The following is a 54,332-nucleotide window of genomic DNA, read 5'->3' as shown; positions in this document are numbered from 1 at the left end:
GCCAGTACCTCATCCAGTCGGCCGCTCAGTACGGCATGGCGCCGCAGGAGTTCGTCGAGGCGCTGCAGGGAGCGGGCCAGTTGCCCGCCCTCGTCGGCGAGGTCGCACGCAACAAGGCTCTCGCCGCGACCCTTGGCAAGGTGAACATCGTCGACAGCGACGGCAAGAAGGTCGACCTGTCGGAGTTCATCGGCGACGCCGAGGACGAGGACGCGGCTGAGGCTGAGGCTGAGGCTGAGGCTGAGGCTGAGGAAACTCCCGCCGCCGAGGACAAGCCCGCGAAGGCTCCGGCGAAGAAGAAGGCTCCGGCCAAGAAGGACGCCCCCGAGGCCGAGGGTGACGCTGACAAGCCCGCCAAGAAGGCTCCGGCGAAGAAGGCTCCGGCCAAGAAGAAGGACGACGCCGACAAGGCCGAGTGATCATCGCATGATCGACGAAGGGCGGATGCTGCGGCATCCGCCCTTCGGCGTATGAGGAGAGACGACATGGACAGCCTTCTGGTGGAATGGCAGCACCGCATCGACGCGGTATGGCAGGACCAGGCCCTGAGCGACACTGAGCGCATCACGCGCATCGACGACCTCGCCGCGGAGCTCGGCGCAGAGCATCCGGTCGCGCTCTTCGAACGCGCCGGGGCACGTGACAGCGCAGGGGAGGAGCGCGAGGCCGAGCCGCTCTATCGAGCCGCGCTCGACGCCGGCCTCGATCCCGACCGGCGCACCCGGGCGATCATCCAGCTCGCCAGCACCATCCGCAATCTCGGACGCGTCGATGAATCGCTCGCCCTCCTCGCCGAGGAGTACGAGCGCACCCGCGGGCAGGCGATGGCCGACGAGGCGGCGGCGTTCTACGCGCTGGCACTGGTCTCATCCGGTGACGCGACGCGCGCGGCATCCATCGCCCTGACCGCCCTCGCGCCGCACCTGAACCGCTACACGCGTTCGGTGACCGGGTACGCCGCCGAGATGCTCGACCCGCCACGTGCCTGAGGGCCGCTCCGCCACGCTGATATGCCGACGGCGAACACGGCCGGGCGTGCGCGCCACCGCCGGTAGATTCGAACCACCGACACACGGAAACAGGAGCTGACATGGCTGAACCCCTGATGGCGACGAGCGTCTTCGACAGGCTGCTCAAGGACCGCATCATCTGGCTGGGCTCTGAGGTGCGCGACGAGAACGCGAACGAGATCTGCGCGAAGATCCTCCTTCTCGCCGCCGAGGACTCGGAGAAGGACATCTACCTCTACATCAACTCTCCCGGTGGTTCGATCACCGCCGGCATGGCGATCTACGACACCATGCAGTTCGTGCCCAACGACATCGTGACGGTCGGCATCGGCATGGCCGCATCGATGGGTCAGCTGCTGCTGACCAGCGGCACCAAGGGCAAGCGCTACATCACCCCGAACGCACGCGTGCTGCTGCACCAGCCGCACGGCGGCTTCGGCGGCACCGCGAGCGACATCCAGACCCAGGCTCAGCTGATCCTGTCGATGAAGCGCCGCCTGGCCGAGATCACCGCAGGTCAGACCGGCAAGTCCGTCGAGCAGATCAACGCCGACGGTGACCGCGACCGCTGGTTCACCGCAGACGAGGCTCTCGAGTACGGCTTCGTCGACCACATCCGCGAGCACGCCAGCGACGTCACCGGCGGCGGCGGCACCGGCGCAGACCAGTAAGCAAGGAAGGAACACACGCATGCACACCCCCACCTTCCGCGCTGCCGGAAACCTGCCCTCCAGCCGCTACGTGCTCCCGCAGTTCGAGGAGCGCACGGCCTACGGCTTCAAGCGCCAGGATCCCTACAACAAGCTGTTCGAAGACCGCGTGATCTTCCTCGGCGTGCAGGTCGACGACGCGTCGGCCGACGACGTCATGGCGCAGCTGCTCGTGCTCGAGAGCCAGGATGCCGAGCGCGACATCACCATGTACATCAACTCGCCCGGTGGCTCGTTCACGGCGATGACGGCGATCTACGACACCATGCAGTACGTCGCGCCGCACATCCAGACGGTCGTGCTCGGCCAGGCCGCCTCGGCAGCCTCCGTGCTTCTCGCCGCCGGAACTCCGGGCAAGCGTCTCGCGCTGCCGAACGCCCGCGTGCTCATGCACCAGCCGGCGATGGGCGAAGCCGGGCAGGGGCAGGCCTCCGACATCGAGATCCAGGCGCGGGAGATCCTGCGGATGCGCACCTGGCTCGAGGAGACCATGGCCCGCCACACCGGCAAGCCTGTCGAGCAGGTCAACCGCGACATCGACCGCGACAACATCCTGTCCGCGAACGAAGCACTCGAGTACGGCATCGTCGACCAGGTGCTCACCTCCCGCAAGCGCGGCTGACACACCCGTTGACGAGAACGGCCCGGACATCGTTCCGGGCCGTTCTCGCGTGTTCGGGCGCTCTTCGCCGCGAGTACGCTGGAGTTCCCACCATCCACGACCTGGAGGCCTTCGTGTCCGCATCCCTCGCCCGGCACATCGATCACACGCTGCTCAAGCCCGAGGCCACCAGCGCAGACATCGCCGCAGCGATCGCGGAGGCCGCCGACCTCGGAACCTACAGTGTGTGCCTGTCGCCGTCGGCTCTGCCCGTCGACCTGCCGGGCGAGCTGAAGCTCGCCGTCGTGGTGGGCTTCCCCAGCGGAAAGCACCACTCGTCGATCAAGGCGGCCGAGGCGGCTCTCGCCGTGGAGCAGGGCGCTGACGAGCTCGACATGGTCATCGACATCGGTGCGGCTGTCGAAGGACGCCACCCCGACGTAGAGGCCGACATACGCGCTGTGCGCGAGGCCGCTCCGCGACCCGTCGTGCTGAAGGTGATCATCGAGTCTGCTGCATTGACCGACGAGGCCATCGTCGCCGTGTGCCGCGCCGCTGAGAGCGCAGGGGCCGATTTCGTGAAGACGTCCACGGGCTTCCACCCCGCCGGCGGCGCCAGCGTGCACGCCGTGTCGCTCATGAAGCAGACGGTCGGCGACCGGCTCGAGGTCAAGGCGTCCGGGGGCATCCGCACCGCCGCCGATGCGGAGGCGATGATCGAGGCGGGCGCGACCCGGCTCGGACTGTCGTCATCGCGCGCGATCCTCGATGGCGCGAAGGCAGCGGAAGGCTACTGAGTCACACGTGACCGGCTCCAATGCCGCCCTGTGTCGGCAGGTGCGGTTAGGCTCGATTGACGGCATCAGGACCCTGCCTGACCGAATGCTCGAGGAGGACGCGCATGGCACGCATCGGTGAAAGCGCTGATCTGTTCAAATGCTCTTTCTGCGGGAAGAGCCAGAAGCAGGTTCAGCAGCTGATCGCCGGTCCCGGCGTGTACATCTGCGACGAATGCGTCGAGCTGTGCAACGAGATCATCGAGGAGCGCATGGCCGAGGCCGGCAACGGCCCGGTCGCCGACTTCGAGCTGCCGAAGCCTCGTGAGATCTTCTCGTTCCTCGAGGAGTACGTGGTGGGTCAGGATGCCGCGAAGCGCTCGCTCGCCGTGGCCGTCTACAACCACTACAAGCGCGTGCGCGCGCGTGGCACGATCCAGTCCGCTGAGCAGAAGGCGGAGGAGATCGAGGTCGCGAAGAGCAATATCCTCATGCTCGGTCCGACCGGCTGCGGCAAGACCTATCTCGCGCAGACGCTCGCCAAGCGACTGAATGTGCCCTTCGCGGTCGCCGATGCGACGGCACTCACCGAAGCGGGCTACGTGGGCGAGGATGTCGAGAACATCCTGCTCAAGCTCCTGCAGGCTGCCGATTACGACACCAAGCGCGCGGAGACCGGCATCATCTACATCGACGAGATCGACAAGATCGCTCGCAAGGCCGAGAACCCGTCGATCACCCGCGACGTGTCCGGTGAGGGCGTGCAGCAGGCGCTGCTGAAGATCCTCGAGGGAACCGTCGCTTCTGTGCCCCCGCAGGGCGGGCGCAAGCACCCGCACCAGGAGTTCCTGCAGATCGACACGACGAACGTCCTGTTCATCGTCGCAGGTGCCTTCGCCGGCCTGGAGGAGATCATCTCCGCCCGCGTGGGCAAGCACGGTGTCGGATTCGGCGCTCCGCTGCACGACAAGGGCAAGGACCTCGACCTGTTCAGCGAGGTGCTGCCCGAGGACCTCCACAAGTTCGGGCTGATCCCCGAGTTCATCGGCCGGCTCCCGGTCGTCACCTCGGTGTCACCGCTCGACCAGGATGCCCTGATCGACATCCTCACCGGTCCCCGCAACGCGCTCGTCAAGCAGTACCAGCGCATGTTCGAGATCGACGGGGTGCAGCTGGAGTTCGAAGAGGACGCGCTGCGTTCGATCGCCGACCTCGCCGTGCTGCGCAAGACCGGTGCCCGCGGCCTGCGCGCGATCCTCGAGGATGTGCTGGGACCGATCATGTTCGAGATCCCGTCGGCGGAGGACGTCTCGAAGGTCGTGGTCACGAAGGCCGCCGTCGAAGAGGGCGCACCTCCCACAGTCGTGCTCTCGCGCAAGCGCAAGAGCGCCTGACTTCGGTGGTCTAATCCAGGTGACGGACGCGCATCCGAGTCCCTGGCGGGTGGTCAGCAGTCAGACCCTTCTCGCCGATCGGTGGATCCGGCTGCGTTCCGACGACTGCGAGGACGCTCAGGGGCGCCGGATCGCTCCGTACTACGTGCTCGAACCCGGCGATTGGGTCTCGGTGCTCGCCCTGGATGTCGAGGGCGATGCCATCGTTGTCGAGGAGTACCGGCACGGTGCCGGAATCGTCGCGCTCGGGACCATCGGAGGGGCCGTAGACGAGGATGAGGCGCCGATCGAGGCCGCATGCCGTGAGCTGCGAGAGGAGACCGGCTGCATCGCATCCCGACTGGTCGATCTCGGAGCGACGTGGGCGAACTTCGGCAATCACACCAACCGGGTGCATCATTTCCTCGCCCTCGGGTGCGTGCGGGCGGGCGCGCAGCTGCTCGACGACACCGAGACCATCGCCGTGTATACGAGGCCGTTGGAGGGGCTCGGAGAACACCTCACCCAGAGCTATCACCAGCTCACGTGGTTCAAAGCACTCGACTGGATCGGCCGCAGCACCTGAGCGCCAGCTCCTGAGCCCGCGACGGCGTCAGCTTCAGCCGCTGAGACGCTGCATCACCCGCTGCAGCCCCTCGACGACCAGCCGCACGCTGCGACGACGCAGAGTCTCGGGGCGCGCGAGAACGTCGATCAGGCGATGCGTGCTCACGCCCAGGAGCGGGATGCGCACGATCTCGCTGTCGTCGACGCTGCGGGAGGTGAATCGGGGGAGCAGCCCGACCACGTCGCCCGCGGCGACGGCGGCGGCGACCGCTCCGTAGTCGTTGATGCGGTGCTGCACGCGGGGCGCCACGTTCGCGACGGCGGCTATCGCGCCGAGCACGTCGTCAGGGGAATAGCCGATGCGGCTCGTCACCCACCGCTCAGCGGCGATGTCCCGTGACGACACCGACGAGCGACCGGCGAGCGGATGCGATCTCGCGACCGCCACGTCAAGCGGCTCGCGCACGAGGGTGAGGCTGCGCACGCCCTGCGCCGGCCAGGGCTCGGAGTGCTCCATCCGATGCGCGAGCACGAGGTCGTACCGGGCGGTGAGCGCAGGGAACTCGCTCTGCGCGACGTCCTCGTCGGTCAGCTGCACGCTCGGTGAGGGCGAGCTCCCAGCGAGCTCGCGAAGCAGCGGGCCGAACAGAGCCTGACCCGCGCTGTGAAAGCCGCTCACGGTGACGACCCCCGCGGCATCCTGCTCGAACGCCTCCAGTGCACCGCGGGCGGCTGCCATGGCATCCAGCGCCTCACCGCCCGTCTCGGCGAGAACCTGCCCGGCGGCGGTCAGCACGAGAGTGCGGCCCTGGCGCCGAGTCAGTGGCGTGCGCACGCCGCGCTGCAGCGTAGCCAGCTGCTGCGAGACGGCCGACGGCGTGACGTGCAGCGCATCGGCGACAGCGGTCACGCTGCCCAGGGCACCGAGTTCTCGCAGGATCTGCAGCTGATGGAGTTCCACGCCGACGATTCTACTTTTCAGTTCGGCTTAATCGCACGTGCAGGAAGACGTCGTTGCTCTACAACGTCCCGTGCGGTGTGATCGAAGTATGAGGGCACTGTTCAAGAGCGCACCGCGCGCCGGCTTCGAGCTCGTCGAGAGGCCGGACCCGGTGGCCGGCACCGGCGAGGTCGTCATCCGCGTGCTGCGCACCGGGATCTGCGGCACCGATCTGCACATCCATCGCTGGGACGAGTGGGCGGCGTCCGCGATCCAGACGCCGTTGATCCCCGGGCACGAGTTCTACGGCGAGGTCGTCGCGGTCGGCGACATGGTGCACGACATCGCGGTCGGCGACCGCGTCTCGGGCGAGGGCCACATCGTGTGCGGCACCTGCCGCAACTGCCGCGCGGGGCGTCGGCAGATGTGCATCCGCACCATCGGACTCGGCTTGCAGCGCGACGGCGCCTTCGCCGAGTACCTCTCCCTTCCCGCCACCAACGTGTGGGTGCACCACGACGACGTGACTCCCGAGCTCGGTGCGATCTTCGACCCGCTGGGCAACGCCGTGCACACCGCGCTCACCTACCGGGTGATCGGTGAGGACGTGCTGGTGACCGGATGCGGGCCGATCGGGCTGATGTCCATCGCCGTAGCCCGGCACGCCGGCGCCCGCTTCATCGTCGCCACCGACGTCAGCGCACCGCGCCTGGAGATGGCGATGCAGATGGGCGCTGATGCCGTCGTCGACGTCTCGCAGCAGGACATCCGCGATGCGCAGCGTGCGCTGGGGATGCGTGAGGGCTTCGACATCGGCTTTGAGATGAGCGGTGCGCCCTCGGCGCTGCCTGCGATGATCGACAACATGAACCACGGCGGTCAGATCGCCATGCTCGGGCTGCCCAGCGCCGGCTTCGACATCGACTGGGGCAAGCTCGTCACGCACATGGTCACGATCAAGGGGATCTACGGCCGGGAGATGTTCGAGACCTGGAACGCCATGGGTGCCATGCTGCAGACCAGCGCCACGCTGCGTGAATCGATCACCCGTGTGATCGCCGATGTGATCCCCGCGCGGGACTGGGAGCGCGGGTTGGCCGCCGCCGAATCGGCAGGCACGGGCAAGATCATCCTCGACTGGACCGAGCTGTGAGAACCGAGCTGTAAGGAGCTGTCATGTACGCGACATTCAAGGATCACCTGCAGGCCGAGCTCGCGGGCATCGACGAGGCGGGCCTCACCAAGCGGGAGCGAGGCATCCGCGGCCCTCAGAAGGCGCAGATCGTCACCGGTGGGGTGGAGGTGCTCAACTTCTGCGCCAACAACTACCTGGGGCTCGCCGACGACCCGCGCATCCTCGACGCCGCGCGTCGTGCGCTTGACGAGTGGGGCTACGGTCTGGCCAGCGTGCGGTTCATCTGCGGCACGCAGGATCAGCATCTCGAGCTCGAGCGCCGTCTCGCCGCCTTCCTCGGCACCGACGACGCGATCCTGTACTCGTCGTGCTTCGACGCGAACGGCGGTGTCTTCGAGTCGCTGTTCTCCGCGGAGGACGCGATCATCTCCGACGAGCTGAATCACGCATCGATCATCGACGGCATCCGGCTCTCGAAGGCGCGCCGCCTGCGCTACCGCAACCGCGACATGGCCGATCTCGAGGAGCAGCTGAAGGCGGCGGCGGATGCCAGATTCCGCGTCATCGTCACCGACGGCGTCTTCTCGATGGACGGCTACATCGCACCCCTGCGTGAGATCTGCGAGCTCGCCGAGCGCTACGACGCGCTGGTGTTCGTCGACGACTCGCATGCGGTGGGTTTCGTGGGCGAGAACGGCCGGGGCACGCCCGAGCTGTGCGGCGTGTCGGATCGCGTCGACATATACACGGGCACCTTCGGCAAGGCGCTCGGCGGCGCGTCCGGCGGCTACGTCGCCGCGCACCGCGACATCGTCGCGCTGCTGCGCCAGCGCTCCCGGCCCTATCTCTTCTCGAACACGCTCGCACCGTCGATCGTCGCGGGCACCCTCACCGCGCTCGACCTCGTCGAGGGCTCAGCCGATCTGCGCGCGCGGCTGACCGGCAACGCCGCGCTGTTCCGCCGCCGGATGACAGAGGAGGGCTTCGACCTGCTTCCGGGTGAGCATCCGATCGTGCCCGTGATGTTCGGCGACGCCGCCCTCACCGCGCGCATCGCCGACGAGATGCAGCGCCAGGGGGTGTACGTGACAGCCTTCAGCTTCCCCGTGGTGCCGCGTGGCAAGGCGCGCATCCGCGTGCAGCTCTCCGCCGCGCACACGAGCGAGCAGGTCGAGCGCTGCGTGACCGCGTTCATCGCCGCCCGCCATGCTGTGAGCTGAAAACCCACTTTGCAAAGATACCTTTGCAAAGTATCCCTTGCAATAGTATATTTGCACTCATGACCACCGACGACGCACAGGGTCGCACGCTCGAACCGAGCGCGCTGAAGGCTCTCGCACATCCGCTGCGGGTGCGGATCTACGATCTGCTCAGCGAGCGCGGTCCGCAGACCGCGAGCAGTCTGGCAGCCCTGATCGGCGAGACCTCGGGGGCGACCAGCTATCACTTGCGCGCGCTGGCCGCGCACGACCTCATCCGGGAGGTGCCGGAGCGCGGCACAGCACGCGAGCGATGGTGGGATCGGCCCAGGGGGCGCATCACCATGCCGGGCCCCGCGGAGGCGATGTCGCCCTCGAACCGTGCTGCGGCCCAGATCGTCACGACCGAGTTCCTCCGTCTGCGTCATCAGACGCTCATGGACTACATCAATCGTCCCGACTCCGAGCAGCCGGAGGGGTGGAAGGACGCCGGCCTCATCATGACGACGATGCTCGACATCACCCCCGAGCAGATGGCCGAGCTCAGGCAGGAGCTCACCGCGGTCGTCGACGCAGCGGTCGAGCGCTACCGCGGGCAGGAATCGCTGCCCGGTACTCGGCGCGTGTCGCTGCGCGCCGAGGTCTTCGACCTTCCCGCGGCGAACAGCCGCGGCATGTTGAACCAGGAGTGATCATGACCACAGCCACTCTTCGCCTCGTCTCGCCCACACGGTTCGAGCGCCTGCTGCAGCGGATCGCCACCGCCCTCGCCGGCCACGTCGAGCGGCGAATCGTCGCTCGGGCCGAGCGCCGCGAGCTCGCGCACGACCTGCTACGCGAGCAGCAGACCAGACGTCACGACCCGCACGAGGTCGACCGCCTTCTCGCGACCGTTGGACTCTCGCGGCGCTGATCCCACACGAGACGAGGGGAGAGGCTGGTCAGTCCTCGAAAGGACGGGCGATGACCTCGCCGGATGCCGTGAGGAAGACCTCCCACCCGGCATCCAGCTCCGCGATCGGACGGCCCTCGAGCCAGGTCAGCGTCCAATGGCCCTTCGACAGGCTCAGGGACCCATTCGACAGGCTCTGGGACCCATTCGACAGCTGCGCCTCCACCTCGGCGATCGCCGGCCGGAGCGCCGCGGGCACCGAAGCTGGCGGCTCCGCGCCGACGCCCCACCGCGTGCCGAGCTGCATGATCAGCCCTCCGCCGGTGCCAGCTCGATGGCGGTGACCGAGAGCTCATCGGCCTCGCCGAAGGACAGCTCTGCGATCCGGCCCACCGCGCGCAGGTCGTCGGCCGCCGCGCGCAACGCGTCGAGCTTCGCCGCGGGAGCCGAGATCGTCGCCGATGCGACCGGGGTCTTCTGCGACGCCTTCGCCTCGGTCTTCGCGCGGCGGATGCCGATCAGGGCCTCGCTGGCGGCGGAGAGCACCGCCGCGTCGCCGTCGATGCCGAGCGGCTCGGGCCAGGTCGCCGTGTGGATCGAGCCCTCCTCGAACCACGACCACGCCTCCTCGGTCGCGAACGACACGATCGGGGCGAGCAGGCGCAGCAGCGTCGACAGCGCCAGGCGCAGCGCGAGCGCGGCCGAGGCCTGGTTCACGTCCCTCTGGTCGTAGGCGCGCTCCTTGACGAGCTCCAGGTAGTCGTCGCAGAACGTCCAGAAGAACGCCTCGGTGACCTCGAGCGCCTTCGCCTGGTCGTAGTTCTCGTACGCCGTGGTCGCCTCGCGCACCACCCGGTCGAGAGCGGTGAGCATCGATGCGTCGAGGGCGTGCGTGACCTGCGCGCCCTCGGGCACGGGGAAGGACAGCACGAACTTCGCCGCGTTGAGGATCTTGATCGCGAGACGGCGGCCGATCTTCACCTGGGTCGGGTTCTGCGGGTCGAAGGCCGCATCCATGCCGAGGCGACTGGACGCCGACCAGTAGCGCACGGCGTCGGAGCCGTGCTTGTCGAGGATGTCGGCGGGCGTGACGACGTTGCCCTTCGACTTCGACATCTTCTTGCGGTCGGGGTCGACGATGAAGCCCGAGATGGCGGCGTTGCGCCACGGCGAGCGCTGATCCTCGAGCGTCGAGCGCAGCATGGTCGAGAACAGCCAGGTGCGGATGATGTCCTGACCCTGCGGACGCAGGTCGAACGGCGCCACGGTGTTCCACAGCTCCTCGTCGCGCTGCCAGCCGCCGGCCAGCTGCGGGGTGAGCGATGAGGTCGCCCAGGTGTCGAAGATGTCCTGCTCGGCCTCGAACCCGCCGGGCACCCCGCGCTGGTCCTCCGTGTACCCCTCCGGCACGTCGGTGGTGGGATCGATGGGCAGGTTCTCGAGCGACGGGGTCAGCACGCGGTCATAGTCGCGCTCGCCGTTCTCATCGAGCGCGTACCAGACGGGGATCGGGACGCCGAAGAAGCGCTGGCGTGAGATGAGCCAGTCGCCGGTGAGGCCGCCGACCCAGTTCTCGTAGCGCACGCGCATGAAGTCCGGGTGCCAGCTCAGCTCGCGCCCGTTCTCGAGCAGCTGCTCGCGCAGCTGCGGGTCGCGCGCGCCGTTGCGGATGTACCACTGGCGGGTCGAGACGATCTCGAGCGGGCGGTCGCCCTTCTCGAAGAACTTCACGGCGTGGCTGAAAGGCTTGCCGACCTCGAGCAGGTCGCCGGAGGCCTGCAGCTGTTCGACGACCGTCTTGCGGGCGCTGAACACGGTCTTGCCGGCGAGCTCCGCGTACGCGGTGCGGCCCGCCTCCGAGATGATCGCCTCTGGCGCGTCCGCGAGCACGCGGCCGTCCTTGCCGAGGATCGTGCGGTTGGGCAGGTCGAGCTCGCGCCACCAGATGATGTCGGTCACATCGCCGAACGTGCAGATCATGGCGATGCCCGAGCCCTTGTCGGGCTGGGCGAGGTGGTGCGCCAGCACGGGCACCTCGACGTCGAAGATCGGGGTGCGCACCGTCTTGCCGAAGTAGGGCTGGTAGCGCTCGTCGTCGGGGTGGGCGACGAGTGCGACGCAGGCGGGGAGCAGCTCGGGGCGCGTCGTCTGGATCTCGATGTCACCCGAACCGTCGGTCTTGTGGAACGCGACGCGGTGGTAGGCGGCCTGCTGGTCGCGGTCCTCGAGCTCGGCCTGGGCGATCGCCGAGCGGAAGTCGATGTCCCACAGGGTCGGCGCGAGCGACTGATAGGCCTCGCCGCGCTCGAGTCCGCGCAGGAAGGCGAGCTGGCTCTGCCGGATCGTGTCGTCGGAGATGGTGCGGTAGGTCTGGGTCCAGTCGACGCTGAGGCCGAGCTGGCGGAACAGCGCCTCGAACTGCTTCTCGTCCTCGACGGTCAGCTTCTCGCACAGCTCGATGAAGTTGCGGCGGCTGATGGGCTGCTGGTCCGCGGCGCGCGAGGACTTGTTGTCGCCGCCCTCGAAGGGAGGCGTGAAGTCGGGGTCGTAGGGCAGCGTCGGGTCGCAGCGCACGCCGTAGTAGTTCTGCACCCGGCGCTCGGTGGGCAGGCCGTTGTCGTCCCAGCCCATGGGGTAGAAGACGTTCTTGCCGCGCATGCGCTCGAAGCGCGCCTTGATGTCGGTGTGCGTGTACGAGAACACGTGCCCGATGTGCAGGCTGCCGGATGCCGTCGGCGGGGGAGTGTCGATCGAGTAGACGCTGTCGCGTCCGGATGCCGTGGCCTGGGCGCGATCGAAGAGGAAGGTGCCCTGGTCGGACCACCGCTCACCCCACTTCGCTTCGAGGCCTTCGAGCGCGGGCTTGTAAGGGATGCTGGACATGAAGGACTCCTCGAGCGATGTGTGCGGCACTGTGTGAGCGTGCCTGAGTGTGGGTTGTCCGGCGAGTCTACCGGTCAGCGTGTGACGGGCCCTAGATCGACCCCGTCCAACAATCGCCGGTACGATGGAGCGTTCCCCTTTCCTGGACTCATCGAGGTTCCCGTATGCCTTCCTTCCCTGTGCGTCGCCTCCTGCCGCTGGCAGCCCTGGCCATGACATCCGCCCTTCTGCTCAGCTCCTGCGCGGGGTCGGCCGGCGACGCCGACGGCTCGGACGCCGAGCTCGTGTGGGCCATCGAGGGCGCCAACCTCTCTGCCGGCCACATGGACCCGCAGACCAGTCAGCTCGACGTCTCGGGCATGGTCCAGCGTCAGGTGCTCGACTCGCTCGTGTTCCAGGAGGCCGACGGGTCGTTCTCGCCGTGGCTCGCCAAGAGCTGGGAGGTCTCGGAAGACGGCAGGACCTACACCTTCGAGCTGCGCGACGACGTCACCTTCTCGGACGGCACCGCGTTCGACGCCGCAGCCGTGAAGGCGAACTTCGACCGCATCGTCGATCCGGCCACCAAGTCTGCGCAGGCCGCGAGCATGCTCGGCGGCGAGCTGTACGCCGGCACCGAGGCCACCGGCGAGCACACCGTCGAGGTCAGCTTCACCCAGCCGTACGCGCCCTTCCTGCAGGCGGCGAGCACCGCACAGCTCGGTTTCTGGTCGCCGAAGGTGCTCGAGAAGTCGGCCGACCAGCTCGACGCAGGTGGTCCGGATGTCACCGTCGGCACCGGTCCGTTCGTGCTCAGCGAGTACACCGCCGATCAGGAGATCGTGTACACGCGCAACGACGACTACGCCTGGGGCCCGGATGGTGCGAAGGCGCCGAAGATCAAGACCCTGCGCGTGGAGCTGCTGCCCGAGGCATCCGTCCGCGCCGGCGTGCTCTCCTCCGGGGAGGCGGATGTCGCCACCCAGCTGCCGCCGAACGTCGTCGCCGATCTTGGCGATGACGTCACCGTCACCGCCAAGGAGTACCCGGGGCTGCCGTACTCGCTGTTCCTCAACGAGAAGCACGGCGTGTTCGCCGACCAGAAGGTGCGGCAGGCGTTCTCCGTCGCGATCGACATCGACGCCGCCGTCGACGAGATCTTCTTCGGCGAGTTCCCCCGGGCCTGGAGCATCCTCGGCCCGACCACCCCCGGCTACGACAAGAGCCTCGAGGGCAGCTGGCCCTTCGATGCCGATAAGACGAACGCCCTCCTCGATGAGGCGGGCTGGACCGAGCGCGGCGCCGACGGCATCCGGATGAAGGACGGCCAGCGCCTCTCCGCCCGCTGGATCGCCTGGACGCCCATCTCCGACGACCGGACCGCGCTCGCCAACGCCATCCAGTCCGACCTGAAGGACGTCGGTTTCGAGATCGTGCGGGAGAAGCTCGAGCCGGCCGCCTACAACGAGCAGTACGGCCCCAAGACGTACGACATCACCGACTGGGACTTCTCGGGCGTAGATGCCGACCTGCTGCGCAGCCACCTGGGCAGCGACGGCTTCCAGAACGCCTCCCAGGTGAGCGACCCCGCCGTCGACGACCTGCTGGAGCGAGGGCTGTCCGCCTCCGACACCGACGAGCGTGCCCAGATCTACACCGAACTGCAGCAGTGGAACGCCGAGCACGTCGCCATCGTGCCGCTGTACGTCTCGTCGCTGATCACCGGATCCGCGAAGGGCGTCGACGGCCTCGAGTACGACCTCTACGGGCGCCCGCTGTTCTACGACGCGAGCGTCAGCCGCTGACGTGCGGCGCGCCCTGATCCGGCTCGCCGGGATGGCCGCGTCCGCCGCCCTGGTGCTCTGGGGCGCGGCGACGCTGGCCTTCCTGGCGTTCCGGATCATCCCCGGTGACGCGGTCTCGGTCATGCTCGGGCCGCAGGCCAAGGTCAGCGAGGCGGTGAAGGCCGGCGTGCGCGCCGAGCTGGGTCTGGATCGCCCGCCGCTCGAGCAGTACGTGTCGTACATCGGCGGAGTGCTGCGCGGCGATCTGGGGACGTCGTATCAGCTCCGGATGCCCGTGACCGAGGTCATCGGTCGCCAGCTCGGCCCCACCCTGCAGCTCACCGCACTGGCGCTGCTGATCGCGGTGCTCATCGCGCTCGCCGTGGCGCTGCTCGCACGGCGAGGAGTGGCCAGAGCGGTGATGATCGCCGGAGAGCTGATCGTGCTGTCATCGCCCGTGTTCTGGATCGGCATCGTGCTGCTTGCCGTCTTCGCGTTCGGGCTGGGCTGGTTCCCCGTGGCGGGCACCCGCAGCGCGGCGACGATCGTGCTGCCCGCCCTCACGCTCGCCCTTCCCGTGGCGGCGCTGATCAGCCAGGTGCTGCGCGACGGCATCGACCAGGCGGAGCGGCAGCCGTTCGCCGAGACAGTCCGCTCCCGCGGCGCCCGATCCTCGCGCCTCGTGCTGCGCCACTCGCTGCGACACGGTGCGGCCGGGGCGCTCACCCTCACCGCTTATCTCATCGGCTCGCTGCTCGGCGGAGCGGTGCTCGTCGAGACCGTCTTCGCCCGGCCCGGGCTGGGCCGGGTGACGCTGACCGCCATCGTCGACCGCGACCTGCCCGTCGTCGCGGGCGTGATCATGCTCAGCGCGCTCGTGTTCGTCATCGTGAACGTCGTCGTCGAGCTGCTGCATCCGATCCTCGACCCCAGGCTGCGCGCGCGGCCGGCCGCGTTCGAGGCGCCGGCCATCGAGGAGCGCCGATGATCGCGCGCAGGGTGGGTCTGGGGTGCGCGGTGGTGTTCCTCGTCGTCGTCGCGCTCGCCGCTCTCTTCCCCGATCTGCTCGCCACGCACGATCCGCTGCGCACCGATGTGCGCTCGGCGCTCGAGGCGCCGGGGACGGCGCACCTGTTCGGCACCGACCAGTCGGGGCGCGACGTCTTCTCCCGCGTCGTGCACGGCGCGGGCCGCTCGGTCGGCATCGGGCTGCTCGCGACGGCGCTCGCCGTGGTCGCCGGTCTCGTGCTCGGCTCGCTCTCGGGCGTCTCGCACCGGGTGGTGGATGCCGCGGCGATGCGCGTCACCGACATCCTGCTCGCGTTCCCCGAGTTCCTCATCGCCCTGATCGTGGTGGCGGTGCTCGGACCCGGCACGGTCAACGTCGCCATCGCGGTGACGATCGCCGCGGTGCCGGTGTACATCCGTCTCGCCCGCACGCAGACTCGCACGCTGCACATCGCCGAGCATGTCGAGGCCGCGCGGATCCTCGGTGTCGGTCCGCTGCGCACCTTCACCCGGCACGTCATGCCCGGCGTGCTCGGATCGCTGAGCGTCCTCGCCACCATCGGCATCGGATCGAGCATCCTCGCCGCCGCCGGCCTCAGCTTCCTGGGCCTCGGTCCGTCCGAGCCCGCCCCCGAATGGGGGCTCATGCTGTCGGGCGGGCGCAACGTGCTCGGCCGTGCCTGGTGGATATCGGTGTTCCCGGGCCTCGCCATCACGCTCACCGTGATCAGCGCGACGGTGATCGGCCGCGCCCTGCGTGCGCGAGCCGAGGGGAGGCGCGCATGAGCGTCGTGCACGTGCGCGGGCTGCGCATCGAGATCGACAGACACGTCGTCGTCGACGAGGTCGACCTCGATGTCGCCGCGGGCGAGTGCGTGGCCATCGTCGGCGAGTCCGGCGCAGGCAAGTCGCTCACCGTCCGTGCGCTGCTCGGGATGCTGCCGGACGGCGCTCGCATGACGGTGGACGAGCTGGGGATCGACGGCGCCGATGCCACCGGCGTGAGCGAGGCCGGCTGGCGATCCCTGCGCGGCCGGCGGATCGCCCTCGTCTCGCAGGACGCCATGGCCGCGCTCGACCCGCTACGCCGGATCGGACACGAGGTCGCCGAGCCGATGGAGATCCACCGACTGCATCGCAGGCGTCGGGATGAACGGGTCGTGCAGCTGCTGGCATCCGTCGCCCTGCCCGAGCCGGAGCGGCGGGCACGCAGCCGCCCGCATGAGCTGTCCGGCGGGATGCGCCAACGTGCGCTCATCGCCTCCGCGCTCGCCGCAGAGCCGGCGGTGCTGGTCGCCGATGAGGCGACGACAGCGCTCGATGCCACGGTTCAGGCGCGCATTCTCGCGCTGCTGCGCTCGATCGCCGATGAGGGACGGGGCGTGGTGTTCGTCAGCCACGACTTCGCGGCCGTGCGCAAGGTGGCCGACCGGGTGCTGGTGATGCGGGAAGGCCGGATCATCGAGCAGGGCACGGTCGCGGAGATCCTGACCTCACCCCGCGAGGCGTATACGCAGGCGCTGGTCGTGGCGAGCGCTCCTCGCCCGCGCATGCCGGACCGAGGGAAGGGAGATGTGCTGCTGCAGGTGCGGGATGTGTCGAAGCGGTTCGACGGGCCCGCCGTGGCCAGCGCCTCGTTCACCCTCGCCGCAGGACGAACGCTCGGCATCGTCGGGGAGTCGGGCTCGGGCAAGACGACGCTCGCCCGGATGCTGGTCGGCGTCGAACGCCCCGATCGGGGCGAGATCGGGTGGACGACTCCGCAGCGGGTGCAGCTCGTGCATCAGAATCCGCTCGGCGCCTTCGATCCGCGCTGGACGATCGGGCGGTCGATCACCGAGGCGCTGCAGGCGGCAGGGGTGCCCCGCGGCGAGCGCCGACGCGCCACGGCATCCCTGCTCGCGGAGGTGGGGCTCGAGGAGGCGCTGAGCGCACGCCGCCCGCGACAGCTGTCGGGCGGACAGCGCCAGCGCGCGGCGATCGCGCGTGCGCTCGCCGCAGATCCCCAGGTGCTCGTGCTCGACGAGCCGGTATCGGCTCTCGATCCCACTGTGCGCGCCCGAGTGCTCGATCTTCTCGCCCGTCTGCAACGTGAACGGCAGCTCACCGTCGTCTTCGTCTCGCATGATCTCGCCGTGATCGCGTCCATCTGCGACGACGTGCTGGTGATGCGCGACGGGGCGATCGTCGAGCAGGGCGCGGTCGCGGACGTGTTCACCGAGCCGCGGCATCCCTTCACACGGGAGCTGCTGGCCGCCGCTTTCTGACCGCGACAGCGAATCGGGCGCTCAGTCGCTGATGATGATGCCGGCGGCCACGGCGAAGACCGGCGCGAGCTGCTCGACCTGACGCAGCGTCAGCGTTGCGCCGCGCAACGCGGTGACGTCGAGGAAACCCAGCGCATCGAGTCCGCGCAGGTCGAGATGCTCCGCCCGCATGCCGCGCGGATCGACCTCGTCGCTGGAGGTGGTCGCGAAGGCCACCCTCGAGAGTGTCGCGCCCGGCAGGTCGAGGGCGTCGATCCGGCAGGACTCGACGCGCACGTCGACCGCCTTGCAGCCGGCCAGTGTGAGGTAGTCGATGCGCACGTCGCGCAGCTCGAGTTCGTGGATCCCGCTGTCGCTGAGATCCAAAGTCCCGATGCGGCCGCCTGAGATGCGCACACGGCGGAGAGTCGAACGCCGTGCCGACAGCTTGGCGATGCGGAGGTCGCGGACGTCGACATCCATCATCGTGGCGCCTTCGAGGTCGAGTGCCGATCCGCTGCCGGCGATGACGCACTGCTCGAGTGTCGAATGCGCGAGGTCGGCGTCGCCGTCCAGTTCGATGAGCGCGGCTCTCAGGTCGGCACTGCGCCGGGCAGCAGCGGGCCTCAAGTTGTCGGGCAGATCAGGCTCCGAGACCAGGGGCGGGCGGAGGGCGGTGCGGGCGGCCATGCTCTCGACTCTATGTGGGCTTCCTCACCGGGTGAGGATGGTGCAGGCTGGGCTGGGCTGGGCTGGGCTGGGCTGGGGAGGAACCGGATGACGGAGACGGATTCAGGACGCAGGCCCGGTTGGGCGCGGCGACATCACCGGATGCTGGGTGCTGGCGGCGCGGTATTCGCTGCGGCGCTCGCCGTTGTCTGGGCGTTCGTGGTTCCGGAGCAGGCGGGGACTGCGACGGGTGCGAGGGAGATCGCGATCCGGTGGGGGCATCCCGTGTGCTGGGCTCTGCTCGCTGTCGTCGGCATCCTCGTCGCGATGGACGCGTCGCGACGCCTGCGCGACACGGTCGCGGTGGTCGCCGCAGCCAGCTATGCGGCCTTCCTGATCGCGCTGCTGACGGCATAGCAGAATGGGCGCGGTCATCGAGGTGCCGCTGATCCGGGCGAACTCACTAGCCAAGGCGCGCTGGAGCGGCTGGCGGACCTGCTGCGGGTGCCCTCGGCTGACCTCGCGCGCAGCCGCGAGGGGTGGAGAAGCGAATGCTTGATCTGAGGCGGGTTCATGGCTAGATTGCTAGCATGCAAGGAAAGCAGCAGAAGGTGCAGTTCAACGTGTACCTGCCGTCCGATCTGGTGCGGGCCGTCAAGCACCGCGCGATCGATGACGGACTGAGCCTGTCGGCTCTCGTCGAAGCGGCGCTGCGCGCGCACATCGAGGAGGATTCATGACGACCACAGCCATGGTGACCGTTCAGCAGGTGGTCTTCACGCCGGAGCCCGGGCGGTGGCACTCGCTGGCCGAAGTGCTCGGTCTTGCAGCGATCTTCCCGCCCTCGCCGGAGTGGGGGGAATTCGACGGTGATGGAGTGCTCGCCGTGCATCACAGCGCATCGGGTGACGATCGCGTCGATCTGAACCTGCTGGTGAGCGATCTCGATCTGGCCGAGAAGTCGCTCGCCGAGCACGATGTCACCCGCGGCGAGATGGCCGGCGTCGGACCCATGCTGACCGTGCGCAGCCGCGCGGGTGTCGAACTCGCCGTGTTCGCGGGAGCGCGTGCGACGACAGGCGAGGTGGGCGTGCAGCCGATCTGGTTCCAGGACGACATCGCCGAGGCGCGGGAGATCCTCGAGGCACTGGGTCTGCGTGCAGAGATCACGGCGGATGCCGGGGGATGGGTGCAGCTGCGCGCTGACGGCGGGGGAACGGTGGGCCTGCATTCAGCATCCGGCCGCAGTGAGGGTGACGGCGCCGGGCTCGGCCTGTCGTTCGAGACGCGGGGCGACCTCGACGCCCTGGCCGCGCGCCTTCGGCAGGCGGGTTTCGACGCTGCGGTGGTGGACGAGGCGTACACGCGCACCATCCGCATCGCTGAGCCAGCCGTCACGATCAACGCCGCGCAGACCGACCTGCACGGCTACCGCCGCCAGTCCTGACGTCCGTCCGGTGATCGCCGCGCCGCGTGCTTCGGCGTAGAATGGGCGCACAAGCTTTGATCCGGCCATCACCGGGGAGCTCTCGGAAGAACGCTTCGACACGCTCAGCGACCCAGGGGTTGTTGAGCGGGGAGGCAAGTAGAACCGAGCGGGGCAGGCCCGTCATCGCCGCAGTGAGAGTGGCTTCGCGAGAAGCACGCAGGGTGGTACCGCGGTCCGTGCGAGCACGGGTCGTCCCTGCAGCAGCATCCGCCAGCCACCAGCACAGACCACTGCGAGAGACGATGACCTACCCGCGCCCTTCACTTCGACTCGCTGACGCTCGCTCAGTACAAGCGACAAGCTCAGGGACCCAGTCCGCATTCGGACCCGCCGCCGTCACGCCGAGCCCGCGCTTTCCCGAGATCGAGCGCGACGTGCTCGACTTCTGGGAGTCGGACGACACCTTCCGGGCCTCGATCGCGCAGCGCGACGGCGCCGACGAGTGGGTCTTCTACGACGGGCCGCCGTTCGCCAACGGCCTGCCGCACTACGGGCACCTGCTCACCGGGTATGCGAAGGACGTGTTCCCGCGCTTCCAGACGATGCTCGGCAAGAAGGTCGACCGGGTCTTCGGCTGGGACACGCACGGCCTGCCGGCAGAGCTCGAGGCGATGAAGCAGCTCGGCATCACCGAGAAGAGCGAGATCGAGCAGATGGGCATCGACGTCTTCAACGCGAAGGCGCGCGACTCGGTGCTCACCTACACGCACGAGTGGCAGGACTACGTCACCCGGCAGGCGCGCTGGGTCGATTTCGAGCGCGGCTACAAGACGCTCGACCTGGGTTACATGGAGAGCGTGCTCTGGGCCTTCAAGACGCTCTACGACAAGGGCCTCGCCTACGAGGGCTACCGCGTGCTGCCGTACTGCTGGCGCGACGAGACCCCGCTGTCGGCGCACGAGCTGCGCATGGACGACGACGTCTACAAAGATCGTCAGGACCCGTCGGTCACCGTCACCTTCCCGTTGGTGGGCGCCAAGGCCGAGACGCTGGGGTTGACGGCGGTCCGCGCCCTGGCGTGGACCACCACGCCGTGGACCCTTCCCACCAACCTCGCGCTCGTCGTCGGCCCCGACATCGAGTACGTGGTGCTGCCTGGCGGGCCGAATGGCGCCGCCGACATCGTGCCGGGCGACGACCCTTCGACGAGCGACGCGCACCGCTACCTGCTCGCCCGCGACCTGCTCGGCGGCTACGCCAAGGACCTGGGCTATGAGTCCGCCGAAGATGCGCTCGCCGCGGTGCAGCAGACCGTGCTCGGCGCGGACCTGGCCGACGTCGCGTATGACCGGCTGTTCGACTACTACGCGGATGCCGAGACCTGGGGCACCGAGAACGCCTGGCGCATCCTCGTCGACGACTACGTCACGACGACCGACGGCACCGGCATCGTGCACCAGGCACCGGCCTACGGTGAGGACGACCAGCGCGTCACGAACGCCGCGGGCATCCCCACGATCATCTCCCTCGACGACGGCGGGCGCTTCCTCTCCTCGGTCACCGATGTCGCCGGTCAGCTGTGGATGGACGCCAACACGCCGCTGATCCGGCTGCTGCGCGCGGCGGGACGGATGCTGCGCGAGCAGAGCTACGTGCACTCCTACCCGCACTGCTGGCGCTGCCGGAACCCCCTGATCTACAAGGCCGTCTCCAGCTGGTTCATCCGGGTCACCGACATCAAGGACGATCTGCTCGCGAACAACGAGCAGATCACCTGGGTGCCCGAGAACGTCAAGCACGGGCAGTTCGGCAAGTGGCTCGAGGGCGCGCGCGACTGGTCGATCAGCCGCAACCGCTACTGGGGCTCGCCCATCCCGATCTGGAAGAGCGACGACCCGGAGTACCCGCGCGTCGACGCCTACGGGTCGCTCGAGGAGCTCGAGCGCGACTTCGGCACGCTGCCGCGCAATCCCGAGGGCGAGATCGACCTGCACCGCCCGTACATCGACGACCTCACGCGCCCGAACCCCGACGACCCGACGGGGCGGAGCACGATGCGCCGCATCGAGGACGTCTTCGACGTGTGGTTCGACTCGGGTTCCATGCCGTACGCGCAGGTGCACTACCCGTTCGAGAACCAGGAGTGGTTCGACTCGCACGCCCCCGCCGACTTCATCGTGGAGTACATCGGCCAGACCCGCGGCTGGTTCTACGTGATGCACGTGCTTTCGACGGCGCTTTTCAACCGCCCGGCGTTCACGGGCGTGAGCTGCCACGGCATCGTGCTCGGCAGCGACGGCTACAAGATGTCGAAGTCGCTGCGCAACTACCCCGACGTCAGCGAGGTGCTCGATCGCGACGGATCGGATGCCATGCGCTGGTTCCTCATGTCGAGCTCGGTGCTGCGCGGCGGAAACCTCGCCGTCACCGAGGAGGGCATCCGCTCGGGCGTCCGCGAGTTCCTGCTGCCGCTGTGGAACTCGTGGTACTTCTTCGCGACGTACGCCAACGCTGCGACGGATGGAGGATACGAGGCCACCTGGCGCACCGACAGCACCGACGTGCTCGACCGCTACATCCTCGCCCGTCTCGGCTACCTCGTGCGCGAGGTGCGCACGGACCTCGAGGGCCTGGACTCCACCACGGCATCCGCGCGCCTGCGCGACTTCGCCGAGGTGCTCACCAACTGGTACATCCGTCGCTCGCGTGACCGCTTCTGGGACCCTTCGACAGGCTCAGGGACCCCGATCGATTGCTTCGACACGCTGTACACCGTGCTCGAGACGCTGTCGCGGGTCGCCGCCCCGCTCGTGCCGCTCATCAGCGAGCGCGTCTGGCAGGGTCTCACCGGCGGGCGCAGCGTGCACCTGACCGACTGGCCGGACGCCGACGCGTTCCCCGCCGCCGACGACGTGCGGGACGCTATGGACGCCGTGCGCGAGCTCTCCAGCGTCGGCAACGCGCTGCGAAAGAAGGAGAAGCTGCGCGTGCGCCTGCCGCTCGCCCGCCTCACCATCGTGTCGCCACTGGCCGCCGACCTCGCGCAGTTCGAGGGGATCGTGCGTGAAGAGCTCAACGTCAAGTCGGTCGAGCTCGTGCAGCTCGCCGAGCACACGGCGACCGACTACGGCATCAGCCACCGCCTCAGCGTCAACGCCCGCGCCGCCGGCCCGCGCCTGGGCAAGGAGGTGCAGAAGGCCATCCGCGCGGCGAAGGAGGGCGCCTGGACGGAGGAGAACGGGATGGTGACCGCGGGCGGCATCGCCCTCGAACCGCACGAGTACGAGCTGGTGCTCGAGACCGCCGGCCGCCCCGAGGGCGAGGCTCTCGCGCTCGTGCCCGGCGGCGGATTCATGCTGCTCGACACCGTCACCACGCCCGAGCTGGAAGCCGAGGGGATGGCGCGAGACGCCATCCGCGTCGTGCAGGAGGCCCGAAAGAACGCCGGTCTCGATGTGAGCGACCGCATCGTGCTCGCGCTGAACGTCTCGGCGGCGAACGCTGCGGCTCTCCGCCAGCACGCCGAGCTGATCGCCGGAGAGACGCTGGCGATCGGATTCGCGGTGCAGGCCGCTGAAGAGATCGAGGAGCTGGCCGAGAGCGTCAGCAGCCCCGGCGACGGCGTGTACCGCACCAGTGCCAGGGCGCTGGGAGCGGAGAAGGCGGCGATCATCGTCACCATCGACTCGAACATCTCAGAGGCGGTGGCCCGATGAGCGACGTCCAGCGGGCGGACATCGTCTACGAGAAGCTGCTCGAGAGGGCAGGGGAGCGGTGGGTGCAGCCGCGCAAGGAGCGGGTGGCCCGCATCCTGACGCTGCTCGACGACCCGCAGCGCACCTACCGCGTCGTGCACATCACGGGCACGAACGGCAAGACCTCGACCGCGCGCATGATCGAGAGCCTGCTGCGCTCGCACGGCCTGCGCACGGGTCTGTTCACCAGCCCGCACCTGAAGCGCTTCACCGAGCGGATCATGATCGACGGCGAGCCGATCGCCGACGGCGCGATCGCGGATGCCTGGGACGAGATCGAGCCCTTCGTCGGCATCGTCGACGCCGAGCTGGAGGCTGCCGACGACGCCCCGCTGACGTTCTTCGAGCTGCTGACCGTGCTCGCGTTCGTCGCGGCGTCCGATGCTCCGGTCGACGTGCTCGTTCTCGAGGTGGGCATGGGCGGGTCGTGGGATTCCACCAACACCGCCGACGGCGACGTCGCGGTCTTCGCGCCGATCGACATGGACCACGCCGACCGTCTCGGCGACACCATCGAGGCGATCGCCGAGGTGAAGGCCGGCATCATCAAGGACGGCGCTGCTGTCGTCTCCGCACAGCAGAAGCCCGAGGTCGCGGCCGTGCTGCGCCGTGTCGCGTCGGAGAAGGACGCGACCATCGCGTTCGAGGGCGAGGAGTTCGGGCTCAGCGAGCAGAAGCTCGCCGTGGGCGGTCAGCTGATCGGCATCCGCGGACTCGCCGGCGAGTACGTCGACGAGTATCTGCCGCTGTACGGCGCGCATCAGGGTCACAACGCGGCTCTCGCCGTCGCCGCGGTGGAGTCGCTGATCGGCGGCGCCTCGCAGCGCATCGTCGGCGACATCCTCGCGGACGGGCTGCAGAACGCGACATCACCCGGGCGCCTGCAGCTGGTCGGCATCGCACCGACCGTCGTCGTGGACGCGGCGCACAACCCGCACGGGGCCGCCGCCCTCGCCCGCTCACTCGACGACAGCTTCGACTTCGACGAATGGGGGCTCGTGCTCGGCGTCTTCGCCGACAAGGACGCGGCCGGCATCATCGACCAGCTGCTCCCGCAGGTCGCCGAGGTGTTCGCCACGGCTCCCGATTCCGACCGGGCTGCGGATGCGGATGCGATCGCCGACCTCGTCGAGGAGCGTGACCGCCGTGCGAGCGTGCATCCCACCCTCGCCGACGCCGTCGACGCCGCCCGCGAGTGGGCGGCCTCTGCCGACCGCCGTGCGGTCGTCATCGCCGGCTCGATCGTCCTGGCCGGCGAGGCTCTGCTCCTCTCGGAGGAGGAGGACTGGAAGTCGGGGTGGCGCGCATGAGCGCCCGCGCAGCGCGGCCTGCCCGTGCCCCGCGCACCCTGGTGCAGAAGCTCGGGTCGATCGTGCTCGGATTCGAGGCGATTGGCGCCCTGCTCGCCGGACTCGTGATCTTCGGGCTGAACGCACTGCCTGCGGGCATCCCGTCGTGGTGGGGGATCGTCGCCGGCGTGGCCGTCGCGATCGCGCTCGTCGCGGTCGCCGGCGCCATCGCCAAGCCCTGGGCTGTCCCCGCCGGATGGGCGCTCCAGGTCGTCATCGCGGTGGGCGCGCTGCTCGTGCCCGCGATCGCGTTCGTCGTGCTGATTTTCGGCGGCATGTGGGCGTATGCGACGATCGGTGGGGCCCGCATCGACCGAAAGCGGCCGGCGGGCCCGCCGGCAGAACCTCACACAGAGAGCGAATGACATGGCCACTGAAGAAACCCTCGTCCTCGTCAAGCCCGATGGCGTCGCCCGCGGCCTGACGGGCAGCATCCTCGCCCGCATCGAGGCGAAGGGCTACGCCCTCGTCGACCTGCGTCTCGTCGAGCCCGACCGCGACCGGCTCGCCGCGCACTACGCCGAGCACGAGGGCAAGCCCTTCTACGAGCCCCTGCTCGAGTTCATGATGTCGGGCCCGTCGGTCGCGATCCGGCTCGCCGGAAATCGCGTGATCGAGGGCTTCCGCTCGCTCGCCGGAACCACCGACCCGACCACCGCCGCCCCTGGCACCATCCGCGGCGACTTCGGTCGCGACTGGGGTCTCAAGGTGCAGCAGAACCTCGTGCACGGCTCGGACAGCCCGGAGTCCGCCGCGCGTGAGCTCGGCATCTGGTTCGACTGAGCACAGGTCGCACACGACGAGGGAGGGATGCCGAACGGGCATCCCTCCCTCGTCGCATGTCGAGGTGCGGAGGCGTCAGAAGATCATGCCGATGACCTCGCCGAGCAGGTCCAGGCCGGCGAGCTGCGCCATGGCGATGATGATCGCGTAGGCGAGGATCGTCGCCAGCGGCACCCACACCATGAGCCGCCCGGCGCGCTCACGTGCTGCGGCGGAGCGCCCGAGGGTGCCGTTGCGCACGAGATGGACGGCGGTCGCGAAGAACGTCGGGATCGTCACGGCCCAGGTGGCCATGCACCACGGGCACAGGGTGTGCAGGCTGTAGATGCTCTGACCGATCAGCCAGCACACGAAGATGAACGCGCTGAGCACGCCGACGCCGAACAGGGCCCAGAACCAGCGCGGGAACCGTACGCCGGCGAGGAGGGCGACACCCATCACGAGCACCGCCATCCAGGCTGTGACGCCGATCAGCGGGTTGGGGAAGCCGAACACCGAGCCCTGCCACGACCCCAGGTTCTTGTCGCACTGCAGCATGACGCTCACGTAGCAGCTCGTCGTCTCGCCCGGATTCTCGAGCACGTAGAACTTCTCGATCGTGAGCTGGAAAGCCGCCCACCAGCCGAGAATCGCGGCGACGATGAGCCAGATTCCGTAGCCGACATGGCGGGTGCGCGCGGTGGTCATGGCGTGATTATCCCAGCGGCGGCTATGCGGCTCGGGTGAAACGCGGCACGCGAGTCGCACGCGGTGCGGTCGTCGGCGTGCGGTAGTGCGATAATGACTGAAGACGACGTCGCGCTCAACCGCGATCGAATCGACAAGACTTCGGGGTCCTGTGCCCCAGGCGGTCGTGCCGCAGAGCCGACCACCAGCCGATCGAGTTCGCGGCCGCTGTTTCGCCGCACGAGTTTTCGCGGCGCACGCAGTGCCCGCGCAGGGAGCTAGCCAGAGATGGCCGATGAGAAGAACGATGACAACAAGCCCACCTTCGACGAGACGCCGGCGCAGCCGGTAGTCGAGGACGCCCCGGGCGCGGAGACGGGTCAGCCCGTGGCCGCGGAACCGGATGCCGTGGAGCAGCCCGCCGCGGACGAGCAGACCGCTGAGCAGCCGAGTGATGAGGCCTCCGGGACCTCGGCCGAGCCGCAGACCCCGGCCGAGCCGGAAGCCCCGGTCGAGTCCGAGACCCCGGTCGAGTCCGAGACCCCGGCCGAGCCGGAGGCTCCGAAGCCCGTCACGGCGGTGGGCCTGGGACTGCTGCCCGAGGTGTTCGTCTCGAAGGTGTCCACGCAGCTGCACTTCTACGCACCCGAGATCGTCCCGCTGCCCGCCCGCAGCAGCCGCGACGACGACGAGGGCGACGACCGCGAGAGCGCGTTCCGTCGAGGCCGTGGCCGCCGCCGCGGCGACGCTGACGAGACACGCGACGAGCCGCGTCAGCGCCAGCGTCAGGTCGAGTACATCACCGAGCCGAAGGCGATCAAGGGCTCCACCCGCCTGGAGGCCAAGAAGCAGCGTCGTCGTGACGGCCGCGACGCCGGTCGCCGCCGCCCGGTGGTGACCGAGGCCGAGTTCCTCGCCCGCCGCGAGTCCGTCGACCGCATGATGGTCGTGCGCGCCAAGAACGGACGCACGCAGATCGGGGTGCTCGAGGACCAGGTTCTCGTCGAGCACTACGTGGCCCGCAACCAGGACGCCTCGCTGATCGGCAACGTCTACCTCGGCCGCGTGCAGAACGTGCTGCCCAGTATGGAGGCGGCCTTCGTCGACATCGGCCGCGGACGCAATGCGGTCCTCTACTCCGGCGAGGTCGACTGGGACGGTGTCGAGACCGGCAACCAGCCCCGTCGCATCGAGCTGGCGCTCAAGGCCGGCGACCGCGTGCTCGTGCAGGTCACGAAGGACCCGGTCGGCCACAAGGGCGCCCGTCTGACCAGCCAGATCTCGCTCCCCGGTCGTTACCTCGTGTACGTTCCGGGCGGCTCGATGAACGGCATCTCGCGGAAGCTCCCCGACAACGAGCGCGCCCGACTCAAGCGCATCCTCAAGGAGGTGCTGCCCGAGTCCTCCGGTGTGATCGTGCGCACGGCGGCTGAAGGCGCCACCGAAGAGCAGCTGACCCGCGACGTGCAGCGTCTCACCGCGCAGTGGGAGCACATTCAGAAGCAGGTGCAGACGCAGCAGGCTCCGGCGCTGCTGCACGCCGAGCCCGATCTGCTCGTCAAGATCGTCCGCGACGTCTTCAACGAGGACTTCACCCGGATGACGATTCAGGGTGATGACGCGCAGAAGACCATCCGCGCGTACCTCGAGAGCGTCGCCCCCGACCTGCTCGAGCGCGTCGAGACCTACACCGACGACGTGGACCCCTTCGATGCGTACCGCATCACCGAGCAGATCGAGAAGGCGCTCGACCGCAAGGTCTGGCTGCCCTCGGGAGGCTCGCTCGTGATCGACCGCACCGAGGCGATGACCGTCGTCGACGTGAACACCGGCAAGTTCGTCGGCTCAGGGGGAAACCTCGAGGAGACCGTCACCAAGAACAACCTCGAGGCCGCTGAGGAGATCGTCCGCCAGCTGCGCCTGCGCGACATCGGCGGCATCATCGTCGTCGACTTCATCGACATGGTGCTCGAGTCGAACCGCGACCTCGTGCTGCGCCGTCTGGTGGAGTGCCTGAGCCGTGACCGCACGAAGCACCAGGTCGCCGAGGTGACCTCGCTCGGACTCGTGCAGATGACCCGCAAGAAGCTCGGCCTCGGCCTTCTCGAGACCTTCAGCGAGGCGTGCGACGTCTGCGCCGGCCGCGGCGTGATCGTGCATCACGACCCCGTCGTCAAGCACCGCAGCAGCAGCAGCGGATCGAACGGCGGCGGGCAGAACCGCCGTTCGCGCGGCGGCTCGCAGCAGCAGTCCGCCCCCGCCGCGGAGAAGCAGCAGTCCGTCAACGGCGGCACGCACAGCATCACCGAGGTCGCCAAGTCGGCCCTGGCTGCGATCGCCGCCTCGACCATCGTCGTGAACGACGAGGCCGCACAGGATCAGCCGGCTGCCGAGCCGCAGGCGACGCCGGATGCCGGTCAGAACGAGCGTCCGAAGAAGCGCAAGAAGCGCGGAGGCGATCGCAAGGGCGCTCCGAAGACGCAGACCGAGCAGCTGCTCGACTCGGTGCTCGACGCGCTGCCCGAGCCGAAGGCGCCCGGTCAGGGCCGCAATCGGCGTCGGGTCACGACCGCCATGCTGACCCCGAACTCCTCGTCGGACGGATCAGCGCCGGTCGCGGGCTCGGACTCGGAGTCCTGACCGGATCAGCGCCGGTCGCGGGCTCGAACTCGCAGCCCTGACAGGATAAGTCTTCTGGTGAGCTCCTTGCCGCCCACGTGCACCGCACCGGCGGCGAGGAGTCCTGGCAGCGCGTCCTCGGGAACGTCGTAGTGGTCGCGGTCGAAGGCGCGGCGCGGGATGCCCTGCTGCGCAGCGAACGCGTGCAGCTCCGCGAGGTTCGCGTCGCTGACGAGATGCGCCCACAGCCTGCCGTGCGCAGGCCAGATGGCGTCGTCGACGAGAACGGTCATGCCGAGATCCTAGTGACGCGCGCCGAACCTCGCTTTGCGGCATCGGCGATGATCCGGTAAAGTTGTCCTTTGGTGCGAGACCCCTGACGGCTTTGCCGATCGCAGGAGAAGTCTTGCGTCCGCATCCGTCGCCCCGCGCGATGTACGCAAGCAAAAGTCTTCCCGTGAGATTCCCGGAGCGATCCGCTCCCCAACGAAACAGGTATGAAGTGGTTTACGCAGTAGTGCGCGCCGGTGGCCGGCAGGAGAAGGTCGAGGTCGGCACGATCGTTCAGCTCGACCGTGTTCAGGCTGCCCAGGGCGCGAACATCGAGCTTCCCGCCGTGCTTCTCGTCGACGGTGCCTCTGTGACCACCGACGCCGACAAGCTGGCGCAGGTCAAGGTCACGGCTGAGGTGCTCGGCAACCTCCGCGGACCGAAGATCGTCATCCAGAAGTTCAAGAACAAGACCGGCTACAAGAAGCGCCAGGGCCACCGCCAGGAGCTCACGCGCGTCAAGATCACCGGCATCAAGTAAGCACGGAAGAGGACAGGACATGGCACATAAGAAGGGCGCGAGCTCGACCCGCAACGGTCGTGACTCCAACGCACAGCGACTCGGCGTGAAGCGCTTCGGCGGTCAGGCCGTCAACGCCGGCGAGATCCTCGTCCGTCAGCGCGGCACGCACTTCCACCCCGGCGCAGGCGTCGGCCGTGGCGGCGACGACACGCTGTTCGCTCTCGAGGCGGGCGCTGTCGAGTTCGGCACCAAGGGCGGCCGCAAGGTCGTCAACATCGTCGCAGCCGCTCAGTAAGAGCAGCAGACTTCCTGGACGGGGCGGGCTTCGGCTCGCCCCGTCTTCGTATCCCGGCCCTTCGGCGGGCTCAGGGACCCAGTTCAAGGAGTGACATGGTCACGTTCGTCGACACCGTCACGCTGCACCTCCGCGCCGGAAGGGGCGGCAACGGCTGCGTCTCGGTCCACCGCGAGAAGTTCAAGCCGCTCGGCGGTCCCGACGGCGGCAAGGGCGGTGATGGCGGAGACATCATCCTCGTCGCCGACCCGCAGGTGACGACGCTGCTGTCGTACCACCACTCGCCGCACCGCGCCGGCGGAAACGGCGGCTTCGGCATGGGCGACCATCGCTCCGGATACGACGGCGAGTCGCTCGAGCTCCCCGTGCCCCTCGGCACGGTGGTGAAGAGCGTCGACGGCGACGTGCTGCACGACATGATCATCCCCGGCGAGAAGTACGTGGTCGCCGAGGGCGGCCGCGGCGGGCTCGGCAACGCGGCCCTCGCCTCGCCCAAGCGCAAGGCGCCCGGCTTCGCCCTGCTCGGCACGCCGGGCCAGGAGTGCTCGGTCGTGCTCGAGCTCAAGACCGTCGCTGATGTGGCCCTGGTCGGCTACCCGTCGGCCGGCAAGTCGAGCCTGATCGCTGCGCTGTCCGCGGCGCGTCCGAAGATCGCCGACTACCCGTTCACCACGCTGCACCCGAACCTCGGTGTGGTGCAGGCCGGTGACAGCCGCTACACGGTCGCCGATGTGCCCGGACTGATCGAGGGCGCCAGCGAGGGCAAGGGTCTCGGCCTCGAGTTCCTCCGACACGTCGAGCGCTGCAGCGCTCTGCTGCACGTGCTCGACTGCGCCACCCTCGAACCCGGGCGCGATCCGCTCTCCGACCTCGACGTGATCCTCGGAGAGCTCGCCGCCTATGAGGTGCCGGAGGGGCAGACGCCGCTGCTCGAGCGTCCGCAGCTCGTGGCACTGAACAAGGTCGATGTGCCCGAGGCTCGCGAGCTCGCCGAGATGGTGCGCCCCGACATCGAGGCACGTGGTTTCCGCGTCTTCGAGATCTCCACCGTCGCACGCGAGGGGCTGCGGCCGCTGAGCTTCGCACTGGCGGAAGTCGTCGACCAGCACCGTGCCGAGGCGGCTGTCGAGCTGCCGGCCGAGCGGGTGGTGATCCGGCCCAGGGGCGCCAAGGAGGAGTTCTCGATCCGCGTCGAGGGCGGCACCTACGGCAACGTCTACCGGGTGCTCGGCGAGAAGCCGGTGCGCTGGGTGCAGCAGACCGACTTCCAGAACGAGGAGGCCGTGGGCTACCTCGGCGACCGCCTCGAGCGGCTGGGTGTGGAGACCGCGCTGTTCAAGGCCGGCGCCGTCGCCGGCGCGACCGTCATGATCGGCACCGGCGACAACAGCGTCGTCTTCGACTGGGAGCCCTCGATTGCCTCGACGGCTGAGCTGATGAGCCCGCGCGGCACCGACATCCGCATCGGCGGCTCCAACCGCCGCACCACCGCAGAGCGTCGCGAGCAGTACCACGACATGATGGATGCCAGGGCTGCCGCCCGCGCGGATCTCGAGGAGAAGCGCCTCGCCTCCCGCGAGGACGAGGAGTGACCGCGGCCAGCCGCGCCGAGCTCGCCACCGCGAGCCGCATCGTCGTCAAGGTCGGATCCTCCTCGATCAGCGGGGAGTCGTCGTGGCGCATCCCGATGATCGTGCAGGCGCTGTCGTCGGCGCACCGCCGGGGTGCCGAGATCATCCTCGTCTCGTCGGGGGCGATCGCCACGGGCATCCCGTTCCTCGCTCTGGACTCGCGCCCGACCGATCTGGCGACCCAGCAGGCGGCGGCAGCCGTGGGGCAGAACGTGCTCGTCTTCCGGTATCAGGAGGCGCTGCGGCCGTTCGGCATCGTGGCCGCCCAGGTGCTGCTGACGACCGGCGACCTCGAGAACCCGACCTCGCGCAGCAATGCGCGACGGGCGATGGACCGGCTGCTGTCGCTGCGCATCCTGCCGATCGTCAACGAGAACGACACGGTCGCCACCCAGGAGATCCGCTTCGGCGACAACGACCGGCTCGCCGCGCTCGTCGCGCAGCTCATCGGCGCGGATGCCCTGGTGCTGCTCAGCGACGTCGAATCGCTGTACACGAAGCCGCCGACCGACCCGACGGCGGTGCCGATCGAGGAGATTCCGGCGGATGCCGATCTGAGCGGTCTCGAGTTCGGTGCATCCGTCGTGAACAGCGTCGGCACCGGGGGAGCGGCCACGAAGGTCTCCGCCGCGCGCATGGCCGCAGCGTCCGGCATCGGCGTGCTGGTGACCAGTGCCGACCTGGTCGGCAGAGCTCTCGAGGGGGAGCAGATCGGCACGTGGTTCGCGCCCTCGATCGCCCGCTGAACCGCCGGTGTCATGGCGGCCCTGGCCGCGTTCGTCCGTCGATACACTGACCGGATGAGCACAACCCTCGTCCCCGACGCCCCCGCGGACACCGCGCAGGATCGCCTCGTGCGCGCCAAGGAGGCCTCCCGGTCGATCGCGCGGCTGACCAGTGCCGACAAGGCGCATCTGCTCGAGGCGATCGCGACGGCCATCGAGTCGAGCACCGCGCGCATCGTCGACGCCAACGCCCTCGACATCGAGCGCGGGCGTGCGGGCGGCATCGGCGAGGCGCTCATCGACCGGCTGCGCCTGGATGAGCGGCGGGTCACTGCGCTGGCATCCGCCGTCCGCGATGTCGCGACCCTGCCCGACCCGATCGGGCAGGTGCTCGGCGGGCACCGGATGCCGAACGGCGTCGCCCTCGAGCAGGTGCGGGTTCCGTTCGGCGTCGTCGGCGCGATCTACGAGGCCCGGCCCAACGTGACGGTCGACATCGCCGCCCTCGCGCTGCGCGCCGGCAACGCTGTGGTGCTGCGCGGCGGCAGCGCTGCCCGGGAGTCGAACACGGTGCTCGTCGCGGTGATGCGCCAGGCGCTGGCGGATACTGGACACGACCCCGAGGCGATCCAGAGCGTGGACGACTTCGGTCGTGACGGTGCGAAGGCCATGATGCACGCGCGTGGCCTCATCGACGTGCTCGTGCCGCGCGGCAGCGCATCGCTCATCGAGACCGTCGTCACCGAATCGACCGTCCCGGTCATCGAGACGGGCGCCGGTGTGGTGCACATCGTGATCGACGAGTCGGCGCCGATGGACTGGGCGCGCGACATCGTGCTGAACGCCAAGGTGCAGCGCCCGAGCGTGTGCAATGCCGTCGAGACCGTGCTGGTGCACCGTCAGGCGGCTCCGCAGCTCATCCCGGTGATCGCCAGCGCGCTGCTGAGCGAGGGTGTGGCCATCCACGGCGACGACATGGTCGTAGGGCTCGTCGCAGGAACGATCCCCGCCACGGAGGACGACTGGGCGACGGAGTACCTGGGGCTGGAGATCGCGATCAAGGTCGTCGACGATCTGGATGAGGCGCTGGCCCACATCCGCCGGTACAGCACGGGGCACACCGAGTCGATCATCACCACCGACTCCCGCAACGCCGAGCGGTTCCTCGCCGAAGTCGATTCCGCCGTCGTTATGGTCAACGCCTCCACTCGCTTCACGGACGGGGCCGAGTTCGGGTTCGGTGCGGAGGTCGGGATCTCGACGCAGAAGCTGCACGCACGGGGCCCGATGGGCCTGGGCGAACTGACGAGCACGAAGTGGCTCGCGCGCGGGTCCGGCCAGGTCCGCGGGTGAGGACTAGAATGGACAGGCGTTTGCTTGCCAGGCCAGGAACGGAGTCAGGATGAACCTCATCGCACAGATCGCGATGGCCGCAGCCGAGACGGAGCACCACGGGAACGTGGCGGCTGAGACCGTCATCTTCGGCATCATCGCCGCGATCATCTTCGCCGCGATGGGCCTGGTGACGCTGTCTTTCCGCAACGTCGCCAACCGCCACGCGGCCAAGGCCGAGGCGTACGCCCTGAAACACGGCAAGGACGGCCACGGCCACTAGGACCGCATGCACCATTCCAGCGCTCGGGCACCGCGCATCGGCGTGATGGGTGGCACGTTCGACCCCATCCACCACGGTCACCTGGTCGCGGCGAGCGAGGTCGCGCACTCCTTCGGCCTCGACGAGGTCGTGTTCGTGCCGACCGGGCAGCCGTGGCAGAAGCAGCATGTCTCGCCCAGTGAGCACCGCTATCTGATGACGGTGATCGCGACGGCGTCGAACCCGGACTTCACCGTGAGTCGCGTCGACATCGACCGGGACGGGCCGACCTACACGATCGACACCCTGCGCGACCTGAAGTCGCAGCGTCCCGACGCCGAGCTCTTCTTCATCAGCGGCGCGGATGCCGTGGCGCAGATTCTCAGCTGGAGAGACCATGATGAACTGTGGGATCTCGCCCACTTCGTCGCCGTCTCACGGCCGGGCCACGTGCTGAGCACGGACGGACTGCCCACCGACGATGTGAGTCAGCTCGAAGTGCCGGCGCTGTCGATCTCGTCGACGAACTGCCGCGAGCGAGTCGCCGACGGCCAGCCGGTCTGGTACCTGGTGCCGGATGGCGTGGTCCAGTACATCGCGAAGCATCATCTGTATCGGAGCAAGGCATGAGCACTGAAAAGGACGGGCACACCCTCACGCGCAAGCAGCTGCGTGAGCTCCGCCTGACCGGCTCGACACCGGTCGTCAGCGGTGAGGAGGCGGCCGCCGCGCAGGCGGCGCAGACCCCGAAGCCGAGCGACGGGCCTGCGCAGACGGCGCCCGCCGAGCCCCAGTCAGCCGACACGATCGAACCAGCCCCAGCCGAGCCGAAGGCAGCCGACGCGTCGTCTTCGCAGGCGACGCCGTCCGCCGCTTCGGATGCCCCGCTCACGCGGCGCGCCGCACGCGCGCAGGAGCGTGGACGCACCGGTCCCGTCCCTGTCGTCCCGACCGAGCAGCACGACGCAGCCGATGAGCCGGTCGTGGAAGCGATCGTCGTGGAAGCCACGGTCGACGAAGAGCCCGTCGTCGAAGAGCTGGTGGTCGAAGAGCTGATCATCGACGTGCCCGTCACCGAAGCGCCCGTCGCCGAAGCGCCCGCTGTCGCGGCGTTCGATGCCGAGGAGAGCGTTCCGGCCTTCGCTCCGCAGCCGGCTCAGTCGACATCCTCCGATGCTCACCTCCCGAGCGCATCGCCCGCCGAGACCGGCGAGGAAGACGGCGCAGAGACGGATGCTGAGCCGGAGCGTCCGATGGTCGGAGCAGCGTTCGGCATCGGCGTCAAGAGGGCGCCGGCCGGCCCGGGCATCCCCACAGCATTCGACGACCTGCTCGAGACCGGATCGGCGGGTTCGCACAAGACCGCGAGCACGCTGATCTTCACACCTTCTCCCGGCGCTGGTTCGCTCTCGGGGCCGGTCGCCTCCACCGGCGAGCTGCTGATCACCGGCACCTATGCGCTGCCGGAGGGCATGGGCTCGCAGGGCCACGCACTCGGCACCACCGACGGCAAGGACATCGACGCCGTCCTCATCGACGGCGAGCTCGCGCCGTCGTCGTCGCCTACCCCCATCGCCGCCAGCTCGGCGATCAGCACCTCCAAGCCCGCCGGCGAGGTCATCCGTCCTCCCGTGCCCGACAAGGGCAACAAGCTCACTCTCACCCTCGCGATCGTCGCCGGGGGTCTCGCGCTCGCGCTGGCCGCAGCGTTGATCATCGCCTTCACCACAGGAGTCCTCGCTTGATGCAATCCCCCGAAACCGCCGCAGAGATGCTGCAGATCGCCGCTCGTGCGGCGGATGCGAAGGGCGGCGAGGACCTCATCGCCCTGAACGTCTCCGAGCCGCTGCCGCTGGTCGACATCTTCCTGCTGGTGACCGGAAACAGCGAGCGCAACGTCGCCGCCATCGCCGACGAGATCGAGGACCAGCTGCTCGAGGCGGGTCACCGTCGCGTGCGTCGGGAGGGTCGCGCCGAGTCGCGCTGGGTGCTGCTCGACTTCGGTGACCTCGTCGTGCACGTGTTCCACTCCGAGGAGCGCGTCTACTACGGCCTCGAGCGGCTCTGGAAGGACTGCCCGGTCGTCCCGATCGATCTTCCCGCCCCTGCCGCGGGGGAGTGAGCTCGCGGCGTCCGTGACCTCGACCGGCTCAGCAGCCTGAGCCGGGTCGAGATCCGGTCTGAGTCGCGTCAGCCGACCTGCTCGTCGCCTCCCCAGGCGCCGTCCGCGTCCTCGGCGCCGGATGCCAGGCGGTCGGCGTCGATGCTGTCGACCCCGTCGGCATCCGCGTCGGGGTCCAGTTCGAGCTCGCCATCCAACTCGCGGGTCGGAGTGTCCTGGTTCTCTTCGAGGTCCGGGTCTTCGGGCAGCATGTTCGGCGTGGGGTTCGACATGATCGCTCCTCTTCGTGGTGACGTCGTGCGGGTCGTGTCTGGCGAATCTAGCGCCGTCTGGTCTGCCGTCGGATCCGCTTGACGGCGCACCCCGCAGCGGCTAGAGGGGACGACACACCCGACCCTTCTCGCCGATTTGGCGGTCTCCCGCCGGTGCGTAGTATGCTGATCAGGTTGTCGAGTTCGGCAGCGAAGATGGGCCTGTGGCGCAGCTGGTAGCGCACCTGCATGGCATGCAGGGGGTCAGGGGTTCGAGTCCCCTCAGGTCCACCGACAAGAAGTCCCGCGAGAGATCGCGGGACTTCTTCCTTTCTCCGGTGCGGCTACGCGAAGACGCTGACCAGGTAGAGCACGAACAGTAGCAGGTGCGCAGCACCGTGCAGCGGGTTCACGCGCCGGGCGCTGAACGTCGCCAGCGTCAGCAGCAGGGTGAGACCCAGCAGCACGAGGTTCACCGGACTCTCGGCGAGCAACACGGTCTGACCGGTGATCAGGCCGATCGTCAGCACGGCAGGGATCGTCAGGCCTGCCGTCGAGACCAGGGCGCCGTGGCACAGATTGCTCACCCGCTGCATCTCGCCGCCAAGAGCCGCGCGCACCGTGGTGATGGTCTCGGGGAGGAACACGATCATCGCGATGAGGATGCCGGAGAGCGCCACCGGCGCGCCCAGACGGTCGAGGCCCTCATCGAGCAGAGTGGCCATGTCGTGCGAGAGCAGCACGATCGGCAGGGCCAGTGCGAGCAGCAGGAGCGCACGCGCGATGAGCTCAGGCCGGTGCTCGGTCAACACAGATCCGACCGATGCACGAGCGGCCGGTTCGCTGGCACCCGGTCCTGCGCCCACTTCCTGGAAATCCGCCTTCCGTGCGCCCATCTGCCGCAGCAGGAAGAACGCGTACAGCAGCACGACGAGCACGACCACCGTGACCGCGGCGGCCGGCGGGTATGCGCCTTCGTCGCCGAGGAGGGCAGGGAACGCGAACGCGACGGCGAGCAGCACGACCAGCGTGCCGAGGTAGGTGAGGACGCCGGTGCGGTTCGCTCGCCGGCCCGGGTGCCGCAGTCCGCCGACGACGAGCGCGACGCCGACCACGAGGTTCATGATGATCATCGACACGGCCATCACGGAGTCGCGGGCGATGGTCTGGTGCTGGCCGGGGCCGAGCATGACCGCGGAGATGAGGATCACCTCGATCGCCGCGATCGACAGGGTCAGCACGAGCGTTCCGTACGGGTCGCCGAGACGATGTGCGAGATGCTCCGCCTCCGTGACGACGCCGAAGGCGCACACCACGATGACTGCGACGATCGCGCCCAGGATCAGCCACAGCAGGGGCGTCGGCAGAGGAGCGTCGAGAAGAGGGACGAGTGCGAGCAGAGCGCCGAAGGATCCCCATCCGAGCAGGAGGCGCACGACGGCGGTGCGGGTCAGAACAGAGCGCAGGAGGGTGGAGCGGGTCACGGTGCGAACCGAATCTGCGGGGCCGTCCCCACCTGTGATCTCTCCGTCGGGTCGTCCCGGCGGTCGCGTCAGCACCAGGGTAGCAAGCAGGAACAACGACCGCTGCGCAGACGTTGGGCAGGGTGTGAGCATCCTCGAGAGCGTCGTGATCGGAGCGGGGCAGGGGGGCCTGTCGGCGTCGTACCACCTGCTGCGCCTCGGCATCGAGCACGTCGTCCTCGACGCGAACGCGCGACCCGGCGGTGCCTGGCAGCACCGGTGGGATGCCCTGACCATGCGCGATGTGCACCGCGTCGCGGAGCTGCCGGGAGACGACGCTCCCGTGCACGACCATGCGCGCGCGAACCTCGCCGTGCCGCAGACGTTCGCCGCCTACGAGCACAGCCATGAACTGCCCGTCATCCGTCCCGTGCACGTGGACGAGGTCTTCGATGACGAGGCCATCCTCGTCGTCCGCGCGGGAGAGCGCTCGTGGCGCACCCGCACGCTCATCAATGCCACCGGCACGTGGACGCAGCCCTTCGTGCCGCACTACCCGGGCATCGAGACCTTCGTCGGCCAGCAGCTGCACACCGTCGACTACCCGGGGCCGGAGCACTTCCGCGGCAAGCGGGTGCTCGTCGTCGGGGGCGGGGCATCGGCGGTGCAGTTCCTCGGCGCTCTCGCGCCGCTCACCGACGTGCTCTGGGCCACGAGGAAGCCACCGGTGTGGCGCACCGACGACTTCACGCCGGAGGCGGGCGCAGCAGCCGTCGCCCTGGTCGAACAGCGTGTCGCGCAGGGGCTGCCGCCGGAGAGCGTCGTCAGCGTCACCGGACTGATGCTGCGCCCGCAGGAGCGCGAAGCCGAGCGAGTCGGTGCTTACGCCGCGCGGCTGCCCATGTTCTCATCGATCGAGCCAGACGGCGTGCGCTGGGCGGACGGCTCGTTCGAGCGGGTCGACGTGATCCTCTGGGCGACCGGGTTCCGGCCGGCGATCGCGCATCTCGCGCCCCTGCACCTGCGCAGCCCGCAGGGCGGCATCCGGCTCGATCGCGACGGACGCGGGACGACGGCGGTCGCCGACCCGAGGATCCAGCTCGTCGGCTACGGACCGTCAGCCAGCACCATCGGAGCGAATCGAGCCGGGCGCACGGCGACGCGCGCGGTTCGCCGTCACCTCGCACAGCTGGCGGTCGGAGTCGCCGAGTAGCGTCGACACCATGCGTGCTCGAGCCATCCGTGTCGGCGCGGCCGGTGCCCTGACCGCCTGCCTGCTCGCCGCCTGCGCGCCCACCGCGCCCGCCGCCGCTCCCTCCGGCACCCGCCACGCGTCATCCAGCGCGCCCTCTCCCGAGGCCAGCCCGCCGCCCGATCCAGCAGTCGATGCCGTCGCGGGGATGAGCGTGACCGAGCAGGCTGCCAGTGTCGTGATGGGGCACGTCGCCGGCACCGATCCGGCGGCTCTGCGCGCCTACATGCAGTCGGCGCCGCAGGGCGCACCGTTGGGCGGATTCATCCTGATGGGCGCGAACATCGGCTCGGATGCCGCCCAGGTCAGTGCCGTCAGCGATGCGCTCACCCTCGACCCTGCGCTGCCGCCGCTGATCGCCATCGATGAGGAGGGCGGTGTCGTGACGCGCCTGCCGTGGGACACCCTGCCCGGCGGGCGGGGCGTGCACACCCTCGACGTGGCACAGACCGAGCAGGTGTTCGCGCAGCGTGCCGCCCTCATCGCCGGCACCGGTGCGAACGTGAACTTCGGGATCGTCGCCGACGTGCCGGCCGACGGCTCATCGTTCATCGCCTCCCGCGCACTGGGCACCGACCCCGATTCCGCTTCGTCGCGCGTGGTGGCTGCCGTCGACGGCGAGGAGGGAGTCGTGCTCTCGACGCTGAAGCACTTCCCGGGTCACGGCGCAGCGCCGGGCGACTCCCACCACAGCATTCCCGCGACGGCGATGACGCTGCAGCAGTGGCAGGCGGGCGACGCCCGACCCTTCATCGCCGGCATCGATGCCGGCGCCGAACTGCTCATGTTCGGCCACCTTGCGTACACAGCGGTCGATCCGGCCCCCGCGTCCCTGTCGGCACGCTGGCACGAGATCGCGCGGGACGAGCTCGGCTTCGACGGCGTCATGATCACGGATGATACGGGCATGCTCACCGGATCCGGCATCGCCGAGTATCAGGATCCCGTCGCGAACGCGGTGACGGCGCTGCAAGCGGGCAATGACATGGTGCTCATGGTCGCCGGTTCCACGGCCGAGACAGCACCGCAGATGGTGACCGGTATCGTCGCCGCCGTCGACGACGGGCGACTCAGCGCTGATCGTCTGCAGGACGCCGCCGTGCACGTCATGCGGCTGCGCATGCAGGTGGCGGGCCAGCACTAATCCCGGCCGGGTCACACGTCGGCAGCACGCGCCCGGTCGCTCAGCGCGCCGCGATGAGCGCCTGCGGGGCCGCCTGCTTGGCGCGAGTGCTGAGCCAGGCGATCTGCACCGACGTCTGATGCGAGCAGGTCTCGATGATCCCCAGCAGCTCCTCATCGCGCAGGGCCAGCGCCGCCTGTCGCACCAGGGTGTAGGTCATCTCGACCATGGACGCCATCAGGTACAGATCCTGCAGGTCGCGGAGCATGCCGAGCGGCCCCTCTCGCGACTCCGACATCTCGGCCGCGTGCAGACGCTCCGGCTCGTCGTCGGGCTGTTCGCCATACCGGTGGATCACCGGTCTCAGCAGACGCTCGTGCTCGTCGCACTGGTCAGCCAGTGTGTGGCAGAGCACGAAGATGTCCGGCTCGTCGCCGTGGGCGTCGGCGACCGTGCGGAACGACGATGCCAGGACGGCCTCCGCACGCTGCAGCATGCCCAGGTAGACGGGGAACTTCACGACCGGACCTCCTCATGCACCTCTGCCTCCGCACCGCCGCGGGTCGGGGGAGCGGATGCCGGGTCAGCCGGCCGCGACGCGGTGGTGGTCGGCGCGGGCGCCGGCCCGGTGGCATCCGCGACCCTGCGCACCTGCACCGCAGAGTTCTTGAACAGCGGCTGCTTCGACACCGGGTCCCACTCCGTCATCGTCAGCTCGTTCGCCATCGTGGGCGGCGAATCCGGCTGCTGCCCGGCGGCCTCCCTGTCCCAGTAGCCGTAATGGAAGGGGGCGAAGACGACGCCCTCCATCACATCGCCCAGCCGCGCCGGAACGACGATCTCGCCGCGACGGGAGCGCACACTGATGATGTCGCCCTCGGTGACGCCCAGCCGCTCGGCATCCGCCCGGGAGATCTCCGCCCAAGCCGAGGGAGCCGCGCGGCGCAGCTGCGAGCTGCGCCCGGTCTTCGTGCGGGTATGGAAGTGATAGGCCGTGCGTCCGTTGGTGAATCGCAGCGGGTACTCGTCATCCGGCTCCTCGGGCGTTGCGACATACGGCGCGGACTTGAGGATGGCGCGCCCGTTCACCTCGAGTGCGCGGTACTCCACGGGGCCGACGGTGGCACCGGTCAGCAGGTCGTGCCCATAGGTCTCGCAGCGGTCGGGGTGGGTGGGGAAGTGCGCATCCCCGTACAGACGCTTGGTGCCCTCCGGGTTGTCCTCGCTGCACGGCCATGGGATGCCGCTGCCGCCACGCAGCCGTTCGTAGCTGAGCCCGGTGTAGTCGCAGAGCTTGCCGCGGGTGCACTCGCGCCAGGCGTCGAAGGCATCCTCCGGCCCGCTCCAGTCCAGCAGCGCCCGGCCGTCCTCCCTGCGGAAGTCCATCCGCCGGGCGTAGTCGAGGAAGATGTCCAGATCGCTCCTCGCCTCCCCTGGAGGGTCGACAGCCTTGTCGGCCAGATGCACCGTCCGGTTGACGTTGGTGAAGGTGCCCTGCTTCTCACCCCATCCGGCTGCGGGCAGCACGACATCCGCGAAGCGCGCCGTCTCGGTGAGGTACAGATCCTGCACGACGAGGAACAGGTCGTCCTTGCCGAGGATGCGCCGGATGCGATCGGCCTCCGGCATCGACACCGCAGGGTTGGTGGCCGACACCCACAGCAGCTGGATGCTGCCCTGCTCGGCGTAGCGGAAGATCTGCATCGCGTGGGTCGGCGGCGACCAGTGCGGGATCTTGTCGGGGTGCACACCCCACAGCTGCGCGAGCTCGGCGATGTGGTCCGGGTTCTCCCAGTTGCGGAACCCCGGCAGGTCACCGTCGGCGCCGGTCTCTCTGGTGTTCTGCGCGGTCGGCTGCCCGTTCATCTGCAGGATGCCGTTGCCGGGCGTGCCGAGCTTGCCGCGCAGCAGGTGAAGATTGTTGACCTGACAGGACGCTGCCGTGGCCTGTGACGACTGGTAGAAGCCCTGCAGCACGGTCGAGAGGATGCGCTCGGTGGTGCCGAAGATCCGCGCGGCACTGCGGACATCGTCCGCCGCCACACCGCAGGTATCAGCGACCGCCTCCGGCGTCCACCGCTCCACGGTGTGGCGCAGCTCGTCGACGCCGATCGTGTGCGCGTCGATGTATTCCTCATCGATCCAGCCGTTCACGAACAGCTCGCGGATCAGGCCGTACATGAGCGCGAGGTTCGTGCCGGGCCGGACTGCCAGATGCACGTCGGCGTGGCGGGCGACCTCGGTGTCGCGCGGGTCGACGCATACGAGCAGGGGCCGGTCCGCTCCGGCGAGGCGATCCAGGACGCGCGCCCACAGGACGGTCTGCGTCTCGGCCATGTTGTGTCCGAAGAGGAAGATCGCATCGCACTCGTCGATGTCCTCGTAGCTGCCGGGCTGACCGTCCGATCCGAAGCTCTCCTTCATGGCGGCCGCCGAGGTAGCCGTGCACAGCCGGGTGTTGCCGTCCATGTGCGGGGTGCCCAGACCCGCCTTGCCGATGATGCCCAGCGCGTAGTACTCCTCGATGAAGAGCTGTCCCGAGGTGTAGAAGCCGTGGCTGAGCGGCCCGACCTCCTTCAGCAGGGCCTGACTGCGTTCGACGATGGCGCTCATCGCCGTCTCCCAGTCAGTGGGGACCAGCTCGCCGTCGCGTCGGATCAGCGGCTGAGTCAGCCGGTCGCGGGTGCGCACGCCCTGCCAGCTGCCGAACAGGCCCTTCGGGCCCAGCCGCCCGTGGTTGACCGCGTCGACCGCGCGTCCGCGGATGCCGACCATCTCGCCGTCCTTGACCGCGATGTCGCAGGCGCAGCCGTTGCTGCACAGCACGCAGGCCGCCTGCACCCAGCGCTCCACGTCGGCGTCGCTCACCCCGTCGGCGAGCTTCTGATCCACCCGCACCGGCCAGGCGTCTCCGCGTGCGAAGGGTGTTCGGGTGCCCCAGATGTCAGCGATGCGATCGACCATGCTGCTGGACCATACTCCGCGCGCACGGCTCCTCAGCGGGGGTTGACTCAGGCAGGGGCGGCGCGGAAGATCAGCGCGCGGCGGGGGAGCCGAGCGTCGCGCCCAGCCAGGCCCGCAGGATCCGCTCCCGCAGCGCGTTGCCGCGCTCGGCGAAGGCCCGCTGCCGGCGCACGTACTCGGACTTGCCCTCTGCGGTCTCGATGCGCACCGGCTGCACGCCCCAGTCGGAGAGGTCGTAGGGGGCCGCCTCCATGTCGAGGCGGCGGATGTCGGAGGCGAGCGCGAAGGCATCCAGCAGCAGCTCGCCCGGCACCAGCGGACCGAGCTTGACCGCCCACTTGTAAACATCCATGCCCGCGTGCAGGCAGCCGGGCTGCTCGAGATCGGCTTGACTGTCCCGGCTCAGCGGTATGCGGTTGCGCGGCACGGCGTCATCGGTGAAGAAGCGGAACGCGTCGAAGTGCGTGCACCGCAGGTCGCCGGCCTCGACCACCGCGTCCGTTCCCGCCCGGCCGAGACGCAGCGGCACGGCGTGGCGGTGCTCGTCAGCGCGGTAGACCATCGCCCACTCGTGCAGTCCGAAACATCCGAACTGTCCGGGGCGAGCGGCGGTGAGCCGCAGCATCCGCTCGACGAGCGATGCGAGCTGCGGCTTCTCGGCGCGGAACGCCGCCGCGTCGGGCTGGTACTCACCAGCGGCGCCGCCGGGGGAGTACCAGCGCCAGTCGGCTCGCTCCTCGGCATCCTGCAGCGTCACGCCGGCCCCCGGATGCCATCGCCGCAGCTGCGCGGGCTTGTACGAGTAGTAGGTGAACAGGAAGTCCTCGACCGGGTGCTTCTCGCCGCGCTGCTGCCTGTCCCGGTGCGCGGCCGTGAGCAGGTCGGCGCGCTCGGCGTGCGCCCGGGCGCGGGCGGTCCACTCGGCGCGGGTCAGAGAAGTGCGCGTCAGAGAAGTGCTGATCAGCGAGGTGCTCATGCCAGTGGGGCGCTCATTCGGCGAGGATGCCGACCTCGGCAAGGCGCTCACGCAGGCCGGCGCCGTCCTCGGCGCTCACCCACGGCACGCTGCCCTCCGCGTGCTCACCCGACGCGCGACCACCGGCGAGAACCGCCTCGGCCGGCAGCAGGCGACGGATCGCGACGGCGGCGACGGAGGAGGGATGCTCCTCGAGGAACTGCGAGTAGATCGCCTCGTCGTGCTGGCCGTCGTCGCCGATCAGCAGCCAGCGCACCTTGGGGAACTCCTCGGCGAGTCGGCGCAGGTTGCCGGTCTTGTGCGCCTGACCGCTGCGGAACCAGCGGTCGTGCGTGGGACCCCAGTCGGTGAGCAGCATCGCCCCTTCGGGGAACAGGTGACGGCTGAGGAAGCGCGTGAGCGTCGGTGCAACGTTCCACGCGCCGGTGGAGAGGTAGATCATCGGCGAGCCGGGGTTGTCGCGCCGCAGCTGCTCGAGCAGCACGGCCATGCCGGGCACCGGGGTGCGGGCGTGCTCGTCGACGACGAACGAGTTCCAGGCGGCGATGAACGGCCGCGGCAGCGCGGTGACCATCACGGTGTCGTCCACGTCGGAGACCACGCCGAAGTCGACGTCCTCATCGACGATGAAAGCGGTGGCGTCGACCGGCTTCTGCCCCTCGACCGACATCGAGAAGCTCTGCCACCCAGGCGGCAGATCCGCTTCGACGACGGTGTCGATCACGCCGCCGCGGTCGGCGACGACCGTGTGCGTGCGCCCGCCGATCTCGACGACGACCGAGGCGAAGCTGACCGGGATGCTGACGAACGAGCGCCACCCGCGCACACTGGCCTCTCCGCGGGTCTGCTTCAGCGGCGCCGGAACGATCAGTGCGCGGCCGACGACTCGCACCCAGCCGGCGCTGCTGCCGTATCCGGGGAACGGAACGGCCGTCGCCGAACGTCCCCGTCGGCGGGCGCGGCGCTCGCGCCAGACGTGGACGCGGTGTTCGAGTCGGGCGAACCAGTGGATCTTCGCCGGTGAGGCAGGAGACATCTGCTCCAGTCTTTCACGGTTCGCCTGCGCCGGTCACTGCCCTTTCTGCTGCTCGCCGCCTTCGGGCTCGCCGATACGGCGCATGTGCCGCTCCTCGCGCCGGGCCAGCAGCTTCTTCCCGCCGAGCAGCACCACGAGCAGCACGACGATCACCCCGACGAAGATGTACCCGGCATAGTGCACCCGCTCGGACAGCTCGGGGTAGCTGCCGGCCGCCGTGGCCGCCACACCCACGTACAGCGCCGCCCACAGCGCACACGCCGGCAGTGTCCAGGCGATGAACCGCCGATACGCGTACCCGCTCATGCCCACCGTCAGGGGAACGAGAGAGTGCAGCACGGGCAGGAAGCGGGAGAGGAAGATCGCCAGGCCGCCGCGGCGACGCAGATACCGCTCCGAGCGCTCCCAGTGCTGTTCGCCGATCCGGCGCCCGAGCCACGACGCGCGGATGTACGGACCCGCCCACGTGCCGAGCCAGAAGCCGATCGACTCGCCGATCAGCGCGCCGATGACCACGGTGACGCCGAGGGCGATGCCCTCCACCCAGCCGTCGACGCCGATCGCGGCGACGAGCACCACTGTGTCGCCCGGCACGACGAGCCCGATCAGAATGCTCGTCTCGAGCATGATCGCCACACCGGCGAGCACGGTGCGCAGCACCGGATCGACGGTCTGAACGGCCTCGATGACCCAGAGCACGATGTCGTTCACCCCATGAGCGTAAAGCCTGCGGGAGAGCCATACGCTGTGAAGGTGCCCGCACCTGTTCCGCTGATCGCCCGCGCCCTCGCGCGACCTGCGGGCACGCACCGTCCCGACGTGGCGGCTCTCTTCACGCACCTGTTCGGAGAGGCAGGTGAGGCCTTCTGGCTGGATGCCGGAGTGGACCCTCACGACGGCTGGAGCCTCATCGGCACGGGCGTCGTCGAAGACGATCCCGAGGCGGTGCGCGGCATCGATCTGAGTCGCCGGGGAGAGGCATCCGCGATCCCATTCCTCGGAGGCTGGGTGGGGTGGCTGCCTTACGAGCACGGAGCGGCGGCGAACGGCGCTCCGGTCGCGGACAGCGAGGCGTCGCCGACCTGGATCGCCGTCACGCGCGCCGTCGCCATCGACCACGCTGCGGGCGAGCTGTACGCTCTCGCCCCCGAGGCGGACGTCGAGGTGTGGACGAGAGCCGTGGATGACGCGCTCGCCGCGTCGCCGCTCGAGCCCGTCCGGCCAGCCTCAGCCTCCCAGACCGCAGCATCACGGCACACGGCCGTCGAGTACACCGCTCTCGTCGAGTCGTGCCGCCAGGCGATCCAGCGGGGCGATGCGTACCAGCTGTGCCTGACCACGCGGTTCACGGCCGCGCGTCCGGACGACCCGTTCGCCGTCTACCGACGGCTGCGCGCGGCGACGCCGGCGCATCACGGCGGCTACCTGCGGGTGGGGGAGCAGCACGTGCTCAGCGCCAGCCCCGAGCAGTTCCTCTCCACGCGCGACGCACGGGCGTCGACGAGCCCGATCAAGGGCACCCGACCGCGGGGCGTCACCCCCGACGATGACGTACGGCTCGCGGAAGAGCTGCGGACGGATGCCAAGGAGCGCGCCGAGAACGTCATGATCGTCGACCTCATGCGCAACGACCTCTCGCAGGTCGGCGTCCCGGGCACGGTCGAGGTGGAGCGCCTCTGGCAGGTGGAGACGTATCCTGCGGTGCATCAGCTGGTCAGCACGGTCAGCGTTCAGCTGCGCGACGGCGCCACCTTCGGCGACCTGTGCGACGCCGCGTTCCCGGCGGGGAGCATGACCGGCGCGCCGAAGCTGTCAGCGATGACGATCCTGCACGGTCTCGAGAAGGGGCCGCGCGGCATCTACGCCGGGTGCTTCGGCTATATGGGCCTCGATGGCCGAGCGGACCTCGCCATGGTCATCCGCACGATCGTGGTGGATGCTCACACAGCATCCGTCGGCGCCGGGGGCGGGATCACCTGGCTCTCCCGCCCCGACGCCGAGGTCGCGGAGGTTGCGACCAAGGCGCGCGCCCCGCTCGCGGCTCTCGGCGCGGCGCTTCCCGTGGACTGGGCCGCTCTCACGCCGTGAGGATCATCCGCGGGCCACGGCCTCGCTGACACCGGTCGGACCGTCGTACTCGCGGTCCTCGATGCCGTTCAGCGCATCGAGGACCGCGTCGTCGGCTCCGGACTCACGCGCGGAGGCGATGATGTCGTCCTTGCTCGCGGGGTAGTCGATGCCGCCGAGGAACTTCTGGATCTGGATGGGGTTGGGCTTGTCGCTCATGACTGCTTCCTTTCTCTTGCGCTCCCGGCCCGGGCGGGTCCGGAGACGTGACATCGGGGTCGAGGACGATCTCGCTCGCCTCTGCCCTGCGATCGACGATGGTCGTAGGCGCTTCGAGGTGCACCGCGCCGCTGGGCAGGATGCCGGCGCCGCCGAAGCGCTCCATGACGCGCCACTGGGCCACGACGTCCTCGCCGGCATGCTGCGCCGGCAGCTGCGGCCAGAAGTCGAAGCCGCCGACGACGAGCAGCGCGTCGCGCTCGAACAGCACGCATCCGCCGCACCAGGCGATGCGGTAGGCGAAGCGAGCATCGTCGTCCAGACCGAGCTCGGCGGCCTGGTGCGCCATGTTCGCGGCATTGTGCAGCGGCCAGCGCTCGAACCCAGGGCTGCCGCGGCGGATGGTCTCGGCTTCGACCAGGCCCCGCCAGCCGGCGAACTCCTGTCGCTCCTGCGGGCGCTCGTCATCGAGGTACGACAGGCCCTGCACGGCGTATCCGACCAGACCGCAGCCCCTCTCCGTCAGCGCCTCGTGCAGCCGCAGAAGGGCGCCGGGCTCGAGCCAGACGTCGTCGTCGAGGAAGAGCACGCGCGGCGCACTCGCCTGCTCGAGCAGGAACTGCCGCTGCTCGGCCATGCCCCGCCGCGGCAGGTGGTGATGCACCTGCACCGCACGGCCCTGCGCGCGCAGCACGCGGATCATGGCCTGCACCGCAGGGGCGTCGGTGCTGGCAGGACCGTGCGACTGATCGCTGATGACGACGCGGAAGGCGGGGTCGTCCTGCGCGGCCAGGCCGGCGAGGGCCACCGCGAGCTCGGCGCCGCGACCGGCGGTGGGGATCAGCACATCGACAGCGGCAGGAGGCGGATCCGCGTGCACGGCCCAGTGCGCGGCGCCGCGTCTGCTGCGGCGTCGTTCGGATGCTGTCGGATTCGTCATCAGTTCCGCTGAGCCGCGCGGATGCGGCCGATGATCTGCGTGGTGGAGTGATCGGAGACATAGTCGAGGATCTCGATGCGCCCGCCGACAGCGGCGACGTCCGGTGCCTCGGGGAGCATGCTGGGGGTGTAGTCGCCGCCCTTCGCGTAGACATCCGGACGGAGCCGCCGGATCAGGGCTCGCGGGGTGTCCTCCTCGAACACGGTCACGTAGTCCACGCACGCCAGTTCGGCCAGCAGCTGTGCTCTGTCGCCGGCGGGGTTGACCGGGCGGTCCGGTCCCTTCAGCCGGCGCACCGACTCATCCCCGTTGACGGCGACCACGAGCACGTCGCCCAGCTCGCGCGCCTGGCGGAGGTAACTCGTATGACCGCGGTGCAGCACGTCGAAGCATCCGTTCGTGAACACGATCCGCGCGCCGGCGGCGCGGTGCTCCTCCAGCCGCTCGAAGAGCTCATCGGCGTCGAGAGCCGCGCCGCTCGTGCGTGATGCCCAGGCGTCCAGCTGCTCGAGCGAGCAGGTGCACGTGCCGGGCGTGCGCACGGCGACATCCGCGGCCTGCTGCGCGAACTGCACCGCCTCGACCGCCGTCGAGCCGGCCGCCCTGGCCACGGTGAAGGCGGCGACGAAGACGTCGCCTGCGCCGGACGCCTGCTTCTCGGGGGTCGGATGCGCGTGGGTGCGATGCGCCTGGCCGCCCGCGTCGAGCAGCACTGCGCCGCTGCTGTCGAGGGTGACGATGGCCGCATCCGCCCCGGACGCCTCGAGGATGGCGGATGCGTGGACCCCGGCGGCCTCGGCGCGAGCCTCGCCCTCGCCGAGCGACATGCCCAGGAGCGTCTCGGTCTCGGCGCCGTTGGGCGTGATGACGTCCGGTGCGGTGGCGCGCCAGCGGCGCACGTCGTGCGCGTCCACGATGCGCACCGCCGGGCGCGGCATGCCGGCGAGAGCCTGCACGATCTCGTCGGTGAGGGTCGAGCCGTAGTCGCAGATCAGCTGGGCGTCGGCGTCTGCGCCGGCCTCGCGCACGTCATCAAGGAAGACCTGCAGCGCCGCCTCCGACCACGACGCGGGGCGCGTCTCGTCCACCCGCAGCAGCAGCTGGTCGCCCGCGCTCACCCGCACCTTGGTGATCGTGTGCTGCTCGGACACGGGCCGCAGCCGGCTCACGTCGACACCGGCATCCGCCAGTGCCTGGCGCACGTGGTCACCCGCGGCGTCGGCTCCCACGGAGCCGACCGCGCGCACTCGCGCACCCAGTCGTGCGGCGTTCAGTGCGGTGTTCGCCGCGCCTCCGGGGGCGGCGCGGCGCTCGTCGACGTCGACCACCGGAGCCGGGGCCTCCCGCGCGATGCGCTCGATCGCCCCGCTCCACCACTCGTCGAGCAGGAAGTCGCCGAGGACCGTCACCAGCGGACGCGCCGCGCCGATCCGTGCGATGTGCTCTGCCGTGCTCATGCCCGCACCGCCGCCTCGAAGTGGACGACCTTCGTGCGCGTCATCTCATCGAGAAGCTCGGGGCCGTACCCGTAACCGGAGCCGCTGCGTCCGCGGGGCTGGGCTGCGCCGCCCGGGGCGCCGCCGAACACGGCGTTGATCTTCACCGTGCCCACCGGCAGAACATCGGCCGCGCGCAGGGCGTGAGCGGTGTCGGCGGTGAGCACGGTCGCCGCGAGCCCGTGCTCGTCTCGCCGCGCGAGCTCGAGTGCCTCCTCGAAGTCGTCAACGGCGACCACCGCTGCCACCGGTCCGAACGTCTCCTCGTGCAGCACTCGCATCGCGGGCATGCAGTCGGCGAGGACGGTGGCCGGATAGTGGCTGCCCGGTCCCTCCGGAACCTGCCCGCCCGTGAGCAGGCGGGCTCCCTGCCTCACCGCATCGGCGACGTGCTCATGGACGTGCGCGCGCATCCGCTCATCGACGAGCGGTGCGAGGGCGTTCTCACCCCTCTGCAGCGCCTCCGCCTCGCGCACCAGCGCGGTGAGGAACGCATCCGCGATGCCGCGGTGCACGAAGATGCGCTCCACCGCCGTGCAGATCTGACCGCTGTTGGTGAACGCGCCGCGAGCGGCCTGCGCCGCAGCCCACGCTGCATCCACATCCTCATCGACGATGAGGGCGTCATTGCCGCCGTTCTCGCGAATGAGATGCGCGCCGGTGAGCGCGACCGAGCGGGCGATGCGCTCACCCGCCAGCGTCGAGCCGACATGCGCGACCACGGCCACATCCGGGCAGCTGACCAGCACCTCGCCGACCTCCGCCCCGCCCGTGAGCGTGCTCAGCACGCCCGGCGGCAGCGCCGGCTGCAGAATCTCGCCGAGCAGCGCTCCCAGATGCGGGCAGCGCTCACTGGGCTTGTGCACGACGGTGTTACCCGTCGCCAGCGCTGCCCCGATCAGGCCTGAGCTCACGGCGACCGGGTCGTTCCACGGCGTGACCACGGCGGCTACTCCGCGCGGCTCGGGGCGCATGACATCCAGTGCTTCGCCGGCGCCCAGCAGACTGCGGCCACGGTGCAGCGCGGCGAGCTCGGCCTGCTCGCGCAGCGTGCCGACGGCGGCGTGGATGCCGCCCAGCGCCTGCTCGCGCAGCCGCCCCGTCTCGCGCTGCTCGATGTCGGCCAGCTCCTCGGCGCGCTGCTCGAGCAGCGCGGCCGCCTGCCGCAGGGCCGCGCCGCGCTCAGCGGCGGGGGTGCGCGCCCACGTCGGAGCCGCATCGACCGCGGTGCGCACCGCGGCACGCACCTCCTCCGGATCCGCCGCGACGAGCGTGCCGACCAGCGAGCCGTCGCGCGGGTCGGTGATGGTGATCTCGGTATCCGTGCTGATCATCGTGTCGAACATCGTCGCAGCCTCTCGTCGCCAGGGTCGTTCTTCTCCGGTCACTCCCACCCCTACCCATCGCACGCGCGGTTCACACCTGCTGCCGCGAGGAGGTTTGCGGATCGATCAGTCCGGGGATGGGGAGGGAAGCGCCCTCGTGACTCGAGGCGGCTTCGCGTGACAGGGAGGACTCCATGACGGCATCCGCGCATCGCGCTGCAGACTCCGCAACCGCAACCGCATCGGCAACCGCAACGACGGCTGACGGGCAGCCGATCAGCGGACCGGTCATCGCGCCGTTGAGCCCGCGATTCCCGGGGGTCCGCCGCATCGCCGTGCTGCGCGCCGGAGGGCTGGGAGATCTTCTCTTCGCCATGCCCGCCATGCAGGCGCTCGCCGCCGCCTACCCTGAGGCCGAGGTGACCCTGCTGGGAACCGCGCTGGCCGAGCGACTGCTGGAGGGACGGCCGGGGGCGCCGCACCGCATCCGCGTGCTGCCGTCGGTGCCCGGGGTCGGTGCGTCGCCGGAGACGGATGCCGACGAGCAGGCGATCGCAGCATTCCTCGCCGAGTGCCGCGCGGAGGGCTTCGACCTGGCCGTGCAGGTGCACGGCGGGGGGCGCTTCTCGAACCCGTTCCTGCGGGCGCTCGGTGCGCGCCATACGGTCGGCACCCGCACGCCGGACGCCGCCGATCTGGAGCGCTCGCTGGAGTACGTGTACTACCAGCACGAGGTGCTGCGAGCGCTGGAGGTGGTGGCGCTCGCCGGTGCCGCGCCGGTGAGCCTCGAGCCGACCATCGCGCTGACGCCGGAGGAGCACGACCTCGCCGCCCGGCACCGTTCAGACGAAGAAGCCCTCGTGGTGCTGCATCCAGGGGCAACCGACCCGCGTCGGCGCTGGCCCACCGAGCGGTTCGCCGCCGTCGCAGCGGCGCTGGCGGCAGAAGGCGCGCGTGTGGTGCTGGTGGGCGACGGCGAGGACGTCGAGCTGTGCGCTCGGATCGCTGCACAAGCCGGCGCGCAGGAGAGCGAGAGGATCGTGGACCTGTCCGGCCGGCTCACCCTTTCCGAGCTCACCGCCGTGCTCGCCGCCGCCGATATCATGCTCGGCAACGACAGCGGACCGCGCCATCTCGCTCAGGCCGTCGGCACCCGCACGGTATCGGTGTTCTGGTTCGGCAACGTCGTCAACGCCGGCCCGCTCGGACGTGGCCGGCATCGCGCGCACCTGTCGTGGACCACGCGGTGCCCGGTCTGCGATCGGGATGCGACGCAGGTGGGCTGGACCGCCGAGCGCTGCGAGCACGACGTCTCCTTCGTCGCCGATGTCGAGGTCGGCCCGGTTCTGGAGGATGCGGTGCGGCTGCTGGCGGATGCCCGCAGCAGCCGCACCGGGTGAGGATCAGGGCCAGGAGGGCTCTTCCTCGGGGCAGACCACCAGTTCGCGAACCTCGCATCCCTCCGGCTGCTGCAGCGCGAACACGACCGTGCGCGCGACGTCAGAGGGGTCGTTGAGCTGCGCGTCGGGGCCGGGCTTGTACTGCTCGTCACGGTCGTCGAAGAAGCGCGTGCGCATCCCGGCGGGGATCAGCGTCGTCACGCCGAGGCGTCCGCGAGTCTCCGCCGCGAGTGCGCGCGAGAAGCCGAGCACGCCGAATTTCGAGGCGCAGTACGCCGTGGCATCCGAGAGTGCGCGCAGAGCCAGCGACGAGGCGACCGTGATGACCCGGCCGTGCACCTGCTCGAGGTGCGGCAGGGCCGCGCGCACGGCAGAGACGGTGCCGAGGAGGTTGACGGAGATGACCCGTTCCCACTCATCGGCGGCGATGTCCTCCAGTCGACCGCACCGATCGATCCCTGCGGCGGTGACGACCGCGTCGATCCCGCCCAGCTCTGCGGCGATCGACGCGACCGCCTGCTCGACCTGCTGCCGGTCGGATACGTCGGCCTGGCGGCTCAGAGTGCCCGACGGCACCGCCGACACGTCTCGGTCGATCACCGCGGGCGTGCCGCCCGCTTCGGCGACCGCGCGCGCCACGGCCTCACCGAGGCCGGACGCGCCGCCGGTGATCAGGACACGGCCGAGGGGACGGGGGTAGCTGGACTGCATGCTGTCTCTCTTTCTGTCTTCCCCTGCGGGGAGGGTGAGGTGAGTACCGGCGATCAGATGACGTCGGCGAGTCTGGCGGCCAGGGCCGTGGTCGAGCGACCGAGGTGGAAGGGCAGGGTCACGGTGCGACCGCCCCAGGACTGCACGAGCTTCGTCTCGGGCAGGGCGGCGGCGCTGTAGTCGCCGCCTTTCACCCAGATGTCGGGACGGATTCGGCCGATGACGTCTTCCGGGCTGTCCTCCTCGAAGACGATCACCGCGTCGACGCACCCGAGGGCCCCGAGCAGCTCGGCGCGGTCGTGCTCGCCGATGAGCGGCCGTGCGGAGCCCTTCAGCCGCCGCACGGAGTCGTCGGAGTTCACGCAGACGATGAGGCAGTCGCCGAGGTCGCGTGCGGCCTGAAGCGTGCGGACATGGCCCGCGTGCAGCAGATCGAAGCAGCCGCCGGTGGCCACCACAGTGCCGCCGCGAGCGCGTACTGCGCTGATGAGCTCGCGGGCGTCTCCGAACGCGGATGCGGGCACATCGTCGGCCGCGCCCGACCTCGCGTCGCGCTCCTCCGGGCGCGCAGGAGCAGGACGCGGTGAGGGGAGGGCGCCCACGCCACCCGCGGCGAGATAGGCGCCGGCCGCCGATGCGGCCTCCTGCACCGCGAGCGCGACATCGCCGGTGCGCGCCAGCACGACTGCGGCGGTGGCGGCGAAGCGGTCACCGGCGCCGCAGGGGTCGGCGCCCGCGACGCTGTCGACGCCGACCTGCAGGGGCGGAGCCGTGCCCTCCTGCAGCACCGCACCCGCTTCACCCAGGGTCACGACGACCGCTCGGGAACCCCAACGTGCACGGAGCGCACCGGCGATGTCTGCCGCATCGCTCTGCTCGGGCAGGCCCGCCGCGGCGGAGGCCTCGTCGGCGTTCGGAGTGACCAGCCAGGCGGCCGGCACGGGCGGCGTGCCGCGCGGATGCGGGTCCCAGATGAGTGGGACATCCGCGGCGCGCCGCTCGAGAGCCTTCCGCAGGCTGCGCCCCGCCAGCAGCCCGCGGCCGTAGTCGGCCACGATGAGGACCTCGGCCTCGGATACCGCCGCGAGCATGTCTTCGGTGGCACGCGGCACCGGCGCGGGGTCACAGCCCTCGTCGAGCCGCCCGAAGGGTTCTCCGTTGCAGCGCAGCCTCGTCTTCACGGGTGTGGGAGCGCCCGATGGGCCGGCCACCACCCGCACGCTCCGCAGGCACTCGCGCAGCGATCCCGCGGCGTCATCGTCGGAGAGCACGGTCACCAGCTCGACCTCGTGGCCGTCAGCGGCGAGCATGGTCGCGACCAGCCCCGCGCCGCCTGCCCGTCGCGATCGCGCCGTCACGTCCACGACGGGCACCGGCGCATCCGGGCACAGGCGGGAGGAGGAGCCCACGAGGTCCTCGTCGAGCAGCGTGTCACCCACCACCGTGATCCTCATGCCGCGTCCTCGGCTTTCTCGATCTGCTCGTCGAATACGCGGCACACCGCGTGGATCGCGACGAGATGGCACTCCTGCACGTGAGGCGAGGGAGCATCCACGCAGATCGCCTCGTCGGCGAG

55 protein-coding genes, 1 tRNA gene and 1 pseudogene (2 of these 57 only partly in view) are annotated in these 54,332 nt (G+C 69.7%); 37 read left to right on the top strand and 20 right to left on the bottom strand.

What is annotated here, in order from left to right:
* The 7 genes and pseudogenes from tig to ACIPV2_RS07075 form a co-directional block, all read left to right on the top strand.
* A protein-coding gene (tig, locus tag ACIPV2_RS07105) for a trigger factor (protein WP_400839685.1) crosses the window boundary here: on the top strand, positions 1-419 show its 3' portion. The gene continues 1,078 nt to the left of window position 1, outside the view; the window shows 419 of its 1,497 coding nt (coding positions 1,079-1,497); its start codon lies off the left edge, out of view; it ends in the stop codon at positions 417-419.
* A 66-nt stretch (positions 420-485) separates the two neighbouring features.
* Complete coding sequence (locus ACIPV2_RS07100; protein WP_400839683.1) at positions 486-989, top strand: tetratricopeptide repeat protein; 504 nt, start codon at positions 486-488, stop codon at positions 987-989.
* 89 nt (positions 990-1,078) lie between these two features.
* Positions 1,079-1,681 (top strand): annotated as a pseudogene (locus ACIPV2_RS07095) (ATP-dependent Clp protease proteolytic subunit); the annotation flags it as partial.
* Between the two features lie 19 nt (positions 1,682-1,700).
* A complete protein-coding gene (locus ACIPV2_RS07090) occupies positions 1,701-2,342 on the top strand; it encodes an ATP-dependent Clp protease proteolytic subunit (RefSeq protein WP_400839681.1) in 642 nt (213 codons plus the stop codon).
* 113 nt (positions 2,343-2,455) lie between these two features.
* A complete protein-coding gene (deoC, locus tag ACIPV2_RS07085; protein ID WP_400839679.1) occupies positions 2,456-3,118 on the top strand; it encodes a deoxyribose-phosphate aldolase in 663 nt (220 codons plus the stop codon).
* 104 nt (positions 3,119-3,222) lie between these two features.
* Entirely contained in the window at positions 3,223-4,491 is a 1,269-nt protein-coding gene (clpX, locus tag ACIPV2_RS07080; protein ID WP_400839677.1) for an ATP-dependent Clp protease ATP-binding subunit ClpX, read from the top strand.
* 19 nt (positions 4,492-4,510) lie between these two features.
* Positions 4,511-5,056, top strand: a complete 546-nt coding sequence (locus ACIPV2_RS07075; protein ID WP_400839675.1) for an NUDIX hydrolase — start codon at positions 4,511-4,513, stop codon at positions 5,054-5,056.
* Between the two features lie 33 nt (positions 5,057-5,089).
* Here ACIPV2_RS07075 and ACIPV2_RS07070 read toward each other — a convergent pair whose 3' ends face one another.
* Complete coding sequence (locus tag ACIPV2_RS07070; protein ID WP_400839673.1) at positions 5,090-5,998, bottom strand: LysR family transcriptional regulator; 909 nt, start codon at positions 5,996-5,998, stop codon at positions 5,090-5,092.
* 88 nt (positions 5,999-6,086) lie between these two features.
* Here ACIPV2_RS07070 and tdh point away from each other — a divergent pair, with 88 nt between their 5' ends.
* The 4 genes from tdh to ACIPV2_RS07050 are packed head-to-tail and all read left to right on the top strand — an operon-like array spanning position 6,087 to position 9,224.
* On the top strand, positions 6,087-7,130 hold the full coding sequence (tdh, locus tag ACIPV2_RS07065) for an L-threonine 3-dehydrogenase (RefSeq protein WP_400839671.1): 1,044 nt from the start codon (positions 6,087-6,089) through the stop codon (positions 7,128-7,130).
* A gap of 23 nt (positions 7,131-7,153) precedes the next feature.
* Complete coding sequence (locus tag ACIPV2_RS07060; protein ID WP_400839669.1) at positions 7,154-8,332, top strand: glycine C-acetyltransferase; 1,179 nt, start codon at positions 7,154-7,156, stop codon at positions 8,330-8,332.
* A gap of 59 nt (positions 8,333-8,391) precedes the next feature.
* Positions 8,392-9,003 (top strand): ArsR/SmtB family transcription factor, encoded by a 612-nt coding sequence (locus ACIPV2_RS07055; RefSeq protein WP_400839667.1) that lies wholly within the window; start codon positions 8,392-8,394, stop codon positions 9,001-9,003.
* A 2-nt stretch (positions 9,004-9,005) separates the two neighbouring features.
* A complete protein-coding gene (locus ACIPV2_RS07050) occupies positions 9,006-9,224 on the top strand; it encodes a hypothetical protein (protein ID WP_400839665.1) in 219 nt (72 codons plus the stop codon).
* A 28-nt stretch (positions 9,225-9,252) separates the two neighbouring features.
* Here ACIPV2_RS07050 and ACIPV2_RS07045 read toward each other — a convergent pair whose 3' ends face one another.
* Positions 9,253-9,510 (bottom strand): hypothetical protein, encoded by a 258-nt coding sequence (locus ACIPV2_RS07045; RefSeq protein ID WP_400839663.1) that lies wholly within the window; start codon positions 9,508-9,510, stop codon positions 9,253-9,255.
* A 2-nt stretch (positions 9,511-9,512) separates the two neighbouring features.
* Complete coding sequence (valS, locus tag ACIPV2_RS07040; protein WP_400839661.1) at positions 9,513-12,086, bottom strand: valine--tRNA ligase; 2,574 nt, start codon at positions 12,084-12,086, stop codon at positions 9,513-9,515.
* A 164-nt stretch (positions 12,087-12,250) separates the two neighbouring features.
* Between valS and ACIPV2_RS07035 the strand changes: the two genes are divergently transcribed.
* Genes ACIPV2_RS07035 through ACIPV2_RS07020 form a run of 4 tightly spaced genes read left to right on the top strand, consistent with a single transcriptional unit; the run spans position 12,251 to position 17,124 of the window.
* Positions 12,251-13,870: an ABC transporter substrate-binding protein gene (locus ACIPV2_RS07035; RefSeq protein WP_400839659.1), complete on the top strand. Its 1,620-nt coding sequence runs from the start codon at positions 12,251-12,253 to the stop codon at positions 13,868-13,870.
* Position 13,871: 1 nt separating this feature from the next.
* Positions 13,872-14,837: an ABC transporter permease gene (locus ACIPV2_RS07030; protein WP_400839657.1), complete on the top strand. Its 966-nt coding sequence runs from the start codon at positions 13,872-13,874 to the stop codon at positions 14,835-14,837.
* Positions 14,834-15,643: an ABC transporter permease gene (locus tag ACIPV2_RS07025; RefSeq protein WP_400839655.1), complete on the top strand. Its 810-nt coding sequence runs from the start codon at positions 14,834-14,836 to the stop codon at positions 15,641-15,643. The genes ACIPV2_RS07030 and ACIPV2_RS07025 overlap by 4 nt, the downstream gene beginning before the upstream one ends.
* The gene (locus tag ACIPV2_RS07020) at positions 15,640-17,124 is read left to right on the top strand and encodes an ATP-binding cassette domain-containing protein (RefSeq protein WP_400839653.1); all 1,485 of its coding nucleotides are present in this window, start codon (positions 15,640-15,642) and stop codon (positions 17,122-17,124) included. Before ACIPV2_RS07025 ends, ACIPV2_RS07020 begins: the two co-directional genes overlap by 4 nt.
* Before the next feature lie 21 nt (positions 17,125-17,145).
* Here the strand turns inward: ACIPV2_RS07020 and ACIPV2_RS07015 are convergent, their stop codons facing one another.
* Positions 17,146-17,793: a pentapeptide repeat-containing protein gene (locus tag ACIPV2_RS07015; protein WP_400839651.1), complete on the bottom strand. Its 648-nt coding sequence runs from the start codon at positions 17,791-17,793 to the stop codon at positions 17,146-17,148.
* A gap of 87 nt (positions 17,794-17,880) precedes the next feature.
* Between ACIPV2_RS07015 and ACIPV2_RS07010 the strand changes: the two genes are divergently transcribed.
* From ACIPV2_RS07010 to ndk, 7 genes are all read left to right on the top strand, one after another.
* Positions 17,881-18,189, top strand: coding sequence for a hypothetical protein (locus ACIPV2_RS07010; RefSeq protein WP_400839649.1), 309 nt, complete (start codon positions 17,881-17,883; stop codon positions 18,187-18,189).
* A gap of 173 nt (positions 18,190-18,362) precedes the next feature.
* A complete protein-coding gene (locus ACIPV2_RS07005) occupies positions 18,363-18,512 on the top strand; it encodes a CopG family transcriptional regulator (RefSeq protein ID WP_400839647.1) in 150 nt (49 codons plus the stop codon).
* Positions 18,509-19,219 carry a hypothetical protein gene (locus ACIPV2_RS07000; protein WP_400839645.1) on the top strand — a complete coding sequence of 237 codons (711 nt, stop codon included), beginning with the start codon at positions 18,509-18,511 and terminating at the stop codon, positions 19,217-19,219. Before ACIPV2_RS07005 ends, ACIPV2_RS07000 begins: the two co-directional genes overlap by 4 nt.
* A 284-nt stretch (positions 19,220-19,503) precedes the next feature.
* The gene (gene ileS / locus ACIPV2_RS06995; RefSeq protein ID WP_400839643.1) at positions 19,504-22,917 is read left to right on the top strand and encodes an isoleucine--tRNA ligase; all 3,414 of its coding nucleotides are present in this window, start codon (positions 19,504-19,506) and stop codon (positions 22,915-22,917) included.
* Positions 22,914-24,266 (top strand): bifunctional folylpolyglutamate synthase/dihydrofolate synthase, encoded by a 1,353-nt coding sequence (locus ACIPV2_RS06990; RefSeq protein ID WP_400839641.1) that lies wholly within the window; start codon positions 22,914-22,916, stop codon positions 24,264-24,266. The genes ileS and ACIPV2_RS06990 overlap by 4 nt, the downstream gene beginning before the upstream one ends.
* The gene (locus tag ACIPV2_RS06985; RefSeq protein ID WP_400839639.1) at positions 24,263-24,670 is read left to right on the top strand and encodes a DUF4233 domain-containing protein; all 408 of its coding nucleotides are present in this window, start codon (positions 24,263-24,265) and stop codon (positions 24,668-24,670) included. Before ACIPV2_RS06990 ends, ACIPV2_RS06985 begins: the two co-directional genes overlap by 4 nt.
* Before the next feature lies 1 nt (position 24,671).
* The gene (gene ndk, locus ACIPV2_RS06980) at positions 24,672-25,088 is read left to right on the top strand and encodes a nucleoside-diphosphate kinase (protein WP_071643142.1); all 417 of its coding nucleotides are present in this window, start codon (positions 24,672-24,674) and stop codon (positions 25,086-25,088) included.
* Positions 25,089-25,163: 75 nt separating this feature from the next.
* On the opposite strand, the gene ACIPV2_RS06975 is transcribed toward ndk, so the two are convergent.
* Positions 25,164-25,775: a vitamin K epoxide reductase family protein gene (locus ACIPV2_RS06975; RefSeq protein WP_400839637.1), complete on the bottom strand. Its 612-nt coding sequence runs from the start codon at positions 25,773-25,775 to the stop codon at positions 25,164-25,166.
* Between the two features lie 267 nt (positions 25,776-26,042).
* Between ACIPV2_RS06975 and ACIPV2_RS06970 the strand changes: the two genes are divergently transcribed.
* Positions 26,043-28,394, top strand: a complete 2,352-nt coding sequence (locus ACIPV2_RS06970) for an Rne/Rng family ribonuclease (RefSeq protein WP_400839635.1) — start codon at positions 26,043-26,045, stop codon at positions 28,392-28,394.
* Between the two features lie 5 nt (positions 28,395-28,399).
* On the opposite strand, the gene ACIPV2_RS06965 is transcribed toward ACIPV2_RS06970, so the two are convergent.
* Positions 28,400-28,666 (bottom strand): DUF4031 domain-containing protein, encoded by a 267-nt coding sequence (locus tag ACIPV2_RS06965; protein WP_400839633.1) that lies wholly within the window; start codon positions 28,664-28,666, stop codon positions 28,400-28,402.
* Between the two features lie 209 nt (positions 28,667-28,875).
* Between ACIPV2_RS06965 and rplU the strand changes: the two genes are divergently transcribed.
* The 9 genes from rplU (at position 28,876) to rsfS (ending at position 35,533) form a co-directional block, all read left to right on the top strand.
* On the top strand, positions 28,876-29,184 hold the full coding sequence (gene rplU / locus ACIPV2_RS06960; RefSeq protein WP_101186809.1) for a 50S ribosomal protein L21: 309 nt from the start codon (positions 28,876-28,878) through the stop codon (positions 29,182-29,184).
* A gap of 19 nt (positions 29,185-29,203) precedes the next feature.
* Positions 29,204-29,461 carry a 50S ribosomal protein L27 gene (gene rpmA, locus ACIPV2_RS06955; RefSeq protein ID WP_101186808.1) on the top strand — a complete coding sequence of 86 codons (258 nt, stop codon included), beginning with the start codon at positions 29,204-29,206 and terminating at the stop codon, positions 29,459-29,461.
* A gap of 95 nt (positions 29,462-29,556) precedes the next feature.
* Positions 29,557-31,053: a GTPase ObgE gene (gene obgE, locus ACIPV2_RS06950; protein WP_400839630.1), complete on the top strand. Its 1,497-nt coding sequence runs from the start codon at positions 29,557-29,559 to the stop codon at positions 31,051-31,053.
* Positions 31,050-31,838 carry a glutamate 5-kinase gene (gene proB, locus ACIPV2_RS06945; RefSeq protein ID WP_400839628.1) on the top strand — a complete coding sequence of 263 codons (789 nt, stop codon included), beginning with the start codon at positions 31,050-31,052 and terminating at the stop codon, positions 31,836-31,838. Before obgE ends, proB begins: the two co-directional genes overlap by 4 nt.
* A 54-nt stretch (positions 31,839-31,892) precedes the next feature.
* Positions 31,893-33,170, top strand: a complete 1,278-nt coding sequence (locus ACIPV2_RS06940; RefSeq protein WP_400839626.1) for a glutamate-5-semialdehyde dehydrogenase — start codon at positions 31,893-31,895, stop codon at positions 33,168-33,170.
* A 49-nt stretch (positions 33,171-33,219) separates the two neighbouring features.
* Positions 33,220-33,432: a hypothetical protein gene (locus tag ACIPV2_RS06935; protein ID WP_400839624.1), complete on the top strand. Its 213-nt coding sequence runs from the start codon at positions 33,220-33,222 to the stop codon at positions 33,430-33,432.
* A 6-nt stretch (positions 33,433-33,438) separates the two neighbouring features.
* On the top strand, positions 33,439-34,041 hold the full coding sequence (gene nadD, locus ACIPV2_RS06930) for a nicotinate-nucleotide adenylyltransferase (RefSeq protein WP_101186804.1): 603 nt from the start codon (positions 33,439-33,441) through the stop codon (positions 34,039-34,041).
* Positions 34,038-35,156 carry a hypothetical protein gene (locus ACIPV2_RS06925; RefSeq protein WP_400839622.1) on the top strand — a complete coding sequence of 373 codons (1,119 nt, stop codon included), beginning with the start codon at positions 34,038-34,040 and terminating at the stop codon, positions 35,154-35,156. Before nadD ends, ACIPV2_RS06925 begins: the two co-directional genes overlap by 4 nt.
* Positions 35,156-35,533 carry a ribosome silencing factor gene (rsfS, locus tag ACIPV2_RS06920; protein ID WP_101186802.1) on the top strand — a complete coding sequence of 126 codons (378 nt, stop codon included), beginning with the start codon at positions 35,156-35,158 and terminating at the stop codon, positions 35,531-35,533. Before ACIPV2_RS06925 ends, rsfS begins: the two co-directional genes overlap by 1 nt.
* Positions 35,534-35,601: 68 nt before the next feature.
* On the opposite strand, the gene ACIPV2_RS06915 is transcribed toward rsfS, so the two are convergent.
* Positions 35,602-35,805: a hypothetical protein gene (locus ACIPV2_RS06915; RefSeq protein ID WP_400839620.1), complete on the bottom strand. Its 204-nt coding sequence runs from the start codon at positions 35,803-35,805 to the stop codon at positions 35,602-35,604.
* 197 nt (positions 35,806-36,002) lie between these two features.
* Between ACIPV2_RS06915 and ACIPV2_RS06910 the strand changes: the two genes are divergently transcribed.
* Positions 36,003-36,075: transfer RNA gene (locus tag ACIPV2_RS06910), tRNA-Ala, on the top strand.
* A gap of 53 nt (positions 36,076-36,128) precedes the next feature.
* Here the strand turns inward: ACIPV2_RS06910 and ACIPV2_RS06905 are convergent.
* A complete protein-coding gene (locus ACIPV2_RS06905) occupies positions 36,129-37,268 on the bottom strand; it encodes a calcium:proton antiporter (RefSeq protein WP_400839618.1) in 1,140 nt (379 codons plus the stop codon).
* 124 nt (positions 37,269-37,392) lie between these two features.
* On the opposite strand from ACIPV2_RS06905, the gene ACIPV2_RS06900 reads away from it, so the two are divergent.
* Positions 37,393-38,460: an FAD-dependent oxidoreductase gene (locus ACIPV2_RS06900; protein ID WP_400839616.1), complete on the top strand. Its 1,068-nt coding sequence runs from the start codon at positions 37,393-37,395 to the stop codon at positions 38,458-38,460.
* A 10-nt stretch (positions 38,461-38,470) separates the two neighbouring features.
* Positions 38,471-39,643: a glycoside hydrolase family 3 N-terminal domain-containing protein gene (locus tag ACIPV2_RS06895; protein ID WP_400839614.1), complete on the top strand. Its 1,173-nt coding sequence runs from the start codon at positions 38,471-38,473 to the stop codon at positions 39,641-39,643.
* Between the two features lie 40 nt (positions 39,644-39,683).
* On the opposite strand, the gene ACIPV2_RS06890 is transcribed toward ACIPV2_RS06895, so the two are convergent.
* From ACIPV2_RS06890 to ACIPV2_RS06870, 5 genes are all read right to left on the bottom strand, one after another.
* Positions 39,684-40,142 carry a hypothetical protein gene (locus tag ACIPV2_RS06890; protein ID WP_400839613.1) on the bottom strand — a complete coding sequence of 153 codons (459 nt, stop codon included), beginning with the start codon at positions 40,140-40,142 and terminating at the stop codon, positions 39,684-39,686.
* Complete coding sequence (locus ACIPV2_RS06885) at positions 40,139-42,586, bottom strand: molybdopterin oxidoreductase family protein (protein WP_400839612.1); 2,448 nt, start codon at positions 42,584-42,586, stop codon at positions 40,139-40,141. Before ACIPV2_RS06885 ends, ACIPV2_RS06890 begins: the two co-directional genes overlap by 4 nt.
* A 70-nt stretch (positions 42,587-42,656) precedes the next feature.
* Entirely contained in the window at positions 42,657-43,562 is a 906-nt protein-coding gene (locus tag ACIPV2_RS06880) for a 3-methyladenine DNA glycosylase (RefSeq protein ID WP_400839610.1), read from the bottom strand.
* A gap of 13 nt (positions 43,563-43,575) precedes the next feature.
* Positions 43,576-44,598, bottom strand: a complete 1,023-nt coding sequence (locus ACIPV2_RS06875; protein ID WP_101186795.1) for an App1 family protein — start codon at positions 44,596-44,598, stop codon at positions 43,576-43,578.
* A gap of 33 nt (positions 44,599-44,631) precedes the next feature.
* Positions 44,632-45,309, bottom strand: a complete 678-nt coding sequence (locus ACIPV2_RS06870) for a DedA family protein (RefSeq protein WP_400839608.1) — start codon at positions 45,307-45,309, stop codon at positions 44,632-44,634.
* A 60-nt stretch (positions 45,310-45,369) separates the two neighbouring features.
* Here ACIPV2_RS06870 and pabB point away from each other — a divergent pair, with 60 nt between their 5' ends.
* Positions 45,370-46,686, top strand: coding sequence for an aminodeoxychorismate synthase component I (pabB, locus tag ACIPV2_RS06865; protein ID WP_400839953.1), 1,317 nt, complete (start codon positions 45,370-45,372; stop codon positions 46,684-46,686).
* A gap of 3 nt (positions 46,687-46,689) precedes the next feature.
* Here the strand turns inward: pabB and ACIPV2_RS06860 are convergent, their stop codons facing one another.
* Genes ACIPV2_RS06860 through ACIPV2_RS06845 form a run of 4 tightly spaced genes read right to left on the bottom strand, consistent with a single transcriptional unit; the run spans position 46,690 to position 50,666 of the window.
* Positions 46,690-46,884 carry a DUF2795 domain-containing protein gene (locus ACIPV2_RS06860; protein WP_101186793.1) on the bottom strand — a complete coding sequence of 65 codons (195 nt, stop codon included), beginning with the start codon at positions 46,882-46,884 and terminating at the stop codon, positions 46,690-46,692.
* Positions 46,790-47,824: a glycosyltransferase family 2 protein gene (locus ACIPV2_RS06855; protein ID WP_400839605.1), complete on the bottom strand. Its 1,035-nt coding sequence runs from the start codon at positions 47,822-47,824 to the stop codon at positions 46,790-46,792. Before ACIPV2_RS06855 ends, ACIPV2_RS06860 begins: the two co-directional genes overlap by 95 nt.
* Positions 47,824-49,281 (bottom strand): D-glycero-beta-D-manno-heptose 1-phosphate adenylyltransferase, encoded by a 1,458-nt coding sequence (gene rfaE2 / locus ACIPV2_RS06850; RefSeq protein ID WP_400839604.1) that lies wholly within the window; start codon positions 49,279-49,281, stop codon positions 47,824-47,826. Before rfaE2 (ACIPV2_RS06850) ends, ACIPV2_RS06855 begins: the two co-directional genes overlap by 1 nt.
* Positions 49,278-50,666 (bottom strand): aldehyde dehydrogenase family protein, encoded by a 1,389-nt coding sequence (locus tag ACIPV2_RS06845; protein WP_400839602.1) that lies wholly within the window; start codon positions 50,664-50,666, stop codon positions 49,278-49,280. The genes rfaE2 (ACIPV2_RS06850) and ACIPV2_RS06845 overlap by 4 nt, the downstream gene beginning before the upstream one ends.
* 173 nt (positions 50,667-50,839) lie before the next feature.
* Between ACIPV2_RS06845 and ACIPV2_RS06840 the strand changes: the two genes are divergently transcribed.
* Positions 50,840-52,045, top strand: a complete 1,206-nt coding sequence (locus tag ACIPV2_RS06840) for a glycosyltransferase family 9 protein (protein WP_400839601.1) — start codon at positions 50,840-50,842, stop codon at positions 52,043-52,045.
* A gap of 3 nt (positions 52,046-52,048) precedes the next feature.
* Here the strand turns inward: ACIPV2_RS06840 and ACIPV2_RS06835 are convergent, their stop codons facing one another.
* The 3 genes in view from ACIPV2_RS06835 to ACIPV2_RS06825 are tightly spaced (at most 53 nt apart) and all read right to left on the bottom strand, a layout consistent with a single transcriptional unit that may run on beyond the window.
* Complete coding sequence (locus tag ACIPV2_RS06835; RefSeq protein ID WP_101186789.1) at positions 52,049-52,756, bottom strand: SDR family oxidoreductase; 708 nt, start codon at positions 52,754-52,756, stop codon at positions 52,049-52,051.
* A gap of 53 nt (positions 52,757-52,809) precedes the next feature.
* On the bottom strand, positions 52,810-54,210 hold the full coding sequence (rfaE2, locus tag ACIPV2_RS06830; protein ID WP_400839598.1) for a D-glycero-beta-D-manno-heptose 1-phosphate adenylyltransferase: 1,401 nt from the start codon (positions 54,208-54,210) through the stop codon (positions 52,810-52,812).
* A protein-coding gene (locus ACIPV2_RS06825) for an SIS domain-containing protein (RefSeq protein ID WP_400839596.1) crosses the window boundary here: on the bottom strand, positions 54,207-54,332 show its 3' portion. The gene runs 495 nt beyond the window's last position; only the last 126 of its 621 coding nucleotides appear in the window; its start codon lies beyond the right edge, outside the window; its stop codon occupies positions 54,207-54,209. The genes rfaE2 (ACIPV2_RS06830) and ACIPV2_RS06825 overlap by 4 nt, the downstream gene beginning before the upstream one ends.

The organism is Microbacterium sp. NPDC089987 (genome assembly GCF_044748505.1).
Taxonomy (GTDB): Bacteria; Actinomycetota; Actinomycetes; order Actinomycetales; family Microbacteriaceae; genus Microbacterium.
This window is presented reverse-complemented; position numbering and strand designations above follow the sequence as displayed.

Excerpts from the sequence above, each read along its gene's own strand:
- obgE (WP_400839630.1), top strand. The coding sequence starts at position 29,557 with ATGGTCACGTTCGTCGACACCGTCACGCTGCACCTCCGCGCCGGAAGG.
- ACIPV2_RS06840 (WP_400839601.1), top strand. The coding sequence starts at position 50,840 with ATGACGGCATCCGCGCATCGCGCTGCAGACTCCGCAACCGCAACCGCA.
- ACIPV2_RS06925 (WP_400839622.1), top strand. The coding sequence starts at position 34,038 with ATGAGCACTGAAAAGGACGGGCACACCCTCACGCGCAAGCAGCTGCGT.
- rpmA (WP_101186808.1), top strand. The coding sequence starts at position 29,204 with ATGGCACATAAGAAGGGCGCGAGCTCGACCCGCAACGGTCGTGACTCC.
- rfaE2 (WP_400839604.1), bottom strand. The coding sequence starts at position 49,281 with ATGAGCACGGCAGAGCACATCGCACGGATCGGCGCGGCGCGTCCGCTG.
- ACIPV2_RS07015 (WP_400839651.1), bottom strand. The coding sequence starts at position 17,793 with ATGGCCGCCCGCACCGCCCTCCGCCCGCCCCTGGTCTCGGAGCCTGAT.
- ACIPV2_RS06885 (WP_400839612.1), bottom strand. The coding sequence starts at position 42,586 with ATGGTCGATCGCATCGCTGACATCTGGGGCACCCGAACACCCTTCGCA.
- ACIPV2_RS06985 (WP_400839639.1), top strand. The coding sequence starts at position 24,263 with ATGAGCGCCCGCGCAGCGCGGCCTGCCCGTGCCCCGCGCACCCTGGTG.
- ACIPV2_RS07050 (WP_400839665.1), top strand. The coding sequence starts at position 9,006 with ATGACCACAGCCACTCTTCGCCTCGTCTCGCCCACACGGTTCGAGCGC.
- ACIPV2_RS06875 (WP_101186795.1), bottom strand. The coding sequence starts at position 44,598 with ATGTCTCCTGCCTCACCGGCGAAGATCCACTGGTTCGCCCGACTCGAA.
- ACIPV2_RS07000 (WP_400839645.1), top strand. The coding sequence starts at position 18,509 with ATGACGACCACAGCCATGGTGACCGTTCAGCAGGTGGTCTTCACGCCG.
- ACIPV2_RS06895 (WP_400839614.1), top strand. The coding sequence starts at position 38,471 with ATGCGTGCTCGAGCCATCCGTGTCGGCGCGGCCGGTGCCCTGACCGCC.
- ACIPV2_RS07025 (WP_400839655.1), top strand. The coding sequence starts at position 14,834 with ATGATCGCGCGCAGGGTGGGTCTGGGGTGCGCGGTGGTGTTCCTCGTC.
- ACIPV2_RS06990 (WP_400839641.1), top strand. The coding sequence starts at position 22,914 with ATGAGCGACGTCCAGCGGGCGGACATCGTCTACGAGAAGCTGCTCGAG.
- ACIPV2_RS06965 (WP_400839633.1), bottom strand. The coding sequence starts at position 28,666 with ATGACCGTTCTCGTCGACGACGCCATCTGGCCTGCGCACGGCAGGCTG.
- ileS (WP_400839643.1), top strand. The coding sequence starts at position 19,504 with ATGACCTACCCGCGCCCTTCACTTCGACTCGCTGACGCTCGCTCAGTA.
- ACIPV2_RS06860 (WP_101186793.1), bottom strand. The coding sequence starts at position 46,884 with ATGAGCGACAAGCCCAACCCCATCCAGATCCAGAAGTTCCTCGGCGGC.
- ACIPV2_RS07055 (WP_400839667.1), top strand. The coding sequence starts at position 8,392 with ATGACCACCGACGACGCACAGGGTCGCACGCTCGAACCGAGCGCGCTG.
- ACIPV2_RS06935 (WP_400839624.1), top strand. The coding sequence starts at position 33,220 with ATGAACCTCATCGCACAGATCGCGATGGCCGCAGCCGAGACGGAGCAC.
- ACIPV2_RS07005 (WP_400839647.1), top strand. The coding sequence starts at position 18,363 with ATGCAAGGAAAGCAGCAGAAGGTGCAGTTCAACGTGTACCTGCCGTCC.
- ACIPV2_RS06975 (WP_400839637.1), bottom strand. The coding sequence starts at position 25,775 with ATGACCACCGCGCGCACCCGCCATGTCGGCTACGGAATCTGGCTCATC.
- ACIPV2_RS06855 (WP_400839605.1), bottom strand. The coding sequence starts at position 47,824 with ATGACGAATCCGACAGCATCCGAACGACGCCGCAGCAGACGCGGCGCC.
- ACIPV2_RS06845 (WP_400839602.1), bottom strand. The coding sequence starts at position 50,666 with ATGTTCGACACGATGATCAGCACGGATACCGAGATCACCATCACCGAC.
- valS (WP_400839661.1), bottom strand. The coding sequence starts at position 12,086 with ATGTCCAGCATCCCTTACAAGCCCGCGCTCGAAGGCCTCGAAGCGAAG.
- ACIPV2_RS06880 (WP_400839610.1), bottom strand. The coding sequence starts at position 43,562 with ATGAGCACCTCGCTGATCAGCACTTCTCTGACGCGCACTTCTCTGACC.
- nadD (WP_101186804.1), top strand. The coding sequence starts at position 33,439 with ATGCACCATTCCAGCGCTCGGGCACCGCGCATCGGCGTGATGGGTGGC.
- ACIPV2_RS06915 (WP_400839620.1), bottom strand. The coding sequence starts at position 35,805 with ATGTCGAACCCCACGCCGAACATGCTGCCCGAAGACCCGGACCTCGAA.
- ACIPV2_RS07060 (WP_400839669.1), top strand. The coding sequence starts at position 7,154 with ATGTACGCGACATTCAAGGATCACCTGCAGGCCGAGCTCGCGGGCATC.
- ACIPV2_RS07010 (WP_400839649.1), top strand. The coding sequence starts at position 17,881 with ATGACGGAGACGGATTCAGGACGCAGGCCCGGTTGGGCGCGGCGACAT.
- ACIPV2_RS06940 (WP_400839626.1), top strand. The coding sequence starts at position 31,893 with ATGAGCACAACCCTCGTCCCCGACGCCCCCGCGGACACCGCGCAGGAT.
- rfaE2 (WP_400839598.1), bottom strand. The coding sequence starts at position 54,210 with ATGAGGATCACGGTGGTGGGTGACACGCTGCTCGACGAGGACCTCGTG.
- ACIPV2_RS06970 (WP_400839635.1), top strand. The coding sequence starts at position 26,043 with ATGGCCGATGAGAAGAACGATGACAACAAGCCCACCTTCGACGAGACG.
- ACIPV2_RS07045 (WP_400839663.1), bottom strand. The coding sequence starts at position 9,510 with ATGCAGCTCGGCACGCGGTGGGGCGTCGGCGCGGAGCCGCCAGCTTCG.
- tdh (WP_400839671.1), top strand. The coding sequence starts at position 6,087 with ATGAGGGCACTGTTCAAGAGCGCACCGCGCGCCGGCTTCGAGCTCGTC.
- clpX (WP_400839677.1), top strand. The coding sequence starts at position 3,223 with ATGGCACGCATCGGTGAAAGCGCTGATCTGTTCAAATGCTCTTTCTGC.
- ACIPV2_RS07100 (WP_400839683.1), top strand. The coding sequence starts at position 486 with ATGGACAGCCTTCTGGTGGAATGGCAGCACCGCATCGACGCGGTATGG.
- ACIPV2_RS06835 (WP_101186789.1), bottom strand. The coding sequence starts at position 52,756 with ATGCAGTCCAGCTACCCCCGTCCCCTCGGCCGTGTCCTGATCACCGGC.
- ndk (WP_071643142.1), top strand. The coding sequence starts at position 24,672 with ATGGCCACTGAAGAAACCCTCGTCCTCGTCAAGCCCGATGGCGTCGCC.
- ACIPV2_RS07020 (WP_400839653.1), top strand. The coding sequence starts at position 15,640 with ATGAGCGTCGTGCACGTGCGCGGGCTGCGCATCGAGATCGACAGACAC.
- ACIPV2_RS07090 (WP_400839681.1), top strand. The coding sequence starts at position 1,701 with ATGCACACCCCCACCTTCCGCGCTGCCGGAAACCTGCCCTCCAGCCGC.
- ACIPV2_RS07035 (WP_400839659.1), top strand. The coding sequence starts at position 12,251 with ATGCCTTCCTTCCCTGTGCGTCGCCTCCTGCCGCTGGCAGCCCTGGCC.
- rsfS (WP_101186802.1), top strand. The coding sequence starts at position 35,156 with ATGCAATCCCCCGAAACCGCCGCAGAGATGCTGCAGATCGCCGCTCGT.